The 52,384-nt window shown below is 65.9% G+C and carries 33 protein-coding genes, 1 tRNA gene and 2 pseudogenes; 13 read left to right on the top strand and 23 right to left on the bottom strand.

Annotated features, from left to right (window positions below; all coding sequences use genetic code 11):
• Nucleotides 1-602: 602 nt before the first annotated feature.
• A pseudogene (locus RKE40_RS21105) lies at nt 603-1,772 on the bottom strand (IS3 family transposase).
• Between the two features lie 87 nt (nt 1,773-1,859).
• Here RKE40_RS21105 and RKE40_RS21100 point away from each other — a divergent pair.
• Together RKE40_RS21100 and RKE40_RS21095 are read left to right on the top strand one after the other, a co-directional pair.
• Nucleotides 1,860-2,147, top strand: a complete 288-nt coding sequence (locus RKE40_RS21100) for a hypothetical protein (protein ID WP_316020182.1) — start codon at nt 1,860-1,862, stop codon at nt 2,145-2,147.
• Nucleotides 2,029-2,313 carry a hypothetical protein gene (locus RKE40_RS21095; protein WP_316020179.1) on the top strand — a complete coding sequence of 95 codons (285 nt, stop codon included), beginning with the start codon at nt 2,029-2,031 and terminating at the stop codon, nt 2,311-2,313. Before RKE40_RS21100 ends, RKE40_RS21095 begins: the two co-directional genes overlap by 119 nt.
• Here the strand turns inward: RKE40_RS21095 and RKE40_RS21090 are convergent.
• Complete coding sequence (locus tag RKE40_RS21090; RefSeq protein WP_316020178.1) at nt 2,203-8,745, bottom strand: autotransporter-associated beta strand repeat-containing protein; 6,543 nt, start codon at nt 8,743-8,745, stop codon at nt 2,203-2,205. The genes RKE40_RS21095 and RKE40_RS21090 overlap by 111 nt on opposite strands.
• 182 nt (nt 8,746-8,927) lie before the next feature.
• Between RKE40_RS21090 and RKE40_RS21085 the strand changes: the two genes are divergently transcribed.
• On the top strand, nt 8,928-9,206 hold the full coding sequence (locus tag RKE40_RS21085; RefSeq protein ID WP_316020177.1) for a hypothetical protein: 279 nt from the start codon (nt 8,928-8,930) through the stop codon (nt 9,204-9,206).
• Between the two features lie 211 nt (nt 9,207-9,417).
• On the opposite strand, the gene RKE40_RS21080 is transcribed toward RKE40_RS21085, so the two are convergent.
• From RKE40_RS21080 to RKE40_RS21065, 4 genes and pseudogenes are all read right to left on the bottom strand, one after another.
• On the bottom strand, nt 9,418-10,005 hold the full coding sequence (locus RKE40_RS21080; protein WP_316020176.1) for a hypothetical protein: 588 nt from the start codon (nt 10,003-10,005) through the stop codon (nt 9,418-9,420).
• A 605-nt stretch (nt 10,006-10,610) separates the two neighbouring features.
• Nucleotides 10,611-11,036, bottom strand: coding sequence for a hypothetical protein (locus RKE40_RS21075; protein ID WP_316020175.1), 426 nt, complete (start codon nt 11,034-11,036; stop codon nt 10,611-10,613).
• Nucleotides 11,008-11,928, bottom strand: a complete 921-nt coding sequence (locus tag RKE40_RS21070) for a PAAR domain-containing protein (RefSeq protein WP_316020181.1) — start codon at nt 11,926-11,928, stop codon at nt 11,008-11,010. Before RKE40_RS21070 ends, RKE40_RS21075 begins: the two co-directional genes overlap by 29 nt.
• A gap of 577 nt (nt 11,929-12,505) precedes the next feature.
• Nucleotides 12,506-13,175: pseudogene (locus tag RKE40_RS21065) on the bottom strand (transposase); the annotation flags it as partial.
• 311 nt (nt 13,176-13,486) lie between these two features.
• On the opposite strand from RKE40_RS21065, the gene RKE40_RS21060 reads away from it, so the two are divergent.
• A tRNA-Ser gene (locus RKE40_RS21060) sits at nt 13,487-13,626 on the top strand.
• 75 nt (nt 13,627-13,701) lie between these two features.
• Here the strand turns inward: RKE40_RS21060 and RKE40_RS21055 are convergent.
• On the bottom strand, nt 13,702-13,938 hold the full coding sequence (locus tag RKE40_RS21055) for a hypothetical protein (protein ID WP_316020174.1): 237 nt from the start codon (nt 13,936-13,938) through the stop codon (nt 13,702-13,704).
• A 619-nt stretch (nt 13,939-14,557) separates the two neighbouring features.
• Here RKE40_RS21055 and RKE40_RS21050 point away from each other — a divergent pair.
• Entirely contained in the window at nt 14,558-16,297 is a 1,740-nt protein-coding gene (locus RKE40_RS21050; RefSeq protein ID WP_316020173.1) for a type I secretion system permease/ATPase, read from the top strand.
• On the top strand, nt 16,294-17,613 hold the full coding sequence (locus tag RKE40_RS21045) for an HlyD family type I secretion periplasmic adaptor subunit (protein ID WP_316020172.1): 1,320 nt from the start codon (nt 16,294-16,296) through the stop codon (nt 17,611-17,613). Before RKE40_RS21050 ends, RKE40_RS21045 begins: the two co-directional genes overlap by 4 nt.
• 62 nt (nt 17,614-17,675) lie before the next feature.
• Here RKE40_RS21045 and RKE40_RS21040 read toward each other — a convergent pair whose 3' ends face one another.
• The 12 genes from RKE40_RS21040 to RKE40_RS20985 all read right to left on the bottom strand — a co-directional run bounded on the left by RKE40_RS21040 (nt 17,676) and on the right by RKE40_RS20985 (nt 33,701).
• Nucleotides 17,676-22,793, bottom strand: coding sequence for a cadherin-like domain-containing protein (locus RKE40_RS21040; RefSeq protein WP_316020171.1), 5,118 nt, complete (start codon nt 22,791-22,793; stop codon nt 17,676-17,678).
• Nucleotides 22,794-23,074: 281 nt separating this feature from the next.
• Nucleotides 23,075-23,716 carry an alpha/beta hydrolase family protein gene (locus RKE40_RS21035; protein WP_316020170.1) on the bottom strand — a complete coding sequence of 214 codons (642 nt, stop codon included), beginning with the start codon at nt 23,714-23,716 and terminating at the stop codon, nt 23,075-23,077.
• Nucleotides 23,717-23,807: 91 nt separating this feature from the next.
• Nucleotides 23,808-24,629 (bottom strand): aspartate dehydrogenase, encoded by an 822-nt coding sequence (locus RKE40_RS21030; protein ID WP_316020169.1) that lies wholly within the window; start codon nt 24,627-24,629, stop codon nt 23,808-23,810.
• A complete protein-coding gene (locus RKE40_RS21025) occupies nt 24,626-25,744 on the bottom strand; it encodes an alpha/beta hydrolase (RefSeq protein WP_316020168.1) in 1,119 nt (372 codons plus the stop codon). Before RKE40_RS21025 ends, RKE40_RS21030 begins: the two co-directional genes overlap by 4 nt.
• Nucleotides 25,731-26,432, bottom strand: coding sequence for an ABC transporter ATP-binding protein (locus tag RKE40_RS21020; RefSeq protein WP_316020167.1), 702 nt, complete (start codon nt 26,430-26,432; stop codon nt 25,731-25,733). The genes RKE40_RS21025 and RKE40_RS21020 overlap by 14 nt, the downstream gene beginning before the upstream one ends.
• Nucleotides 26,432-27,184: an ABC transporter ATP-binding protein gene (locus RKE40_RS21015; protein ID WP_316020166.1), complete on the bottom strand. Its 753-nt coding sequence runs from the start codon at nt 27,182-27,184 to the stop codon at nt 26,432-26,434. Before RKE40_RS21015 ends, RKE40_RS21020 begins: the two co-directional genes overlap by 1 nt.
• The gene (locus tag RKE40_RS21010) at nt 27,181-28,203 is read right to left on the bottom strand and encodes a branched-chain amino acid ABC transporter permease (RefSeq protein WP_390893473.1); all 1,023 of its coding nucleotides are present in this window, start codon (nt 28,201-28,203) and stop codon (nt 27,181-27,183) included. Before RKE40_RS21010 ends, RKE40_RS21015 begins: the two co-directional genes overlap by 4 nt.
• The gene (locus RKE40_RS21005) at nt 28,196-29,110 is read right to left on the bottom strand and encodes a branched-chain amino acid ABC transporter permease (protein ID WP_316020165.1); all 915 of its coding nucleotides are present in this window, start codon (nt 29,108-29,110) and stop codon (nt 28,196-28,198) included. Before RKE40_RS21005 ends, RKE40_RS21010 begins: the two co-directional genes overlap by 8 nt.
• 281 nt (nt 29,111-29,391) lie before the next feature.
• A complete protein-coding gene (locus RKE40_RS21000) occupies nt 29,392-30,555 on the bottom strand; it encodes an ABC transporter substrate-binding protein (protein ID WP_316020164.1) in 1,164 nt (387 codons plus the stop codon).
• A gap of 113 nt (nt 30,556-30,668) precedes the next feature.
• Nucleotides 30,669-31,220, bottom strand: a complete 552-nt coding sequence (locus RKE40_RS20995; RefSeq protein ID WP_316020163.1) for a 3-hydroxyanthranilate 3,4-dioxygenase — start codon at nt 31,218-31,220, stop codon at nt 30,669-30,671.
• A gap of 36 nt (nt 31,221-31,256) precedes the next feature.
• Nucleotides 31,257-32,240, bottom strand: coding sequence for a dihydrodipicolinate synthase family protein (locus tag RKE40_RS20990; RefSeq protein ID WP_316020162.1), 984 nt, complete (start codon nt 32,238-32,240; stop codon nt 31,257-31,259).
• Between the two features lie 27 nt (nt 32,241-32,267).
• Nucleotides 32,268-33,701: an NAD-dependent succinate-semialdehyde dehydrogenase gene (locus tag RKE40_RS20985; RefSeq protein WP_316020161.1), complete on the bottom strand. Its 1,434-nt coding sequence runs from the start codon at nt 33,699-33,701 to the stop codon at nt 32,268-32,270.
• Nucleotides 33,702-33,817: 116 nt separating this feature from the next.
• Between RKE40_RS20985 and RKE40_RS20980 the strand changes: the two genes are divergently transcribed.
• The 3 genes from RKE40_RS20980 to RKE40_RS20970 all read left to right on the top strand — a co-directional run bounded on the left by RKE40_RS20980 (nt 33,818) and on the right by RKE40_RS20970 (nt 40,915).
• Nucleotides 33,818-34,726, top strand: coding sequence for a LysR family transcriptional regulator (locus tag RKE40_RS20980; protein WP_316020160.1), 909 nt, complete (start codon nt 33,818-33,820; stop codon nt 34,724-34,726).
• Between the two features lie 754 nt (nt 34,727-35,480).
• Nucleotides 35,481-39,698 carry an amino acid adenylation domain-containing protein gene (locus tag RKE40_RS20975; protein ID WP_316020159.1) on the top strand — a complete coding sequence of 1,406 codons (4,218 nt, stop codon included), beginning with the start codon at nt 35,481-35,483 and terminating at the stop codon, nt 39,696-39,698.
• The gene (locus tag RKE40_RS20970; RefSeq protein ID WP_316020158.1) at nt 39,695-40,915 is read left to right on the top strand and encodes an MFS transporter; all 1,221 of its coding nucleotides are present in this window, start codon (nt 39,695-39,697) and stop codon (nt 40,913-40,915) included. The genes RKE40_RS20975 and RKE40_RS20970 overlap by 4 nt, the downstream gene beginning before the upstream one ends.
• Before the next feature lie 96 nt (nt 40,916-41,011).
• On the opposite strand, the gene RKE40_RS20965 is transcribed toward RKE40_RS20970, so the two are convergent.
• Nucleotides 41,012-42,259, bottom strand: coding sequence for a calcium-binding protein (locus RKE40_RS20965; protein ID WP_316020157.1), 1,248 nt, complete (start codon nt 42,257-42,259; stop codon nt 41,012-41,014).
• A 760-nt stretch (nt 42,260-43,019) separates the two neighbouring features.
• On the opposite strand from RKE40_RS20965, the gene RKE40_RS20960 reads away from it, so the two are divergent.
• Genes RKE40_RS20960 through RKE40_RS20945 form a run of 4 tightly spaced genes read left to right on the top strand, consistent with a single transcriptional unit; the run spans nt 43,020 to nt 48,406 of the window.
• Nucleotides 43,020-44,825 carry a type I secretion system permease/ATPase gene (locus RKE40_RS20960; protein WP_316020156.1) on the top strand — a complete coding sequence of 602 codons (1,806 nt, stop codon included), beginning with the start codon at nt 43,020-43,022 and terminating at the stop codon, nt 44,823-44,825.
• The gene (locus RKE40_RS20955; RefSeq protein WP_316020155.1) at nt 44,825-46,231 is read left to right on the top strand and encodes an HlyD family type I secretion periplasmic adaptor subunit; all 1,407 of its coding nucleotides are present in this window, start codon (nt 44,825-44,827) and stop codon (nt 46,229-46,231) included. Before RKE40_RS20960 ends, RKE40_RS20955 begins: the two co-directional genes overlap by 1 nt.
• A gap of 38 nt (nt 46,232-46,269) precedes the next feature.
• On the top strand, nt 46,270-47,403 hold the full coding sequence (locus tag RKE40_RS20950; protein ID WP_316020154.1) for a helix-turn-helix transcriptional regulator: 1,134 nt from the start codon (nt 46,270-46,272) through the stop codon (nt 47,401-47,403).
• A 4-nt stretch (nt 47,404-47,407) separates the two neighbouring features.
• A complete protein-coding gene (locus tag RKE40_RS20945; protein WP_316020153.1) occupies nt 47,408-48,406 on the top strand; it encodes a M23 family metallopeptidase in 999 nt (332 codons plus the stop codon).
• A gap of 71 nt (nt 48,407-48,477) precedes the next feature.
• On the opposite strand, the gene aspT is transcribed toward RKE40_RS20945, so the two are convergent.
• The 3 genes from aspT to RKE40_RS20930 form a co-directional block, all read right to left on the bottom strand.
• Nucleotides 48,478-50,163: an aspartate-alanine antiporter gene (aspT, locus tag RKE40_RS20940; protein ID WP_316020152.1), complete on the bottom strand. Its 1,686-nt coding sequence runs from the start codon at nt 50,161-50,163 to the stop codon at nt 48,478-48,480.
• A gap of 111 nt (nt 50,164-50,274) precedes the next feature.
• Entirely contained in the window at nt 50,275-51,894 is a 1,620-nt protein-coding gene (locus RKE40_RS20935; RefSeq protein WP_316020151.1) for a bifunctional aspartate transaminase/aspartate 4-decarboxylase, read from the bottom strand.
• A 50-nt stretch (nt 51,895-51,944) separates the two neighbouring features.
• Nucleotides 51,945-52,384, bottom strand: a 440-nt coding sequence (locus RKE40_RS20930) for an aspartate-alanine antiporter-like transporter (protein ID WP_449249309.1), incomplete at its 5' end; no start/stop codon positions are given.

The following is a 52,384-nucleotide window of genomic DNA, read 5'->3' as shown; positions in this document are numbered from 1 at the left end:
TCCCCATAGCGCACGGCCCTGGGCCGCGGCTTCCTCCCCTGGAGGCTTTCGAACACCGGCCCTCAGCCCGGTCCGAACCCATGCGCATGGGCCGGCATCCGAAACCCTTCACAAAAGCGGACTTTGGCATCCTGCCCAGAAGCGGACGTCCCGGGTGTGGGCTGTGGGCATCCTCTCCCAACCATCTAGGGCGTGCCGCGCGTTCGCCAAAGAGTTTAGGCACGCGGACACGGTTAGGTGACCGATCCGTCGCTTCGACAACCGAGCGGATTTACTGGCCAACCGAACCAGCAACTGCAGGCTACGGACAGATTGCGGTTCCGACCTGCCACGCTGATCCCGGCGTAAAGTTCGACGGACAATGGCGGCCATTTTCTAGATGACGTGAGCAGATCCAGGGTAGAGATCGGGATGATCGCTTGATCGTCGGTTCGCGCGTCGCCTGCAACCGCTTCGATAGCCGCAACCGTGTCCCGAGGCCGCCCTCCCAAGCATAAGTGTTTTCGCCAGCGCAGACGAAACCACCTTCAGCGCGGTCCAACGACTGTTTCAGAACGGCGCCATAGCCTGCTGCCGGTTTCGTGGACGCTCAGTTAAGCTAATCACCCCTTCTTTTCGAACTCGACGGGGCTGATGTAGCCGATGGTCGAGTGCCTGCGAACGGCATTGTAGAACCGCTCTATGTAATCGAACACGTCGGCACGAGCATCGTCGCGTGTTCGGTAGACCCAGCCTATGATTCGCTCGCTTTTCAGGGATGAGACCCGAAGGGCCGCGCGAAGCAGCGAACACGCTCGCCATAGCGGCGTTGTCCCAGACGTTGCCCGAGCGGCTCATCGAACAGGTGACGCCGTTTTCGGCGATCAACTCTTGGAAGTGCTGGCTGGTGTATTGGCTGCCCTGATCGGAGTGATGCAGCAACGCATCAGGCTTGCCGCGGCGCCAGATCGCCATGATGAGCGCGTCGGTGACGAGCCCCGCCGTCATCTCAGCCTTCATCTACCAGCCGACGACGCGGCGCGAGAACAGGCCGATCACGGCCGCCACATCGAGCCAGCCTTCCGCCGTCCAGACATTGGTGAAGTCGGCGATCCAGCGTTGGTTCGGACGCGTTGCGGTGTACTGACGGTCGAGCACATTGGGAGCGATAACCGATGCGAGGCGCGCACCCTCGTCCTTCGGCAGGCCACGCCGCCTGGGTCGGGCTCGCAGGGCCTGAGAACGCATCAGGCGCTCGATCCGGTGCAAGCCGCATGAGAAGCCCTCTGCCAAGACATCGCGCCAGACGCGGCGTGCACCATAGGCTCGGTCGCTGGCTTTGAAGCTCGCATAGACCTTGGCGCCAACCAACTCATCGTCCAGGGTGTGCTGGCTCGGCGAGTGGGTTAGCCAAGCATGGAACCCAGAGCGGGAGACATCCAGTGCGTCGCAAAGCCATGCCACCGGCCAGATTGAACGGTGCCTCGCGATGAAAGCGAACCTCATATCGCTTCCCTTGCGAAGTAGGCTTCGGCCTTCTTTAGGATGTCGCGCTCCGCCTCGAGCTTGGCCACCTCCCGTCGCAGCTTTTCGATCTCCAACTGCTCTGGCTTCATCTGGCCGTGGCCGGGAAAGGCCTGCGCAGGATCGGCCGAAAAGAGCTTCACCCATTTGCGCAGCTGGTTCTCATGGACATCCAGGTCCCGAGACGCCTGCGCCGCACTCACTCCGCGATCCTTGATCAGGCTTACCGCCTCGATCTTCAACTCACGCCCAAACTGTCTTCGCTGCATACGCAACCTCCGGCTTCATGAAACACCTAATCACGGTGTCCACGAAACCAGCAGCAGGCCAGGAGGCTACACCTGCCGGCGACCGCGATGGTGCATACGGTGCGCGGCTCGCCACTGATCGTGTTCATCTTCTGGACCTATTTCTTTTCGCCGATGGTGATTGGCCGGGCAGTCGGCGGAGTCAGGACACTGATGATCGCGCTCGTCGTCCGAGGCAGCTTATCTCTCCGAGATTATCCGCGCCGGCATCGAAAGCTTGCCCAAAGGCCAGACCGAGGCGGCGACCTCGCTCGGCCTGCGCTACTGGCCGACGACGATCAAGGTCGTGCTGCCGCAGGCGCCGCACAACATGCTGCCGAGCATGGTCAACGATAACGCCGCCCGAGGGCGGCGTCATTTGGGCATTGGGCGCGTATCGCGTCGACGGCGCTCAGAACCTCACCGCGAGGTTAGCCTTGAAGGCGTGGTCCTGCGCATCCTTGGCCAGTTGTCCGGTGTAGGAGACGCCGAGCGTCGTGCTCTTGCCGATGGCGAAGTCTAGGCCGGCTTCTACCAGCGCGGCGTTCCGCGCGATCGGCAGGCCGGATACCGCGAAGGCGTTCGAGCCCGAGAAGGCCAGCGTCGCCACCGGATTGACGTCGCCGAAGGCGTGGCGCCACGCCAATGCGCCGCGCAATGTCAGGTCCATGCCGCTCAGCATGTAACTGGTCGAGGCGCGCAGGCCGAGCGTCGAATAGCCGACGCTGGTATCATCGCCGCGGCCGGAGAGCGCCGCGACCCCGCCGATCTCGCGGACGCCGTCCGTGTGCAGGTTGACATAGGCGAGGCCGGCGAAGGGCTCGAGCGCGATCCGGGCGAGATCAAAGCGATAGCCAAGCTCGCCGAAGATTTGCGCCGTGCCGGCCTGATAGTCGCCGGTCAGCCGGTCAGCGAACCCGGCGAAGCCGACGGGGCGTCGGGTCGAGACATCGTGCCAAGTGTAGCTCGCGCCGGTGCGCAGGCCGAGCGCCCCCCATTGCCCGCCGCCATAGACGCCAAGATGGTAATTGTCGCTCTCGCCCGAGGCGAACAGGCCATTCGCCTTGAACTCGCTGCGGCTGTAGCCGGCGAGGACACCGATACGCATCATGTCGAACACGGCCATGTCGGCCCCGACCATCAGGCCGCCGGTGGAGCGCGTCAGCTTCGACGCGTTGCCGTCGCCGTCGATCCGCCCCCAGGAGCCGTAGCCCTGCCCCCAGACCGCAAAACGGTCGGTGCGCGGCAGTGGCATCGGGCCCTTAACAGCAGGCGCCAGATCGGCCGTGAAGCCATAGTTCAGCGTCGCCATCGGCGCCGCGCCGACCGTGCCGAAGGCCGAGCGCAGCCGGTCGATCGCCGTGGTGCGCAGCGCACCGCTCTCCTCGACCAGCGCGGTCTGGACCGAAGCATGGACCTCGCCCGAGAGCAGGCCGAAGGCGGTGCGCGCCGAGGCCGCATCGAGCATCAGCAGGCTGTTGTACAGCGCGAGCGTGCCGCCGACCTGCGGCAGCGTGTTCAGCGCCAGCGCCACAGCGTACTGGTTGCGCGTCTGCGCCACCGTCTGGAAGATCACGGGCGCCGTGCCGGCGGCGGGATCGGCGGCCGGATCGCTCTGCTTCACCTTGATGGTGATGCCGGCCTCGCCGGTGCGCGGATCGAGGCCGAGATCGAGGAAGGCCGATGTGCTCGTCACCGCCGCGAAGCCGCCATCGACCCCGCCGGTCGCGCTGACCAGCGCATAGCGCTGGCCCGCCTGGTAGCTGGTCTGCGCGTCGAGCGCGGAGATCGTGACGCTGCTGCCGGTCAGCGTCGCCCGGCCGGTGACGATGACGCGGTCGGAGCTGCCGTTGTCGCCGATCTCGGCAGCGAAGGTCGAGCCCGGCGCCAGCACGAGGTCGCCATTGATCGTGATCGTACCGATCGAGTTGCCGGGCGCCAGCGTGCCGCCGGACTTGACCGTGGTCGCCCCGAGCATGCCGTTGCCACCGAGCTCGGCGCCGGAGAGCACGGTGACGGCGGAGTGAGCGAGCGAGCCATTGACCGAGAGCCGACCGGCGGCGACCGTGGTGGCGCCCGTCAGCCCGCTCGTTCCGGTCAGCTTGAGGTCTCCGGCGCCGGTCTTGGTGAAGCTGCCGCTGCCTTCGATCGCATTGGCGAAGGTGGCGAGGCTTGCCTGATCAATCACCAGCGCGCCATTGTTCAGGATCGTGCCGCGGCCGAAGCTCGCCGCCGAGCCGGTAAGCGTGCCCTTGGCGATCGTGGTGCCGCCGGCATAGCTGTTACTGCCGGAGAGCGTCAGAGAGCCGGCGCCGAGATGCGCGACAGCGCCACTGCCCGAGACCGCGCCGGCGAAGCTGACGGCGCCCGAGCGATCGAAGGCGAGCGTGCCGTTATTGACGACATTGCCGGTGATCGAGCCGGTGGTGCCGCCGGTGCCGACCTTGAGCGTGCCGGAGGCGATCGTCGTTCCCCCGGTATACGTGTTGCTGCCGGACAGGGTCAGCGTGCCGCCGCCGAGATGCGCAAGCGAGCCGCCACCCGAGATCGCGCCGGCGAAGGCGACCGCGTCCGAGCGGTCGAAGGCGAGCGTGCCGTCATTGACGACGTCGCCCATGATCGAGCCCCCGGTGCCGCCGGCGCCGATCTGCAGCGTGCCGCCGGTGATCGTAGTGCCGCCGGTATAGGTGTTGGTCCCGTTCAGGATCTGCGTGCCGGCACCGGCCTTGACCAGTGCCAGCCCGCGGTCGCCGGGCTCGCCGTCGATGATCGTGCCGGCGAAGCTCGCCGTGCCGGTGGGCGGCGCGACGGTCAATTTGCCCGACGCCGTGGCGCTGCCATTGGCGACGACGCCGCTGCCCGAGAGCGAGCGCACGGTGACGGCATGGCCATCGGCCATCAGCGCCGCATTGGCGGCGGCAAGCGTCACGTCCGAGTTCGGCGAGAAAGCGCCGTTGGAGGCCGCGGTCAGGGTCACGCCGGCGCCGACCGCGGTAGGGCCCGAATAGCTGTTCGTGCCGCCGAGCACGGCCGCGCCGATATGGCTGTCGCTATTGACGAAGGCGAGTACGCCGCCGGCGCCGCTGCCGTCGGCGATGTTGCCCGAGAAGGTCGCGACATGGCCGTTGACGTCGATCGTGCCGCCGTTGGCATCGATCTTCACGACATTGGTGAAGTCGTTGATGAAGCTTGTGCCGGCCCGGAAGGTGCCACCATCGAGCGTCAGCGCGCCGGTGCCGAGCGCAGCGGCGCTACCGGCCTGCAGCACGCCGGCGGAGATGGTGGTGCCGCCGGAGTGGGTGTTGAGCCCAGACAGGACGAGCGTGCCGGTGCCAAGCTTGGTCAGGCTGCTCACGCCCACGACGGAGCCGCCGATCTCAAGCTGCGTGCTGGCCGCGACATCGACGCTGCCGCCACCGTCGAGCGTCACCGTGCGGGACATGGCGAAGCTGGCCGTCGTGGCCAATGTGCCGCCGTTGAAGGTCAGCCCGGACGCTGCGTCGCCGAGGTTCTCGTTCTGCGAGACCGAGAGCGTGCCGGCATTGATGATGGTACCGCCGCTATAGCTATTGGCCGCGCCGAGCACGATCGTGCCGCCGCCGGTCTTCATCAGACTGCCGCCGCCCTGGATCCCGGCATTGATCGTCGCCGATAGCCCGGTGTCGACGCGCAGGTCGGCGCCGGCCGCCGAGATCAGCAGCGCGCCCGGACCGTTCAGAACATAGCCGTTCGTGCCGAATTGCAGCCCGGCGATCTGCTGGTCGGTCGCGATCGTCACCGTGCCGCCGGCTGGCCCGGCGAAGACTGCCTTCAGGTCGTTCCAGGCCGTGTCGATGCTGCCGGAGGCGTTGGTCCAGTTCCTGCCGGCCGCATTCCAGATGCCACTGCCGCCATGAACGGTGCCGTTGGGAGTGGTGGTGGTGCCGTTCCAGTATTGCAGCGTCGCGGTGGTGGTGATCAGGTTGATCTGGCCCGCGGTTGCCGTATCCACGCGGAAATCATAGCCCGTCGGCACGATGCCGAAGGCGAGGCCGCTATCGGTCAGCGCCCCGCCATAATTGAACAGCCGGTAGGTGCCGTTGCCGAATCCCGATTGCGGCGCGAGGTCGAGCACGCCGTCGAGCTTGAGGTTGCCGGTGACCTCGATGAGGTCGTTGACCCCGCTGCCGACCGTGCCTGGCGTGCCGAGCTCGTAGGAGAGCCGCGACGTGTCATTGAGCACGAGCGAACCGACGGTGAGCGTGCCCGGGCTCGATCCCGTAGCCACGATGCCGCCGCCGGACACCGTCACCGCGCCCGCGATGCTGCCCGAGCCGGCCAGCGTCGCGCCCGAGGCGACGGTCACTGCCGAATTGCTCAGCGCGCTCTCGACCCGCAACGTGCCGCCTGCGACCGAGGTCGGGCCCGTGTAGCTGTAGGAGGCGCCGGCCAGCGTCTGCGTGCCCGAGCCCTGCTTGACGAGGCCGCCCGTGCCGCTGATCGAGCCGGCGAAGCTCTGGTTGCTCGCGTCGCCAAAGGTCAGCGTGTTGGCACCGAGCGCGACGGTGGTGCCGGCGACGCCGGACAGCGCGCCGATGGTCTGGCCCGCACCCGCGGCGTTGATATCGAAGCCGGCGCCCGCAGCTCCGAGGTGCACGGCCCCAGTTGCGGCGAGGCTGCCGCCGGCGCCGAGAGCCAATGTGCCGGCATTGATGGTCGTGCCGCCCGTATAGGTGCTGGCGCCGGTCAGTGTCTGTGTACCTGTTCCCTGCTTGACGAGCCCGCCCGTGCCGCCAATCGAGCCGCCGACGGTCGCGTTCGCCGCACTGCCGAGGGTCAGCGTGTTGGCGCCGAGCGCGACGGTAGTCCCGGCGACGCCGGACAGTGCGCCGATCGTCGGGTTCGCGCCTGCGGCGCTGATGTCGAAGCTCGTGCCGGCCGTGGCGAGATTGACGGCGCCGCCGCTCGCCAGGCTGCCGCCTGCACCGAGAGCCAGCGTGCCGGCATTGATGGTCGTGCCGCCGATATAGGCGTTGGCGCCGGTCAGCGTCTGCGTAGCCGCGCCCTGCTTGACGAGGCCGCCGGTGCCGGTGATCGAGCCGCCGAAGGTCGCGTCCGCGGCGCCGCCGAGGGTCAGCGTGTTCGCGCCGAGCGAGACGGTGCTGCCGATGATACCGGCCAGCGCGCCGATGGTCTGGTTCGCCGCCGCGCCGCTGATGTCGAAGCTGGCGCCCGCGGCTCCGAGTTGCACGGTCCCCGTTGCCGCGAGGCTGCCACCGGCGCCGAGGGCGAGCGTGCCGGCGTTGACCAGGGTGTCTCCGGTATAGGTGTTCGCGCTGGTCAGGGTCTGCGTGCCCGCGCCCTGCTTGGTGATGCCCCCGATGCCACCGATCGAGCCGCCGAAGGTCTGGCTGGTCGCGCCGCCGAGGGTCAGCCCGGTGGAGCCGAGCGAGATGGCGGTGCCGGCGATGCCGGACAAGGCACCGATTGTCTGGCTCATCCCCGCGCCGCTGATGTCGAAGCTCGCGCCGGCCGCGGCGAGATTGACGGCGCCGCCGCTGGCCAGGCTGCCGCCTGCACCGAGCGCCAGCGTGCCGGCATTGATGGTCGTGCCGCCGGCATAGGTGTTGGCGCCGGTCAGCACCTGGCTGCCCGAGCCCTGCTTGACGACAGCGCCCGTGCCCGTGATCACGCCGGCGAAGGTCGCGTTTGCCGCGGTGCCGAGGGTCAGCGTGTTGGCACCGAGCGCGACGGCGGTGCCGGCAACGCCGGACAGCGCGCCGATGGTCTGGGCCGCGCCCGAAGCGCTGATGTCGAACGAGGCACCCGCGCCGGCGAGATTGACGGCACCGCCGCTGGCCAGGCTTCCGCCTGCGCCCAGCGCCAGCGTGCCGGCATTGATAACCGTGTCGCCGGTATAGGTGTTCGTGGCGGTCAGGGTCAGCGTCCCGGCGCCGGTTTTCGTCAGGCCGCCCGTGCCGGAAAGCACACCCGACAGCACGTAGCTGTTTGACGTCCTACCTGTCAGGCCGCCCGAGCCGATCGCGATCGCATTGGCCAGAGTGAGGCCCGCCACGGACGAATCGATGCCACCGCCATCGGCCTGGATCGTGAGCGATCCGAAAGGCGCAGGGCCGCCGACGATCGCAGTGCCGCCCATGAGGCTGACCGAGGATGCCGTCGTCGCGCCGGTCAGCGACCAGTCGCCGTTCTGGATCTGGAGTGTGCCGAAGTTGATGTAGTTGCCGAGCGTGAGTGAGCCCGTCGCCTGGCCGGGGTCTCGACCGAGGACGAGGGTGTTGGCCCCCCCGAGCCCGCCATCGACGATGCCGGCCGCCGCGAAACCTATGCTGACGCCGGAGAGGCCGACTACGCCGAGGGCGTTGCCGTTAGAGCCGACTCCTGCAGAGACCGAGGATCCGGTGAGCGCCGTGAATGTGTTGGTGGCGCCGGCACCCAGCGACACGCCGCCCGTGATCGTACCCGCATTGGTGAAGCTGTTGCCCTGGCCGGGCGTTCCGGGGGCCTGGAAGGCGACCCGACCGTTGATCGTCGCGCCGGCGTTGTTGGTGAAGCTGACCTGCCCGCCGCCATAGGCCGCGACGACGGGCATGTCGCCGACGGCAGCCGTGATACCGAGAAGCGCGGACGAGCGGATTACACCGCTATTCGTGATGGTCGAGGTGCCGCCTGTTCCATTCTGCAGCGTGAGGGCCATGCCGGTCAGCCCGCTCAGGTTCATCCCGAGAAGGCCCGAGGTACCGGCCAGCGTACCGCCGCTGTTGTTCGTCACCGAGACGATGCTGGCGTTCGTATTGCCGACCACGAGACCGGAGGACAGGATCGAGAGCTGGCCTAGAAGCATCGGATCGACGGTGCCGCTGTTGGTCAGCGACACGTTGCTTCCGGTAAAGCTCATCGCGGTCCCGCCCACGCCAAGCAGCACGCCGATGCTTGCGCCGGGATTGATGGTCACGGTGAGGTTGTTTCCAGCGCGCGAATAGGATGGTGCCAAGGGGTTGGCGGCACCGCTGCAGGTGACGATCGCGCCCGCAAAGGTGCATGCAGCCTGCGCATCGGTCGTGCCTGCCGCCGAAAAACCGCAGAGAAGGGCTGCGACCGACACCGAATGCACGAACCGCGACTGGAGAGAAATTCGTGGGCGAACAGCTCGCTGCTCGCATTTCGCCCGCTTCAGAAGTCTTCATGTTGCAGTGCCGCATAGCCGAATCACAAGCCAGTCTCACGGCGACGCTAGAGCGGGCTGAGTCCATGACAAAAGCGCAGGCGCGAAGACTTTTCGCGACAGCGCATGCTTCTTGGGCACCAGTGTCTTCAGCGACACATCTGCGCACCCGCAGGGTCATCGCCGAAGGGTCGCCTGCGCAGATCGTCAGCGAAGATATTGTCGAACGCGACTTCGACCAGCCTTGCTAAATTGCCGCAGATCGCGCGACCGGCGCTCCGCTACCAATTCCTCGCGCCCGTTCGCCGTGCGGTGGGGGGCGCGCGCGGCAGCTTCGATCGGTTCATCGTGTCGCCCGAAACTGGACACTCCAGACGTCCGGAATGGGCCAATACTCCCCATCTCGTAGTTGGGATTTGCGGTCAGCACGGCCCACTTCGCGTGATCCCCGTCACGCGCCAGCTATCGGCGGTTCCCTTCGCATCCGCCGCCTCTGTCTCGATGAGCATCTGGCATTGGAAGCTGCGCCCCACCGTAGGCGCCCCGTAGCTGCCTGGGATCACGATCGAGGTGGTAGGGCCGTGCACGACGAAGGTGCGGCCTGAGTTCGTCGGATAGGCGCTGGACGGCGTCAGGCTGATCCTGCTGGAAGAGGTAGTCGGCACCGGCGCGATCGACACGCCGCCACCCGACACGATCTCGAACTTCCTCGTCAGGTGCCTCGTACGGGGCAAAACGGCTGCTTCCGTGCGCCATGATGTACAGGCGGATGTGATTGATTGCGGCCTCATCCTCGCCCGCTCCGGTGTGCCCCCGCGAGGAGAGCCACTGCTGGAAGCACTTCCCGCACGCGGCAACCGCCTCCCCAGAAGGCCAATTGAGGACACCGAAGAGAATGGCGAGTTCGCCTGCCGAAGCCACGAGAGCAAAACGGCCCTCAACGGATTCGATCTGGCCGTCCGCCTCCCCCTCGCCGACGTAGTACGAGCGGAACTCATGCCTCATCATCGCGATGAAGCGGGACAGCGTCTCTGGCTCCTGCGTGCGCATCTCCGTGAGCTTCTCCAGGAAAATACGGCTTGCTACGCCATAGCTTGTGTTCGCTGCCACGCGCAGATGGTCGGCGAGGTTCGCTGCCGACGTGAATTCATGCGTGGTTTCGAACGCGCCGAGACCTACGCCAGCGTCGATGTCGCGTTGTTGGAGCCTATCGAGCCTTCTGTCGATTTGTCCGCTCTGGACAGCCCAACACCATCGCACCGGCGACCCAGGGTATTGTCGAGGAGTTTGATGCCCAACCCGTCCTTTTCGTGGGTGCGGCCTCGCTCGGCTATATATCGGCGCTCCCTATTGGGAAGAAGCGCTTCGCATCGCCATGTCACGACTAGGCGAAAAAAGCGCCGCCGTATTCATACTTCGTTCAATGCCGCGCTGGCGGCTCAAGTCTCGCTCTTTCATGCTCGCTGCATCTGAGAAACAGTATGCGGTAGTTTTAAATCTCCACATCTGAATATTTGGGGGCCGGTCAGAACATCCAGCGGATCGCCGAGCTCCAAAACAAAACGGACCTATGTGCTCTCGTTCCCCACAGAAACATCGCCGCAGAGAGGCTTGCTTGCGGTGAATTTTGGCTTCTATTAATAGCGCCAGCCCAACTAATTTCGGTATTTCTTGGCAAACAAATTAAGACGTGTTTCAAGTACGCGCTCAAGTGTCGAGGCCGCTTGCCGTATATTTTTGTCTCGAAGCTGCGTTTCAGCAAGCAGATACTTGATCGGCGTATCGTCGATCACGCCAGCTCCCAAATAATCGTCTCCGAGGATCATTATTCCCTGTTGAAAATGGCGTACTGCCTCTGCTGATCGATCACTCGTTTGCATAGCCCGTCCAGAGGCTAAAAACGAACTGCTATCTTGGAAACGCTTTGTTTGATTTTTCATTGCCTCAGCCGCTTTAGCAGATGTATAAATACCAATTTGCTGATCGAAGCATCCCGTAAGTATATATTGGATTCCCGCACAAATCCCAAAATATAGAAGGCAGCATACGATACTAGGGCGTAATACGACTAAGGTTCCCATCGGACCCCTCGTAGTATGCCATTTTATATTTCTTTGCTGCCTCCGAGCTCGCGAATGAAGATGCATCTTGGAAACTACGTCCATTCTCGATAGCGACTTTGAAGCTATCGTTCCAAATCTTAGTCAAGTCGGCATTGTTGATCTGCGGCGTTTCTTTCGTCGGCAACATCATAAACTGTTTATCTCCTGCATCGACTAAGATAAGCTCATTATATGTAGCAGCATAATAGATGTCGGCGGAGCTAAAGCTAACTCCCCCGTGCCCGCCTTCGGAGCTGTCATAGGGGTGAGTGTGAAAAGTTCCGATGATCTTTTCGTGCGTTCCGACAGAGCGATTAGGTTGTATCGAGCCGGATTCTCCTTTACCCGAATTAACGACTTTTACGGTGCCAAATCCATCGCTGACGAGCGTAGCGCCGTTTTCTTGGCTTTTTCCATTTGGAAAACTATTCGCGTACGCGTCCTTCATTGCTTTATTCACATTGGGCGGCAGCGCTATTTTGTCTGGAGCATCTGAAGCCTTTGCGGGCAGGCTTTCAGGAAATGGGGCAGCCTTTGGTTTAGCACCGCTCGCCCCCCTCCCGCTCGCGGCGGCTCCAGAACCTGGACCCTGGGGCTTCGCGACGCCGCCGCCAGCACCACCTGAATCGCCGATCAGCACCGTCGGCATTCCTGTGACGATAACGCCACCATGCGCGGTCATGTCACCCATACGAGCCGCGGGCAGGCCTCCGATAAATACGGTAGCGGAGCCTTGGACAATCACGTCGGGAGGACCGACACAGGTGCAAATGTCCGTCACCCGAGCGGCAGGCAGGCCGCCGATCAAAACGGTTGGGCAACACGCCGGAATAATCGGCCCGCCGACATGGGGCACTAGCACCGTAACCATTGGGCAGGTGTGCATGTCGGTGATACGGGCTGCGGGCTTTCCCATGACCCCTCGACAAATTATTAGACTAGCTCAGATGAACAAGGCCAAGTTGTCAATTTAATTCGTCCCAACCGCGCTGAAAATCTCGTGCGTTGATGAGTCGATGCCTGCGAACCGAGTCGTAAAATTATCTTCCTTCGCCGGCTGCGAATGTGACCGATTGTTCTGTGGTGCACTGATTTCGCAGATGGGTCCATAAGAGCTTGTCCCGTGGTGGATGTGCGGCATCGATTCGCCTCGGAGTTCCTCATGAAAACCGGGACCTCGCTGCTCTACGGGCGATTCTTGGCCACAGGACTGTGACCATGACCAAGCGATACAGCCACCTAGTGACCGAACACCTGCACCGAGCAATCGCGAAATTCGACACGAAACCCGGCACAGAGAAGACGGTTCCCGCCGAGGATACTGCCATGGCTCTAGCTGCTGATGCTCTTTTGACTTTGCCCGAAATCGGAGGTCCTGTCGGCTCAGGTCCACCAAGAGCGCCGAAATGGTCGCCGTACCCGGTTCCCAAGCTCCCCGGTTCCCGGATGGTGGCGTAGGCGAAGAAGGCATGGCCCTTCGGGGCTCCGGTCCATTGCGCGGCCGGATCGGAGCGTGAGACGAACTTCGGCTTGGCCTCGCTGGCTGCGCCCCAGGCGGCTTCATCGAGCGTGTCGAGATACTTGCGCACCGAGCGCCGTGTCCGGCCGAGATCGTCCCAGTCGACAGGCTCTGAGGCCTCCGCAGAGCGCTGCTTGTTGGCATCGGCCCTGATCAGGCTGGCGTCGACGGCAAAGCCTTCGCCGCCGACAAGCCCTTCCGTGGTGCAGCACCGGACGGTCGCCTCGCACAGCTCCCTCAGAAGGTCGCTCTCACGGAAGCGACCATGCCGGTTCTTCGAGAAGGTCGAGTGATCGGGGACGTCGCCTTCGAGCCCGAGCCGGCAGAACCACCGATAGGCGAGATTCAGGTGAACCTCTTCGCACAGGCGGCGCTCGGAGCGGATGCCGAAGCAGTAGGATGAGCAGCATCCGGATCATCAGTTCCGGATCGATCGAGGGCCGTCCCGTCTCGCTGTAGAAGGGACGCAGATGCCCGCGGATCTCCGAGAGATCGACGAACCGGTCGATGGCGCGCACCCATTGGTCGGCCGGGATGTGACGCTCCAGGCTGAACTCGTAGAACAGCGCCTCCTGCGCCACCTGCCGTTCGCCCATCATCGCGCCGCCCTCCATCCAAGGGCGACTGAAACAGGACTTCATACCCGCGGCAACGACGACTTTTTCAACCTTATCGGCCAAGTTCGGTCATGCCTCGCTGTGCGTCGGGACCGGGGGCTGCTGGCGAGGAAGTGCCCTCAGGCGAAACTGCGCCGCTGGAGCATGAAATAAAAACGCGAATGCAGGCTTTACCAGCTTCAATCTCGGCAACCCGGCGGGGGCGAGTCGTCGAGTAAATTGTGGGTGGGTCAGGCCCTCGCAACCAAACTCTCGCCGGCCCACGAGCAGATTGCGGCTCGAGAATTTTCTGTGGGCCTGTAACTCGGCGCTGTCCTGCCCATATGCAGTGGTCGCATTTACAAGGTCGCCTCGGTTTGGCATTGAGTTTACTCACGATTTCACCAGACTACGAATCTGAGGGTCAGAGGTTCGAATCCTTTCGGGCGCGCCATTTCATCTAAAAATTCAACTACTTGTAGAGCTTTCAGCTGAAAGCCTTACCCAGGCATCGCGCTGGGTAACTGCGCTAGGAGATTCCTGCGGCTGCGGGTTCATCCGGCGCGACTACCGCGTCCACGCACCGCAAACGTAGCTCTGCCGTCTGCAATAGCGCGGTCATGCCTTTTATCCACGCGGTCGAGGAACAGAGGTCGGCGACCATCCGTCCGCAAAGATCCTTTCCGAGTGTCCGCATCCTGCTGACAAGCTCGGCCTTGGGCGCGTGCACGACCTGCCAGGCGATGCGTGCGGAGATGATCGACATGCGCGTGTTTCCCGCGAGCTGCTCGCTCGCGGGAAAGCCTCGCTCGCATTCGCCCCAAGGTTCGAACTCGGCCGCGGCGAACTCTCCCAGCGAGGCCGGCTGTTCCCGGATGACACCGACTGTTTCCAGGATCGCGCTTGCGCGCGCAGGTGGCTTCTCGACGTCCTCCCATGAGCGATCGAGCGGGAAGTGAAAGTGGCGCGCGAAGGTTTCCGGAATGAACCGTTCAGCGTCCTTGCCCAGTTCTGGGAACAGCTTCTTACCCAGGAGGCGGCACCACCGGTGTGAGCACCCAGGGCCCTAGTCTGGATTCGGGCGCCGATGGCGGGGCACGTAATCGGCAGCCGGGTACGGCGGGTTACTTCTTCTGCGACATTGATGGCGCCGATGCCGGGACGCTTTACTGGGCTGAGACCGCAGGCGCGGCAACAGCAGCGCGATGCATCGTCATGCCGTTGCCGACGGTCTCGGAGGGTACGCATGTCCATGAGCCGCCGGAGCGGCGGTGATGGCGCTCCGGCTGCGTCGGCGGGTATCCGCTGCGATGGCGGGAGCCAAACGAGGCACTACGGCTTCGCTGTTGTGCCTGTCTTCGTCGAGAGTGCTTGGAGTGCCCTTGATGACGCATCCAGCTTCTCCCGCGCCGGGGCTCTCGGTCGTGGCGTCTGCTCTGTCCTCCTGCCGCGGCGCGCTTGCGGCCGTCGGGGTGTTTTCCGGCTGCATCAACCTCCTGATGCTGTCGGGCTCCTTCTATATGCTCCAGCTCTATGACCGGGTCCTGACCTCGCGTAGCGTGCCGACCCTGATCGGGCTGTCGCTGCTGCTGCTTGCAGCTTATGCGCTGCAGGGCGTCCTCGATGCGGTCCGGGTCAGGATGCTCTCGCGGATCGGCGCCCGCTTCGACGAGCAGGTCTCGCCATCCGCCTTTGCGGCGGCACAGCGCATGCCCCTGCTCGGCTGCCGGCCGGAGCAGGCGCTGCAGCCGATCCGCGATCTCGATCAGGTCCGTGCTTTCCTGGCCTCGCTGGGACCGACGGCCCTGTTCGACATGCCGTGGATGCCGCTGTTCTTCGCCGGCTGCTTCCTGCTGCATCCCTGGCTCGGCTGGCTCGCCGTTGCCGGGGGCGCCGTCATCCTCGGGCTGACGGCGCTGGCGGAGCGCAGGAGCAGGCTGACCGCCGCCGCGCAGCAGGCGAGCGGCCTGGGCCGGCAGACGATCGCCGAGGCGAGCCGACGCAATGCCGAGGCCCTCGCCGCGATGGGCATGGGGGCCGCCTTCGAGCGCCGATGGCGGGAGATCAGCCGGCGCCATATCGGCGATTGGCTCGCGGGAGCGGACGCGATCGGCGGGCTCGGCGCCTTCGCGAAAATCTTCCGCATGATCCTGCAATCGGCTGTGCTCGGTCTCGGCGCCTATCTCGCGATCCATGGCGAGATCTCGGGCGGCGCAATGATCGCCGCCTCGATCCTGACCGCGCGCGCCTTGGCCCCGATCGAGATCGCGGTCGCGCATTGGAAGGGCTTCGTTGGCGCGCGCGAGGGTTTGAAGCGCCTCACGCAGGTGCTGGATGCCCCCGCTCTCGCCATGCGCGAGCGTACGGCCCTGCCGCAGCCACGGCACGAGCTCGCGGCGGAGGGCTTGCTGGTTGCGGCGCCGGGCCAGCAGGCACCGATCCTGCAAGGTGTTTCGCTGAAGCTCGAGGCCGGCCAGGGGCTCGGCATCATCGGCCCGAGTGCATCCGGGAAATCGACCCTGGTGCGCGCCCTGGTCGGGGTCTGGCGACCGCTCAAGGGCACGGTTCGGCTGGATGGGGCAGAGCTCGACCAGTGGAACCGGAGCGAGCTCGGGCAGCATATCGGCTATCTCCCGCAGGACATCGAGCTCTTCGACGGCACCGTCGCCGAGAATATCGCCCGCTTCCAGGCCGACGCCTCGGACGAGGCGATCGTCGCGGCGGCGCGCGCCGCCGGTGCGCATGAGTTGATCCTGAAGTTCGAGAATGGCTACGACACCCGCATCGGGGAGGGCGGCTCGATCCTCTCGGGCGGCCAGCGCCAGCGGATCGGCCTGGCGCGGGCGCTGTTCGGCGATCCCTTTCTCGTCGTGCTCGACGAGCCCAATTCGAACCTCGACCATGACGGCGACGATGCCTTGACGATGGCCGTGAGAGGCATTCGCGCTCGCGGCGGGATCGTGATCGTCGTGACGCATCGCCCGACCGCGATCGCAGGCGTCGACCAGATCGCGCTGATCGCGGAGGGCCGTATCCAGGCCTTCGGCCCGCGGGAGGAAATCCTCCAGCGGGTTTTGAAGCAGGGCGGTCTGGCCAGCGTGCAACGGCAGACGGTGGCGTCATGACGAACCCCACCGGACAGGACAGATCCGACTTCCGGCAGGCGCTCCGGCGTCTATCCGTGATCGGCGGCGCCAGCATCGCCCTCTTCGCCGGGACGGTCGGCGTCTGGGCCGTCGCCACCACGCTCTCCGGCGCGGTCGTCACGACCGGCCAGTTCGTGGTCGACGGCAATGTCAGGAAGGTGCAGCACCCGACCGGAGGTGTCGTCGGCGAGCTCCTGGTTCGTGAGGGTGCGCGTGTCGAGCAGGGCGCCGTCCTGATCCGGCTCGACGACACCGTCACCCGCGCCAACCTCCAGGTCATCACCAAGCAGCTCGACGAGTTCGCGGCGCGTCGTGGCCGGCTCCAGGCCGAACGTGACCGCCGCGAGGCGATCGTCGTCGCGGCGGAACTGGCCGGCCGGCTGCCTGAGCCGGAGATCGCCGAGCTCGTCGCGGCCGAGCAGGCCCTGTTCGAGGCGCGGCGCTCGTCGCGCGAAGGACAGAAGGCACAGCTCATCAAGCGCGTCAGCCAGCTCCAGGATCTGATCGCCGGTCACCGGGCCCAGCAGGAGGCGAGGGATCGCCAGGCGATCCTGATCGAGGAGGAGCTTCTCGGCGTCAGGGGGCTCTACGAGAAGAACCTCGTCTCCTTGAGCCGCAAGGCGGTGCTGGAGCGGGAGGCTGCAAACCTCGAGGGCCAGAAGGGGCAATTGCTGGCCGCGGTCGCTCAGGCCGAAAGCCGGATCGGCGAGACGCAACTCCAAATCATCCAGATCGAGGATGCGCTGCGCGAGGAGGTGATGAAGGAGTTGCGCGAGATCCAGGCGCGCAGCGCCGAGCTGGTCGAGCGCCGCGTTGCGGCCGAGGATCAGTTGAAGCGCATCGAGATCAGATCGCCGAGCGCCGGTTTCGTGCATCAGCTGGCGGTCCATACCGTGGGTGGCGTCATCACCCCGGCCGAGCCGGTGATGATGATCGTCCCCATCGAGGAGGGGCTCGAGGTCGAAGCCCGCATCCTGCCGTCGGATATCGACCAATTGGCCCTCGGGCGCGCCGCGCTGGTCAAGGTCCACGCCTTCAACCAGCGCACCACGCCGGAGCTCAGCGGGAAGGTCTCGCGCATCTCGGCCGATACCAGCCGTGACCCGCAGACCGGCGCCGCCTTCTACACGATCCGGGTCGGTGTCGCCCCGGAGGAACTCGCCCGTCTTGCGCCCCATCGTGTCGGCGCCGGCATGCAGGCCGATGTCTTCGTCAGGACCGAGGACCGCACCCCGCTCGAATACATCCTGAAGCCGCTCCGCGACCAGATCGCGAAAGCGTTCAAGGAGAGGTGAGCCCTACGCCCGGAGCGGCTAGGACAGCCGCCGACACGCGGCAGCGCTTTCTCGCGAACGCCTCACACGAACAGGAAATCGCTCGCCTGCAGTGCGGTGGCGGAGACGCCGGTGAGCGTCACGCTATGGCCGGGCTCGATGGTCACGATCGCGTCGGCGCCTGAAGCGGCGATGTGCGTCTGACGCCAGGACGCGAAGTCGCTGACGTTCAAGGCGAAGGCCTGGAAGTCGAGGATATCCTCGCCGCGGACGAAGTCCCGGATCGTGTCCTGGCCGAAGCCGGGCGCGAAGACGAAGCTGTCCCGGCCGGCGCCGCCCGTCAGGGTGTCGTTTCCGCCTTCGCCCCTGATCCAGTCCGCGCCCGCGCCACCCGAGAGCTCGTTGGCGCGGGCATCGCCGATCAGAAGATCGTTATTGGCCGATCCGACAACCGTGGTCACCGCGGCACCGATCGCCGTGCCGGCCGCGGCAGCGGGCGGGTTGGCCAGGAAAGCTGCCGTCCAGTAGTCCGCCATTTCACGATAGCCCGTGTCGGTCGGGTGGATACCGTCGAACAGGTCGGACAGGGTGACGCTCGGCATCTCGACGAGGCTGACATTCTGGCCGCGCGCGACCGCATCCGCGACGGCGCTGCGGATCGCAGCGTTCACATTGGCGACCTGCGTGTCGTAGCCCGCGAGCGGGATCAGCGTCGCGACATAGACATGGGTGGTCGGGCTCGCCTGGGCGACATGATCCAGCATCCCCACGATTTCGGCCCGGACCGGGATCTGCGGATTGCTCTTGTAGAAGATGTCGTTGGTGCCGGCCATCAGCAGGATGGCGCTCGGCGTATAGGTGGAAAGAAGGCTCGGAAGCAGGGCCTGAATGTCGTCGCCGGTTTCGCCGGGATAGCCGGCATGCTGGGGATCGGGCACCTGGCCGTTGCTGTTGGGCCCGACCATGTCGACGAGTCGGCCCGACTCGACCAGGTTCTGGTAGAAGAAGCCGCGATAGCCATGCTCGTCCTGCCCGGGAGGTGCATCGCCATTGGTGATGGAATCGCCGAGCGCCATCACCTTCGTGGCGAGCACCCATTGCCCGGCGCCGAGATCGACCCTGACGCCGCGCGCGGCACCCGAAAGATCGAGCGTGGACCCGCCACCGCTCGCGACATCGAGAACGAAGCTGCGCGCCACCGGCGTCGAGGCATCCTCGTTGCCGTCCTCCACGGAGACGGAGAAGGACGGCGCCGTCGCAGTGCCGTCGTGCCGGAAGGAGACCAGGCCGCCGGTAAGTTGCTGCGGCGTGAAGCTCGTGGCCGCAGCTCCGTTGACCAGAAGCGTGCCGCCGACGACGCCTGTGACGGTGAACGCGATGCCGGTCGCGACGTCGTCGGCATCGGAATAGTAGAGGTCCGTCTCGTTCAGCACATAGGTGCCGGCGCTGGCGACGCTCGCCCTGAGGTCGCCCGTCAGGCTCGGTGGCGCATTGACCGGCCCGGTCGTGATGTTGAAGGTGAAGGTCTGCGCGACCGGTGTCGAGCCATCCTCGTTGCCGTCCTCGACCGCGATCCTGAAGCTGCCGACGGGCTCGGTGCCGTCGTGCCAGAAGGTGATCTGGCCGGCAGCAAGCTCGGCCGCCGTGAAGCTGGACACGGCAGCGCCATTGCGACGGACATAGCCATTGTCGAGGTTGCTGACCGTGAAGGTGACGCCGGTCGGGCCGTCATCCGGATCGGTGTAGAAGAAGTCGCTGGTGGTGAACTGGTAGGTGCTGCCATTGGCGATCGTCGCCTGCAGATCGCCGGTCAGGGTTGGGGCGACATTGCCTCCACTTGCTGCGATATCGAGGACGAAACTACGCGCCACGGGCGCGGAGCCGTCCTCATTTCCATCTTCGACCGACACGGAGAAGGACGGCGTCGGCGAGGTGCCGTCATGCCGGAACGAAACCTGTCCGGCGATGAGTTGCTGCGGCGTGAAACCGGTCGCGGCCGTCCCGTTGACCAGCAGCGTGCCGCCGGTGACAGCTGAAACCGTGAAGGCGACGCCCGTCGCAGCGTCGTCCGCGTCGGAATAGTAGAGATCCGCCTGGGTCAGCACATAGGTGCCGCCGCTCGCAACCGTCGCTCGAAGGTCGCCGGTCAGACTCGGCGGCGCATTCACCTGGCCGGTCGTGATGTTGAAGGTGAAGGTCTGCGCGACGGCCGTCGAGCCATCCTCATTGCCGTCCTCGACCGCGATCCTGAAGCTGCCGACCGGTTCGGTGCCGTCATGCCAGAAGGTGATTTGGCCGGCGGCAAGCTCGGCGGCGGTGAAGCTCGACACCGCCGTGCCGTTCCGCCGGACATAGCCATTGTCGAGATTGCTGACCGTGAAGGTGATGCCGGTCGGACCGTCATCCGGGTCGGTATAGAAGAAGTCGCTGGTGGTGAACTGGTAGGTGCTGCCATTGGCGATGGTCGCCTGGAGGTCACCGGTCAGCGTCGGAGCGACATTGCCTCCGCTTGTCGTGATGTCGAGGACGAAACTGCGTGCCACCGGCGCCGAGCCGTCCTCGTTGCCATCCTCCACCGAGACCGAGAAGGACGGCGCTGTCGAGGTGCCGTCATGCCGGAAAGCGACCTGACCGGCGGTGAGCTGCTGCGGCGTAAAGCCGGTCGCTGCGCTGCCATTGACCAGGAGCGTTCCGCCCGTAACGCTCGAGACCGCGAAGGCGACGCCGGTCGCGCTGTCGTCGGTGTCGGAATAGTAGAGATCGGCCTGGGTCAGAACATAGGTGCCGCCGCTTGCGACGCTCGCGCGAAGGTCGCCGGTCAGGCTGGGCGGCGCGTTTACCGGCACCGTCGTCACGCCGAACAGGAAGGCCCGGGCCATTGGCGCCGAGCCATCCTCGTTTCCGTCTTCCACCGCGACGGAGAAGGCCGGGGCTGTCGAGGTGCCGTCATGCCGGAACGAGACCTGTCCGGCGGTGAGCTGCTGCGGCGTGAAGTCGGTCGCCGCAGCCCCGTTGACCAAAAGCGTGCCGCCCGTGACGCCTGAGACCGCAAAGGCGACGCCCGTCGCGGCGTCATCCGCGTCGGAATAGTAGAGATCGGCCTGGGTCAGCACGTAGGTGCTGCCGCTGGCGACGCTCGCGGCAAGGTCGCCCGTCAGGCTGGGCGGCGCGTTCACCGGCGCTGCCGTCACGCCGAAAAGGAAGGTCCGCGCGACCGGCGCCGAGCCGTCCTCGTTGCCATCCTCCACCGATACGGCGAAGGACGGGGATGCCGAGGTGCCGTCATGGCGGAACGAAACCTGGCCGGCGGTGAGCTGCTGCGGCGTGAAGCCGGTCGAGGCAACCCCGTTGACCAAAAGCGTTCCGCCTACGACGCCTGAAACCGCAAAGGCGACGCCCGTCGCGCTGTCATCCGCATCGGAATAGTACAGGTCGGCCTGGGTCAGAACATAGGTGCCGCCGCTGACGACGGTCGCGCCAAGATCGCCCGTCAGACTGGGTGGGGCGTTCACTTGGCCGGTCGTGATGTTGAAGGTGAAGGTCTGCGCGACCGGGGGCGATCCGTCCTCATTGCCGTCCTCGACGGCGATCCTGAAGCTGCCAACCGGCTCCGTGCCGTCATGCCAGAAGGTGATCTGGCCGGCGGCGAGTTCCTCGGCGGTGAAGCTCGACACCGCGGTGCCGTTGCGGCGGACATAGCCATTATCGAGATCGCTGACCGTGAAGGTGATCCCGGCGGCATTGTCGTCGGGGTCGGTGTAGAAGAAGTCGCTGGTGGTGAACTGGTAGGTGCTGCCATTGGCGATGGTCGCCTGCAGGTCGCCGGTCAGCGTCGGCGCGACATTGCCCTGGCCGGTCGTGAGCTCGACCGTGGCGATGGCGCTCGCCACCGCGACGCCTCCGTTCGCAGTGCCGTCCCCGTCGTTGAGCGTGAAGGTCACTTGGCGTGGCGCGGTCGGGCTGCCCGTACCCGTCGAGAAGCCGATATGCTGGACGAGTATCTGGACGGCAGCGGGCGTCGCGCCCGTGTTGAGGCTGATCACGAGATCGCTGCCGCCCGTTCCGCCGGATACCGATCCGATGCTGGTGCCGTTGACCCGCACGGTCGTACCGCTGAGCGTCACGGTCGCATCGGTGATGATCCGGAGCTGGTCGCTTGCCGAGCCGTTCGCCGTGAGCGCGACGCGCAAGGAGCCGCCGCCGAAATTCGCCGAGTCGATGTCGGCAACGCTCGCCAGAGCGGCGAACTTCGCCGGCGCGTCGCCGGTCCGATAGGCCAGCGTCGCGCCGGTTCCGGCCGTTGCACCGTTCAGGTCCAGCACCGGCGCATCGTTGACGCGCGTGATCGAGATGCTCGCATCCTGGGTGAGGCTGGTGGCACTGCCATCGCTCGCCTGGATGCGGACGGTCCTGGCGGCGGTGGCGGGCTGGTCGCTGCCGTTCTCGTAGAGGATACCGCGCAGGATGGCCTGATAGGTCGCCGCGGACGCGCTGCCATCGATGCTGAGCACGCCGGTGGAGGCGGTGTACGAGACCAGGAGCCCAGCCGCGGTCGCGGCGCTCGCGGCGGCCGCATCGAGGCTCAGCCGCTCGACCGCGTTGCCGTCCGGACGGGCGAGGAGCGTCGCCCTGAGCGAGACGAGATTGCTCGTATCGGGATCGGTCAGCGTTGCGTTCAGCGCGACGGCGACGGAGCGGTTCTCGATGAAGCTCACCGAGGCGCCGGTGCCCGAGGCGGCGCCGTTCAGGTCGAGAAGCGGCCGATCATTGACCGGAACGACGGTGATCGCATCGGTCCGGACCGTGCCGGCGAGATCGAAGCTGATCGTCTGGCTTTCGGTGGGCGTATCGCTGGTGCTGACATAGGTCAGGTTGCGCAGCACGGTCTGAACCCGGCTTGCCGTCGCATTGCTGTTGAACGCGATCACGAAATCGGTGCCGTTCGTCCCGCCACTGATGGAGCCGACGGTGACCCCGCCGACGCGCAGGCTCGTGCCCGAGAGGCTGACCCCGCTCGCAAACCCGATCTGAGACTCGGCGAGCAGGCCCGAAAGCCGCAGCGACTGCCCGTTGAAGTTGCCGGTCGCACTGAGGGTGACGCTTGGGGCGAGCAGGATGGCGGCTGCCCCCTCCTGATACGTCCTGCTCTCGTTGAGCCCGGTGCCGGCGCCGTTCAGATCGAAGCTGGTGAGAGTGGCCATGTCGCCTCCCCGAGTACGCAGGGCTAGCCCCGCCGAGCGGATCGATCTCCCTTGCTGCATGGCACGGATCGGCGGGTCGGCGGAGTGGCATTGGGGGTAGTTGCCGGCGCAGCAGAGGTAGGTCGGGCAGCGCGCCTCGGCCCTTCGCGATTTCGACGAGATGGCCGCACCCCGGCTTCAAGCGAACTGGCGGGGGAACAAGGGGCATGGATCCAAAACGGTGCGATCGGCGCGCGCCGTCAGCAACGCCGATCCGATGCCGTTGCGCCCAACAGTCGAAGTCAGTCGCCCTGCATCGTGACGCGTTCGGCCCAGGCCGAGACAGCTTCAGCCATCGCCTTGAGATGGTCGGCTGCCGAATAGCCGGATAAGCTCTTTCGCGGGATCAGGTCGTGATTGCCGTCCACGAGCCAGAGAATGTCGATCCGGGGAGAGAGCTTGTAGCCCGAAACCTCCTCCCGGCTGCCGAAATCATCCCGCGTTCCCTGAACGATCAAGGTCGGCGTTTGCAGCTCGGCGAGGTGCCCGGTTCTGGGCTGGTCCGGTTTGCCGGGCGGATGGAAGGGATAGCCAAGGCATAAAAGGCCGCTGATCCGGCGAGCAGCGAGGAGCTCGTCGGCAACCATGCTCGCGACGCGACCTCCCATCGACTTGCCGCCTATGATGAGAGGCCCCTTCGCTCCGAGAGCATCGACAGCAGCGGCGTATTGCGGGTTCAGCTTTTCGGCACGTGGCGGCGGCACGCGGCCCGTGCCCGTCCGCCTGCCCGCCATATAGTCGAACTCAAACCGCGCAACGCGAAAACCCGCACCGGCCAAAGTCCTGGCCGCTGCCGTCATGGCCGGCGAGTCCATTGGCGCCCCGGCGCCATGCGCCAACAGGATGGTGATCCTCGCCTGGGCCGGACCGTCGAAAAGGAACATCGAGCTTCCCCTGCTTTCAGCGTGGGCTATGAACATGCTGGCGCCAAGCCGGCGATCTGCATCTTCCTGTGCCCGCGCCAGATGGCATGAATCATCGAGAAAGCGGAGCGATCCTGTTCCTGATCGTTCTGACGAGGCTCAATGCCGCCATCTCCGATGATTTCGGGTTGCCGGCGAGGGGCCTGTTCTCGATCGCGATATCCAGGCGACCGAAGGCGCCGGAGACGCTCAACCGGTGGCAGTTGGCGGCAACGCCGGGGTCAGCGACGAGTTCGACCCGGGTTCGATCCAACCCGATGCCGGCGAGCGCCGAGATCACCGCGACATTGGCGTTCTGGGGAAAGCGGACCGCGGCCTCGCGGGCCGAGCCGGTGAAGAAGACGGCCGGTGCGCTCAGCCCATCGAGCGCGATCATGTCTTCCGCCAGCGTGCCGCGCCAGGCTGCGGGCGGCTTGACGATGCTGTGCACGACCTCGTCGAGCGGCAGCACCGAGGCTGCCGCGATCGCGTCGATCCCGGCGAGCGCGCCCGGCGGCAGGATGAGCTGGCTGCCACAGGCCTCGGCGGTCTGGAGGAGGCGCTCGAGCAGCGAGGCATCGGTCAGTGCACTGGCTGATGCAATTGCGAAGGCCGGCGCAGAACGCAGTGCGGCCTCACCCCAGATCGCGACCGCCTCCCGGCCGGCGGCCTCTACCACGAGATCGGGCTTCAGCCCGGCAAGCTGTGCCGGATCGGTGATGAGGACCGCGCCGGTCGGGATATCCTGGGCTCGCGCAGTCGAGCGGACTCCAATGGCGACGATCGCGATATCGCCAGCGCTCGGCGAGTTCGACAGCAGCGCGGCGACACGCCGGCTGATCGCGCCCCAGCCGATGAGCGCAACGCGAAGGGGTCTGTGCGATCGGATCGTCATCGCTGAGCTGCCGTCCGCAGGGCCAAGTCGAGTAGTGCACCGCCATTCAGCCCGTCGAGCATGCTAAAATGATGCCCCGGGCAGATCAGCGGCTCGGGCGCATTCCAGGCCGCAGCCAGCCTCGCCGATTGCCGCTTGAACGCCTCGCTTTCACCTTCGCCGACCGCAAAGGCGAGGCGGGGGCGGCTCGGGCGCGGCAGGCCGAGCGGGCTGAGCCGCGCTGCCCGCTCGGCGTCACCCAGACCGAGCAAGCGCCCGATCGGCAGGTGGCCGAGCGGCTTCAGATCATAGAGCCCGGACAACAACAGCGCCGAGGCAACCGGCGGCGCCGCAGGATCGCACAGCGCCATCGCCGCGAGGTGGCCGCCAGCGGAATGGCCGCTGACGTGCAGTTCGGCAGGATCGAGGCCGAGCGCCCCGGCCTCGCGGACGAGGAAGTTCAGCGCGGCGACGGTCTGGGCGATGCTCACTTCGAGGGGCGTATCGGGCGCCAGCCCGTAATTCGGCTGGGCGACGGCGAAACCGGCGTCGAGCAGCCCCTGCGAGAACTGCGCATGCTGGACCTTGTCGGAAGCCTGCCAGTAACCGCCATGGATGAAAACGAAGATCGGAGCGCACTGCACGCCGGCCGGGCGGTAGAGGTCGAGCGTCTCGAAACGGCCGGGGCCATAAGCGAGGTCGAGCCCGGCATGGCCGGCGCGGAAGGCGGCGCCGTCTTTGCTCCATTGCCGGAACAGCGCGGTCATGTCGGCCTGCAGACGCGGGCTGTACTGCCGGCCGAGTTCGCGCAGCGGATAGCCGTCGACCTCGATATCCGGCAGCGGCTGCGGCGGGGCATGGCGGGCGCGGATGGTCAGGCCAGGTTCCGAACCGGGCTGCAATCGGATCGGCGGGCGGAAGCCGGCGAAGACCTCGCGATAGGCCAGCTCGACCGTATGGCGCGAGAGATGGAAGGCAGCGGGATCGGCGGCCTCCCAGTCCATGCCGGTGAGGTGATGCGGGCCGCATCCGGCCGCGACCAGGCCGGCGAGGATCTCGCTCAGCGTATCGCGCAAGGCCTCGACGGGATCGGTCGCGGCACTGCGCGCGACGATCTCATTTTCAGACGCCGACATAGCGATGCACCAGTTCCGCATTGGCCGCGAGGTCGCCGCTGGAGCCCGACCAGACCGTGCGGCCCTTTTCGATGATGTAGTGCCGGTCGGCGAGACGCTTGAGCACGGCGATGTTCTTGTCGATCAGCAGGATCGACTGCCCCTGCGCCTTCAGCGCCTCGATGCAGCGCCAGATCTCGGCGCGGATCACCGGCGCCAAGCCTTCCGTCGCCTCGTCGAGGATGAGAAGCTTGGGATTGGTCATCAATGCGCGGCCGACCGCCAGCATCTGCTGCTCGCCGCCCGAGAGTGTGCGAGCCGACTGGCCGGCGCGTTCCTGAAGGCGTGGGAACAGGGCGTAGACCCGCTCCAGCGTCCAGGGCGAGGAACGCCCGAGCCGGTTGGCCGCGGTGGCGACGAGGTTCTCGCGAACGGTCAGCGTCGGGAAGACCTGCCGTCCCTCCGGCACGAGGCCGATGCCGCAGCGGGCGATCGCCTCGGGTGTGCTGCCCTTGAGCTTGCGGCCATCGAAGCTGATCTCGCCGCCTTTGGGCGCGAGCAGCCCCATCAGCGAACGCACCGTCGTGGTCTTGCCCATGCCGTTGCGGCCGAGCAGGGTCACGACCTCGCCCTCGCCGATGTCGAGACCGACATCGAACAGCACCTGGCTCGCGCCATAGGCCGATTGCAGGCTGCGCACGCTCAGCATCAGGCGTCCCCCTCGCCGAGATAGGCGGTGCGCACGTCCTCGTTGTCGCGGATTTCCTGCGCCGTTCCGGTCGCGATGATCCGGCCGTAGACCAGCACCGAAATCCGGTCTGCAAGCGCGAAGACGGCATCCATGTCGTGCTCGACCAGCAGCATGGTGACGCGGCCCTTCAGCCCGGAGAGCATCGCGACCATCTGCTCGCTCTCGGCATGGCCAAGACCCGCCATGGGTTCGTCGAGCAGCAGCAGGCGCGGCTCGCAGGCGAGCGCGATGGCAAATTCGAGCTGCTTCTGCTCGCCATGGGAGAGATCGGCGACCTTGACCTCGGCCCGGTGGGCGAGGCCGGCGGTGGTCAGGTGCTCGCGGGCGCGCTGGCGCAGGCCCTTGTCGCGGCGGGCATCGCCCAGGAAGCGGAAGCTGTGACCCTGCCGCGCCTGGACGGCGAGCGCGACATTGTCGAGCATGCTGAAATCGGGCAGCAGCTGGTTGATCTGGAATGTGCGGGCGAGGCCGCGCCGGACACGCTCCGGCGTCGCCAGCGCGTCGATCGCCTCGCCCTCCAGCCTGATCTCGCCGGCATCATGGCTGAGCTCGCCGAAGAGCTGGGTCAGCAGCGTGGTCTTGCCGGCGCCGTTGGGGCCGATCAAGGCGTGGATCTCGCCCTCGACGACATCGAGATCGACGCTGTCTGTCGCGATCAGGCCGCCGAAGCGCTTGCGCAGGCCGCGGACGGAAAGGAGCGGCTGGGTCATCGCTCGCTCCTGCCGATACCGAGGCGGCTGAACAGCCCGTTGAGCCCGCCATGGGTGAACAGGACGACGAGCAGCAGTATCGGCCCGAGGACGAGCTGCCAGTGTTCAGTCAGGGAGGTCAGCACCGTCTCGAGGATGACGAGGGCGGCGGCACCGAAGAGCGGGCCGAGCAAGGTGCCGACGCCGCCGAGGATGACCATGATCATCAGCTCGCCCGACTTGGTCCAGTGCAGCATGTCGGGGCTGACGAAGCGCAGATAGTTGGCCATCAGCGCGCCGGCGAGGCCGGTGCCCATGCCGGAGATGACGAAGGCGGCGAGCTTGTAGCGATAGGGCGCGATCCCAATCGCCGCCATGCGCCGCTCGTTCTGGCGGATGCCTGCGAGCACCATGCCGAAGCGTGAGCCGACGATGCGCCAGAGCGCCAGGAATACCAGCGCGGCGACCGCGAGGCAGATGAAATAGAAGGTGATGTCGTCGCGGGTGTTGAGGCCAAAGAACTCGTTGCGACGGCGGATCGTCATGCCGTCATCGCCGCCATAGGCTTTCAGCGAGACGACCAGGAAGAACAGCATCTGCGCGAAGGCGAGCGTGATCATGATGAACTGCACGCCGCTGGTCCGCAGGCAGAGCGCGCCGATCAGCAGAGCGAGCAGGCCGCCGACCAGGATCGCAGCCGGCAGCGTGATCAGGAGTTGGCTCGTGCCCGGGATCAGGCCGAGGAAGAGGCTGTCGTCGACGTAATTGCGGTAGAGGATGCCGACGACATAGCCGCCGACCCCGAAGAAGGCGGCGTGCCCGAAGGAAACCATCCCTCCGAAGCCTAGCGCGAGGTTCAGGCTGGCGGCGGCGATCGCATAGATCAGCACGCGGGTCGCCAAGGGCACCAAAGCCGGCTGGCCGAGCGACTGGACGATGAAGGGCAGGGCGATAAGCCCGAACGCAAGCGCCAGCAGCATGAGCGCACGGCCGGTGTTCGGCGCGGCGGGGGCGTTATGGGTGATGGCGTCCTCAGACATTGGCGGGGAAGAGTCCCTTGGGCCGCACCAGCAGCACCACGGCCATCAGCATGTAGATGCCCATCGATGCCAGGCCGGCGCCGAGCGCATCGGCCTCCGAGCCGGCCATGACCTGGCGCAGCAGGCCGGGCAGGAAGGCCCGCAGCACCGTGTCGACGAGGCCGACGAGCAGCGCGCCGAAAAAGGCGCCGCGGATCGAGCCGACGCCGCCGATCACAACCACGACGAAGGTCATGATCAGGATCTGCTCACCCATGCCGACCTGCACGGCGAGGATCGGCCCGGCCATCAGTCCGGCGAGGCCGGCGAGCAGGGCGCCGAGCCCGAAGACTGCGGTGTAGAGCAGCCGGATGTCGACGCCGAGCGCCCGGACCATCTCGCGATGGGTCGCCCCGGCCCGGACCAGCATGCCGATGCGCGTGCGATTGATCAGGAGATAGAGCCCGAGTGCGACGAGAAGGCCGACAGCGATGATGATGAGGCGGTAGATCGGATAGGTCAGCCCCGGCAGCAATTCGATCGAGCCGTTGAGCGCCGGTGGCACCGAGACGAAGAGCGGCTGGCGCCCGAACAGCAAGGTCACACTCTGGTTGAAGATCAGGATCAGCGCGAAGGTCGCCAGCACCTGGTCGAGATGGTCGCGGGCATAGAGCCGGCGCAGCACGAAGAGCTCCATCGCCATGCCGACCAGGGCAGCGGCCGCAAGGCCCGCAATGATGGCGATGATCACCGAGCCGGTCTGTGTCGCGGCGAAGGCGGCGGCATAGGCGCCGACCATGTAGAGCGAGCCATGGGCGAGATTGATCACGCCCATGATGCCGAAGATCAACGTCAGCCCGGCAGCAAGCAGGAACAGCATCACGCCGAACTGCAGGCCATTGAGCAGTTGTTCGAGAACGAGGGTCATCGTTGCGGGAACCGGGCAAGCCCGACAAGGGCGCGGGGAACCCTCTCCTGAAAGGAGAGGGCAGGGTGAGGTGTAGGCCGTCGGACCAGCGACGCGAGGGGGAGGGCTGGGTTCAGGCTCATTATGTCTCTCCCGAACACCTCACCCCTGCCCCTCTCACTGATCTCGGGCCTGCCCGAGATCAGCACTTAAGTTGTCGAAGTCGGCAACAGCCGACTTCGATGCAGGAGAGGGGTTCCCTGCGCCCTATCCGTCATGGTCGGTGCGCAAGACGCGTCGGCTCAGAGCTTGCAGTCCTTGGCGTAGGCGTCGCTGTGATTGCTCAGCACCTTGCCAGAGGTCTTCAGCACCGGTGTCCCGTCCGCGCCCTTCTCGACCTTGAGCGCATACCAGTCCTGAACCGGATGCTGGTTCGGGCCGAACTTGAAGGCGCCGCGCACCGACTGGAAATCGGCTTTGGCGAGCGCCTTGCGCAGCGCCGGCACATCGGTCTTGCCGCCGGTCGCCTTCAGTGCCGAGGCGATGGCGAGGGCGGTGTCGTAGCCCTGGCTGGCATAGTAGGTCGGCACGCGGTTATAGGCCTTGGTAAAGGCCTCGACGAAGGCCTTGTTCGAGGCGTTGTCGAAGTCGGTGTTCCAGTGCGCGGTCACGCTGAGGCCGAGCGCGGCCTCGCCTACGGCCTTGAGCGTGGTTGAATCGAGTGAAGGCTCGGCCAGCACCATCGGGGTTTTGCCGAGGAGGCCCGCCTGCTGATACTGGCGCAGGAAGGCGATGCCGAGGCCGCCGGGATGGAACTGGAAGACGACGTCGGGATTGGCCGCGCGGATTTGCGCCATCTCGGGCGCGAAATCGGTCTGATCTAGGCGGGTATAGACCTCGCCGACGACCTCGCCCTTGAACAGGCGCTTGAAGCCGGCGAGCGCATCCTTGCCGGCCTGGTAGTTCGGGGCAAGGATGAACGCCTTTTTATAGCCGAGATTGGTGGCGTGCTGGCCGGCGCTCTCATGCAGGCTGTCGTTCTGCCAGGAAACGACGAAATAGTTCTCGTTGCACTCCTTGCCGGCGAAGTTCGACGGCGCCGCATTGGGGCTGACATAGAGCGCCCCCGCATCGACGATATCGGGCACGGTCGCGCCGGCGACGTTCGAGAAGACGATGCCGGTCATGATCTTGATGCCGTCGGTCTTCAGCATCTTCTCGGCGATCTGCTTGCCCTGGCCGGGCTTCAGCGCATCGTCCTCGACCACGAGCTCGACCGGCACGCCGCCGAGCTTGCCGCCGTTCATGTCGATGGCGAGCTTGAAGGCGTCGCGAATATCCTGGCCGAGATAGCCGCCCGGTCCGGACAGCGTGGTCACCATGCCGATCTTGACCGGTTGCTGGGCGAGAGCGGTCGTGGCGGCAAGGGCAGCCGCAATGCCGAAAAGCAATCCGCGCAGTTTCATCTTGAGCTCCCGTTGTTGTCGTTTTGCCTCTGAGATCATTTTTTGCGCGGCGTTTCTGCGCCGCCGCGCTCAGGTCTTGTGGCGCCGCAGCCTGGCTGCGGCGCCGGAATTCCTCAAAGCGCGACCCAGCCGGCCGGCGGCTTCCTGCCGGGATGGAGGGCGCCGCACTGCTTGCAGGTCCGCGCCTTCTCGTCGGCGAAGAAGGCTTCGTAGAGCGGCGGCAGGTCCTTCACGAGATCCCCGACCTTCAGCTCGATGCGATGCACCAGGCCATTGCACTCGAAGCAGTACCATTCGAAGCCGTCGACCTGGTCGGGGTGGCGCGCCGGCTCGACCACGAGGCCGATCGAGCCCTCCTGCGGGCGCTGAGGCGAGTGGCGCACATGCGGCGGCAGCAGGAAGACGTCGCCCTCGCGGATCGTGACGTCGTAGTGCTTCCCGTCGTCGACCAGCTTGAGCATCATGTCGCCCTTGAGCTGGTAGAAGAACTCCTCCACCGGGTCGTCGTGGAAGTCGGCGCGCTGGTTCGGCCCGCCGACGACCATCACGGTCATTTGGCCGTCGTCGAACACCTTCTTGTTGCCGACCGGCGGCTTCAGCAGGTGCTCGTTCTCTGCGATCCATTTCTTGAAGTTGAAGGCCTTCAGCCGTCCTTCGGTCGCCATATCCGTCTCTCCCGGTTGTTCCATCCTAGCCGCGTTTCAGTCGGCCTTCGCAAGGGCGCGGCCTGCCGCGAGCTTGAGCCCGCAATTCTCGAAAGCCGCGCGCGTTGACGCCTTCTCGGCTTCGGTCAGCTCGAGCAGCGGCGCGCGCACGCGCCCGCCGACCTGGCCGAGCAGTTCCTGCCAGTATTTCTGGTGCGCATGCGGCTTCTCGGCTGGCCGGGTCGTGCGCAGTGCCTCGCGCACTGGATTGAGGCTGTCGCGGATGGCCTGCGCCTTGTCGATCTCGCCGGCGAAGGCAAGATCGGTGTAGTCGCGCATGCGCCGGTCGTTCGCCGTCTGGATCAGGTAGGGCGGCGAGGAGCAGAGATAGACCTGCCAGCCGAGCTCGACGATGTTGTCGAGCCATTCCTCCTCCGAGGCGGTGCTGACCAGGATGCGGTCGCCCGCGAGCCTCGTCAGCTCGGCGTACATGGCGCGCGGCACGCTGTATTTGATCGCGACGACGTTCTCGATGTCGGCGAGGCGGTTGCAGAGCTGCGGGCTCATCAGATAGCCGGAGTCCGGATGGCTCCAGAGCGCGATGCCGATATCGACCTGTTCGGCGATGGTCCGGTAGTACTCGTAGAGCGTCTCGTCCTGCGCCTTGAAGAAGTGCAGTAGCGGCGCATGCACGACGATGTAGTCGGCGCCGACCTGCTGGGCGTGCTTGGCGAGTTCGATGACGACGTCCATGTTCTGGTCGGAGCAGGACATGATCGTCTGCCCGCGGCCGGCGGTGGCCCCGACCGCGAGCTCGAAGCTGCGCTTGCGCTCCTCGACCGACATCGAGAAGAACTCGCCCTGCTTGCCGGCGATGAACAGGCCGTCGATCCCGAGATCCTGCGTCCAGTGCCGGATGTTCTCGCGAAAGCCGTCTTCGTCGATGGCGAGCGACGAGGTGAAGGGTGTCAACGCCGCCGCCCAGATGCCCTTCATATTGGCGCGGGTGTAAGCCTTCGCGTCCTTCCTGGCGTATTTCATCTGAGCTGTCTCCCTGTCGCCCGCCGGTCAAATCGCCATGCGGTGCGAGACGTTCTTGACGATCGTGTAGTGCGAGAGACCCTCGGCGCCGCCCTCGCGGCCGTAGCCGCTGTCCTTGACCCCGCCGAACGGCACCTCGGCGACCGAGGCTTCCAGCGTGTTGATCGAGACATTGCCGGCCTCGATCTCGTCGGCGAGCCGGTCGGCCCGGCTGGCGGAATGGGTGAAGGCATAGGCGGCGAGGCCGAAGGGCAGGCCGTTCGCCTTGGCGATCGCATCGTCCAGCGTCGACACCGGATTGATCACCGCGAGCGGCCCGAACGGCTCCTCGCGCATGACCCTGGCATCATCCGGCACGTCGGCCAGCACGGTCACCGGGAAGAAATAGCCGCGATTGCCGATGCGCTCGCCGCCGGCGAGAACGCGGGCGCCCTTGGCGCGGGCGTCCGCGACCAACGCCTCCATCGCCTCGATGCGGCGATGATTGGCGACCGGGCCCATCTGCGTTGCGGCATCGAGGCCATTGCCGATCACGACCGACCGCGCCTTCTCGGCGAAGGTCCTGGCGAAGGCCTCATAGATCGGTTCCTGCACGAAGAAGCGCGTCGGCGAGGTGCAGACCTGGCCGGCATTGCGCGACTTGCGGATTGCCGAGGCCGTCGCGGCCGCGACCGGATCGACATCGTCGCAGACGATCACCGGGGCATGGCCGCCGAGCTCCATCAGCACCGGCTTCATATGGTCGGCGGCGATGCGCGTCAGGTGCTTGCCGACCGCGGTCGAGCCGGTGAAGGCGATCAGCCGGGTCTGCTCCTGCGGGATCAGGTAGGAGGAGATCTCGGCGGGCACGCCGAAGACGAGGTTGAACACGCCGGGCGGCAGGCCGGCATCGTGCAAGGCGCGGGCGATGTGGAGCGCGCCGGCCGGCGTCTCCTCGGCGGCCTTCAGGATGATCGAGCAGCCTGCCGCGAGCGCGCCGGCGATTTTGCGCGCCGGCTGGCTCATCGGAAAGTTCCAGGGCGAGAAGGCCGCGACCATGCCGATCGGCTGGTGCATCACGACATACTTGATGCCTGGCTCGCTCGGGATCACCCTTCCATAGGTGCGCTGGCCCTCGGCTGCGTCCCATTCGAAGAACTCACAGCCCCTGATCACCTCGAGCTGCGCCTGGAGGAAGGGTTTGCCATGCTCGAGCGTGATCGCATGGGCGATCTCGTCGATACGGGCGCGCATCAGCGCCGCGGCCTTGAGCATGATTTCGCCACGGGCACGCGGCGAGGTCCGGCTCCAGACCCTGAAGCCCTCCTTGGCCGCAGCCAGCGCATCGTCGAGATCGGCACGGCCAGCGACAGGAACAGAACCGATCACGCTCTCATCGGCCGGATTGAGCACGGGCAGGCTGCTGGAGGTCTTGCGCCAGGCGCCGCCGATATAGAGCTGGAGGTCGGGATAGGCGGTCATGGAGAGCCTCGAACGGAGCGGCCAAGGGCGCGATGTCGAGGCATGATGGTTGCGGCGATCGTCATATGGAATTCAGCTTATTTGTCTGAATTCATACGACATGCTTATAAATCGGTATGGCAGTCACCTTGCGGCAGATCCAGGCCTTCCTCGCCGTCGCCGAACTCGGCACCTTCACCAAGGCGGCGGAGCGCCTGCACATGGCGCAACCGGCGCTGTCGCAACTGGTTCGCGATCTGGAGCAGGCCCTCGGCATCCGCCTGTTCGACCGCACGACACGTCGGGTCGAGCTGACGGAAGGCGGACGGGAGTTCCAGGGCGCATCGGCCAAGATCGTCCACGATCTCGACCTCGCCATCCAGAATGCCAACGATCTCGCCGAACGTCGGCGCGGCCGGATCACCGTGGCAGCCCCGCCGCTGCTGGCGGCGGCGATCCTGCCCGAGGCGATTGCGGAGATGCGCGAGCGTTTTCCCGGCGTGCAGGTCGGGGTGCTCGATGCGCGTACCGAGACGATCATCGAGGCCGTCAGGACGAGCCGCGTCGATTGCGGCCTTGGCACCTTCGCTGCGGTCGAGGACGGCATCGAGCGCATCCCGATGGCGCGCGACAATCTGATGCTGTTCTGCAGCCCCGGCAGCCGCTTCGCAGGCGCGACGGTCGATTGGCGCGAGCTGCAAGGCGAGCCGCTGATCACACTGACCCGAGACAGCGGCATCCGGCTCCTGGTCGAGGTCGCCTATGAGACGGTCGGCATTCCGCTGCTGCCGGCCTATGAGGTGTCGCAGATCACGACGGCGCTGGCGCTGGTCGAGGCCCGTCTCGGCGTCGCCGTGCTGCCGACCTATGCGCGCGCTGCCGCGCCGCATCGCAGAATCCTCGCCCGGCCGCTGTCGAATCCGGCGATCGCCCGGGATATCGTGATGATCCGGCCGAGCGGGCGTTCCGTATCGCCCGCACTGGCTGCATTCGAGGCAATTCTGCGCCGGTATGCCCGCCGGCTCGCACCGACCGATGTCGACTGAGTTCGAAGTCGTCAGGGCAGATGCAATTCACGCCGATGTGAGGCCACCGCGCGAAATATCGATCTTCTGAGGGCTTTTGCAGAACCATCGGGTTCGACAAGAGAACGCCCGATGTCTGGCGTGGCCAATTGCCGGCTCGCCCAGATGCTGGCGCCCATTTCCAGGCATTGGCCAAATTCCGACGCGGTCCGGCAAAGCTGACATCCAGGCCAGAATGACCTTGAAGCCTCCCGATAGGCCGTGCCGATGTTCAAAGCACTCATCTTAGAACGGTATGTCGATCCAACACATATTGCTCTTTCATTCTAATTTATTCCAATGATTTCCATTCATATCAAAGGTGTATCTGCGGTATTTCTGCTTATCTCACGCCGCAATTGTCTGCCTGATCATTAAAATCTTCGCCATCATTTGTTGGGCGGAGTTGCCGCGCGGGGGGAGTGCCCATGAGCGATCTCGCAGCGGCCGGGTCTCGAACTGACGAGGGGCAAGCCTATCGCATCGCGATCGACGAGAGGCAGCATCTCGCGGGCCGGATGTGGCGGAAGCAGCCTGACCTCGGTGCCCCCGAACATTGCGCCGGCGGGCTTGCGCGGGCGTGTGCCGGCTCCGAGCCTTCGATGAGGCCGCCTTTGCTTGCCTCGGGACGTGGACGCCGTGAGGTCCCCTCCTCGTCCTCCGGCCCGCCGGCCGCGCTCATCCCCTCTGCGTCTCGCTTCCCCAAGCGTCGCACACCAGCGTCGGAGCTGCCACTATGAACGCCGTTACGCCGAACGCCCCTCTCGCCATCCCTCTTGCGGTCGTGACCCAGCGGATCTGGCTGGAGTGCAAGAGGGCGCCGGACAGCTCCGCCTATTTCGTGCCGTTCGTCTACCGCCTCGCTGCGAACGTCGATCCGCAAAGGCTGGAACAGGCGCTGCGCGCGACGGTGGACGCCCATCCGGCGCTGCGCTCGGTGGTGACCGAGGTGGACGGCAAGCCGTTCCAGGTCGTCAAGGAGACGCCGGCCCAGGTGCTGGAGTACGCGGACAGCTGGGAATGGGCGATCACCAAGCCGTTCGACATGGAAAACGGCCCGCTGTTCCGCTTCGTGCTCTGCAACGACATCTTCGTCGTCAACGGCAGCCACCTCATTCTGGACGGCGGCTCCATCCTGCTGCTGCTGGAGGAGGTGAGCGCCCGCTATCACGGCCGGGCCGTGACGGAACCGGGGCCGGGTCCCGAAGCCTGGCGCGCGCATGAGACCGCCTATCTGGAGAGTCCGGAGCGCGAGGCCGACAGGGCCTATTGGGCGGGGACGCTGGCGCAGTCCGATTTCCGCGCCGGCCTGCCGACAAGGCGTGAGAGCTATGCCGGCGAGCAGGACGGCAACCTCTATTTCTCCCTGCGCCTGCCGCAGATGAATGTGAGCCCGTTCATCACCACGCTCGCCCTGATCCAGGCGCTAATCCACCGCTATACCGAGCAGGAGATGGTGGCGGTGCTCTATCCCACCGATCTGCGCGGCAAGGAGTTCGCGCGGTCCATGGGTTCGTTCGTCAACTCGCTGATCGCGACTGCGAGCTTTACGCCCGAACTTTCCTTCGCGCAGCTCGTGGCGCAGGTGCAGGAGCAGCGGCGGGCAACCCGCGCGCATGACCGTCTGTCGTTCCAGGAGGTGATCGCGGGCCTGCGCAAGGCGCGGCCCTCGGACGCGGTCCAGCTACCAAACGTTTCGGTCTCCTGGGCGAAGCCGCTCTGGCCGTTCGAACTCGGGACGCCGCTGCCGCTCGAGACCGTGGATTGCCAGAACGACCTCTTGTTCCTCGCGTTCGCCGAAGGGGACCGGCTCGATTTGCGCCTGCAATACAGCGCCCGCCAGTTCACCCGCCGCTTCGTGGAGGAGATTGCGGCGCATCTCTCGGTCCTGGCCGATCTCGTCGCCGCTGAGCCGCATGCGCCGCTCTCGAAGCTGATGCTCGCAACTCCCGCCGAAGTCGAGCGCATCGAGCGTGACTGGACACCGGCGCCCGCGCCGCGCAGCGATCTGCAATTGCTCCACGACGCCTTCTCCGACTGGGCCGAGCGGCAACCCGCGGCTCCGGCCCTGCTGACGCGCGAGCGGGTGATCAGCTATGGCGAGATGGAGCGGCTGACCAACCGCATCGCCCACGGCCTGCGCCGCCGCGGCGTCAAGCCGAACACGCTGGTCGGCGTGATGATGGAAAAGGGCTGGGAGCAGGCGGTGGCCTGCATGGCCATCCTGAAGGCGGGCGGCGGCTATCTGCCGATCAATGCCGGCTGGCCGGCCGAGCGCATGGACGCCGTGATCTCCCAGGGCGATGTCGCGGTGGTTTTGTCCCAGAAGCGGGTTGTGGAGCGCCTCGGCCGTCCCGGGCTCGCGGTCGACGACCAGGCCTTGTGGGCGGGCGAGCCGGACACGCGTCCGACCTCGGTCAACGCGCTCGGCGACATCTGCTATGTGCTGTTCACCTCGGGCTCGACCGGCAAGCCGAAGGGCGTGACGCTGACCCATTTCAGCGTGATGAACACACTGCGCAATGCCAATGAGGAACATCGCGTCGGTCCCGGCGACCGTTCTCTGCAGCTCTCCGATTTCGCCTTCGACCTCTCGGTCTACGACATCTTCGGCATGCTCTCGGCCGGCGCCGGGGTGGTGATCCCCGACGAGAACCGTCATCTCGAGCCGCTCCACTGGGTCGAGATCGCCCGCCAGCATCAGGCCAGCATCTGGACCAGCGTTCCCATGTATGTGGACATGTGGGCGCAGTCGGGCGAGCCGATGCCGAGCATGCGCGTGTTCATGATGGGCGGCGACAAGATTCCCGTCGACCTGCCGGAGCGCATTCGCCAGCTCGCCCCTGATGCGGTGCTCTGGAGCGTCGGCGGACCGACCGAGACCTCGATCATCTCCAACTGGTACCGAATCGGAGAGGTCGATCCGATCTGGACCACCATCCCCTATGGCCGGGCCATGCTGAACCAGAAGATGCTGGTGCTCGATTCCGGCCTGAACCAGTGCCCGCCCTTCATGCCGGGCCGGATCTTCATGGGCGGGGTCTGTCTGGCGCGCGGTTATTGGAAGGATCAGGAAAAAACCGACGCCGCCTTCGTCACCTACCCGGCCACCGGGGAGCGCATCTACTACACCGGCGATCTCGGCCGCTGGTTGCCGGACGGCCAAGTCGAGTTCCTCGGCCGCGCCGACTTCCAGGTCAAGATCAACGGTTTCCGCATCGAGCTCGGCGAGATCGAGGGGGCGATCCAGTCGCTGCCCGGTGTGAAGGCCGCGATCGTGGACGGCCAGGAGCAGCCGGATCGGAAGGGCAAGTTCCTGGTGGCCTATGTGGTCTCCAGCACGCCGCTCGACGCCGCCGAGATGCGCGCAGCGCTGCAGGACCGGTTGCCCTACTACATGATCCCGCGCGTGTTCGCGCAGCTCGACCGGATTCCGCTTTCGGCGAATGGCAAGGTCGACCGCAAGTCGCTGCCACGAGTCGAAGTGGCCCGCACGGCCGATGATCTGCCCTATGTGGCGCCGCGGACGCCGATCGAGGCTGCGCTGGTCGACGTCTGGCAGTTCGTGCTGGAGCACGAGCCTATCGGCATTCACGACAATTTCTATGCGCTTGGCGGGGATTCCCTGCTCGCCGTCCTGCTGGGCATCAGGGCGCGGGAGGCGGGCGTGCCGTTCGACCCCGCCACGCTGCAGCGCACGCCCACCATCGCCGAGCTGGCACAGAGCCTGACGCCCGCCCGCAAGGTGGAGACGGGCATGGCGACCGGCGAGGTGCCGCTCTCTCCCATGCAGCGCTACTACTTCTCCTGGGCGACGGAACGGCCGGAGCAGTTCAACGTCTCGGCCGTCTTCCGCTGCGCGGTCGAGGCGGATCGCCTGAGGACGGCGCTCGCGAAGCTGGTCGCCCATCACGACGCGCTGCGCCTGAGATACGACGGCGCGCGCCAGTTCTACGCCGAGGACGAGGTCGAGGTGCCGCTCGAATGCGCCGACATCCCGCTGGCCGAAGTCGGCGCGCGGGCGGCGCGGATGCAGGAGACCCTCGACATTGCGCGGGGACCGATCATGCGCGCGGGACTGTTCAACACCGAGGACGGACAGCGCCTCGTGCTGATCTGCCATCACCTGGTGACCGACGGCCTGTCCTGGGGCGCGCTGGTTTCGGATCTCCAGCGCGCCTATCTCGGCGAGGCGCTGCCACCCTCGGGCGGATCCTACAAGGGCTGGGTGGAGGAGCTGATCGCCTTCGCCAGCAGCCCGGAAGCCGAAGCGCAGCTGCCTTTCTGGCTCGGCCAGCAGGGGCCGACTTTCGGCGCCGACAATGAGCGGCCGGGCGCGCGCCAGAGGGACATCGTCACCTATGAGAGCGATATGTTGGACGCCGTGCCGCCCAACGCCTACGAGCGTGTCGCCGCGGCGCTCCTGGAGGCGACCGGTCAGGACCGCCTGATGCTGCATGTGGTGGGCCATGGGCGCGAATCGGTGGTGGGGGAGAGCGATCCCACCCGGATCTGCGGCTGGTTCACCAGCCATACGCCGATTGTGCTCTCGGGCGGGCTGAAGGATGTGGCCGGGCAATTGCGGGCCATGCCGGATCACGGCATCGCCCATGGCGCGCTCAGGGCCTATCACCCGCGCGGAGCGGAGCTGGCCGGGCAGGACCAGGTCAAGATCCTCTACAACTTCTTCGGCGAGACCTGGGACAGCAGCTTCCGGGGCGCGGTCTTCGAGAAGCCGGAAGACGAGCTGCTTTATCTGAAGAACCACGCCCATGCGGATAACCCGGCGGATTTCCGGCTTTATCTGATGGCTATCATCACCGAGGGCCGGCTCAAGGTCCGCTTCCAGTATTCCGCCATCAACTACGATGCGGAGGCGATCCGGGACCTCGCCGACCGGATGCGGACCAGCCTGCTGGCGCATGCTAGCGAGCCTGTCGGCGCGTCGGCATGATCGCGCTCTATCTGTTGATCCTGGTCGACTCGATCAGCGCGACGATCATCATCCCGCTGCTCGGCCCGCTCTTGATCGACCAGGCGACGCTGGTGTTCCTGCCGGAGGCCTCGCTGCCGCTGCGCAATTTCGTCAGCGGCCTTCTGGTGGCGACCTATGTCCTCCTGATGCTCTACATGGCCCCGGTGCTCGGCCGGCTGTCGGACCAATGGGGGCGCCGGCCCGTACTGCTGCTCTGCGCGGCCGGGCTGCTGCTGGGCAACATCCTCGCCGGGCTGGCGATCGAGTTCGGCAGCCTGGCCTTGCTGTTCCTGGGGCGAATGATCGGCGGGGCGACGGCTGCGGCGCAATCGACCGCCCAGGCGGCGCTGGTCGACCTCGGCGGCAACAAGGCCCGGCTGCTGAGCTACAGCATGCTGTTCTCCTCGCTCGGCTTCGTGCTCGGACCGGTGCTGGCGACGGGCCTCTCCCAGGTCTCCTTCGCGGCGCCGCTGCATTTCTGCACCATTCTGACCGTGATCGCGCTCCTGCTCCTCGCCCGCTACCGCGAGGAGCCTGCCGCCGAGCGGCGGATCGACTGGTCCAGCATCTCGCTATGGGAAGGGGTGCGCTGCTTCCGGGACGCGGCGGGAGACGGGCTCGTGCGCGGCATCCTCGGCTGCTTCATCCTGATGCAGGTCGCCTGGGGCGGCTTCTTCGTCTTCGTCTCGGTCTATCTCATGGAAGCCCCGAGCCTCGATCTGACCCTGTCCGAGGTCGGCGTGTTCATGGCGATCATCGGCATCGGCTTCTGCGTTTCCAACGGGCTCGTCCAGCCGATCCTGGCCGAGCGTTTCGAGATGCGAACACTGGCGGTGGCGGGGCTCGGGCTGAATGCGGCGACCATGGTGCTGTGCCTGATGGCGACCTCGGCCTATCAGGTCTATGCCGCCGGGCTGATGGCGGGCATCACCATCAACATCGCCTATCCCTCGATCGTCACCATGCTGTCGGACCGGGTGACGCCCGAGCGGCAGGGCTGGATCCTCGGCATGGTAGGGTCGGCGGCAGCGATGGGCTGGACCATCTCCTCCGTCGTATCCGGCGGGCTGGGCGGGCTGGGGCATGCGCTGCCCATCGTTCTAGCCGCGGCCCTGATGGCCTGTGCCGCGCTGGCGATGACGATGGCCGGAGCCGGCTGGCGCAATCTTTCGGAGGCGCAGGGAGAGCTCGATTGATGGAGCGGTCCGCTGTTTCGAAACGGCCGTGTCCAGGAAGGCTGCGGTTTCCCGGGTGGCGGCGGGAGAGCGCCGCCACCCTCGAGCGCCGCGCCGTTACACGAGCGTGATCGCGTCGTAGCCGAGCGCGTCGTTGATGTCCTCGATCGACGTGAAGGTGCCACCGCCGCTGACGCCGTCGATCTGGATCGTGCCGAAGCCGAAATCCAGAACCACGCTCGCGCCGGAATCGTCGACCGTCACCACGGTTGTCTCCGGATCGAGAACATCGACCTGGATCACATCCTCGTCCTCGACGTCGAGATCGGTGACCTCGTCATCGCCGAACGGATTGTCGGCCCCGTCACCGAAATAGAAGGTGTCGGTGCCCTGGCCACCCGTCAGCAGGTCGTCGCCCTCCTCGCCATAGAGGTCGTCGGCCCCGTTGCCGCCATCGATCTCGTCATCGCCTTCGCCGCCATGCAGTTCGTCGCTGCCGGCATCGCCGCTGATCGTATCGTCATCGGCATCGCCCCACAGGGTGTCGTTGCCGCCGCCGCCGGTCATCTCGTCGTCGCCGTCCCCGCCATAGCCGGTGTCGCCACCGGCGGCGCCGCTGATCGTATCGTCACCGTCGTCGCCGTTCAGCGTATCGGCGCCCGAGCCGCCGTCCAGCGTGTCATTGCCGTTGCCGCCACTGATGTCGTCGACGCCGGCCCCACCATTTAGGGTGTCGCCGCCGCCGCTGCCACTCAGGGTGTCGTCTCCGTCGCCGCCGTCCAGGGTATCGGCCCCGGCGCCGCCTTCCATCGTGTCGTCACCGTCGTCGCCATTCATGGTGTCGCTGCCGGTGCCGCCATTCATGGTGTCATCGCCGTCGCCGCCGCTCATCGTGTCGTTTCCGCCGGCGCCGTTCATCACGTCGTTGCCGGCATCGCCATTCACCGTGTCGTTGCCGGCGCCGCCATCCATCGTGTCGACGCCGTCGCCGCCATTCAGTGTGTCGACGCCTGCGCCGCCATTCACGACGTCGTCGCCGTCGCCCCCGTCAGCGGTGTCGTCGCCGGTGCCCCCGTCGATGACATCGTTGCCGGCATCGCCGTAGAGAGTGTCGTCGCCGGCGTTGCCGTTGACGACGTCGTTGTCGTCGCCGCCGCTGATCGTGTCGTCACCGGCATTGCCGTTCAACGTGTCGATGCCGACGCCGCCCTGAATATCGTCGTCACCGGCTCCGCCATTGACGAGATCGTTGCCGCCATCGGCATCGATCGTGTCATTGCCGGCGAACCCGTTGATGACGTCGTCGCCCGCGGTGGAAGGAGGAGGGATGATATCGTCGCCGGGCGTACCATTGATGACTGCCATAACAGTTCTCCCTGTTGCGAAATCAGCCCTCGTTTGGGCGCAGGACTGCGACTGCGCGTAGTCTTGCGCATCAAGATCGATCGTCGGGGATCGAGCATGTCTACGAGGGCACGGGACGCTACGGAGAGGCAGAGTGTGCCGCAATCCCCATTTGGAGACAAAACGCCGCGCAAGCCGGCTCTATTCTGACTGCGTGCCTCGAAGTCTTTTGGTTCAACTTCGAACCCGCAAGCATTACACGCGCGCCGCCTGCGTGCGCGTGGCTCATCGTGCTGGACGCGACCAGCCTCGCCAAGCTGCCCAGCCGGGAGCCGTCGGAATGGCGAACCCCTGGTCGCGTCCCATCCAGAGGCGATTTCTGTCACCAAATGGGGATTATGCTCGCGGACGGCCTTCCCTAGCCTCGCCTGACGGCGTCAAGGCCGTCTCCGGCCGGCAGCGAAGCGGGCCAATCGGCACGCTCGATGTTCGCGGCAATCCACAGTGGCGTGGGCTGGAAATCTGGGGAGGCGAAGTCATGGCGATGGCGTTGCTGACGGCGATACGGTCGCCGGGATCGGCCTTCTTGCAAAGCCAGGGCTCGTCGCCCGGCCTCCGAGGCGGATGGCTCTGGTCGAAATCGCGATGCGGGATCTCCTGAAGGCCAAATGGCGCCTTGCTCTCTGCCACCGGAGCGAGATCCAGGCCGAATGTCGGCCGCTCCCAGGCGGCATCAAGCTCCGGTACTGCTCCATCAACGCTTCTTCCCATCCGAGGACACATGTCCGACGTGTCTGCGAGCCGCACCGCTTCCGCGTTTCGCGCCAGAAGCACCGCCGAGACCGCCGTATTGAGAGGTCGCGCTCTGATCCTGGCGATACCGGGACGGCAGGCCCTGCTATGGGTCGTCGTCTTCAGCATCGCGATCAATGTGCTCCTGCTCATCCTGCCGTTCTATTCGATCCAGGTCTTCGACCGGGTGATCACGAGCGGCAGCGTGGAGACTCTGATCGGACTGACGGTCCTCGCCGTCGTGACTCTCGGCTTCAGCGCCTGCTTCGACGTTCTGCGAAGCCGCCTGCTCGGCCGTTTCGCCGTGCGCTTCGAGCAATTGCTCGCGCCCCTCGTGCTCAAGGCCTCGATCATCGATCCGGCGAGGCGGAGCGAGGCGGGAAGCCATGACATGGTCCGGGTGCGCGAGCTCAGGAACATGCTGTCGAGCGGGACCGCCACCACCCTGATCGACGCGCCGTTCCTGCCGGCCTTCGTCGTCGTGCTCTACCTCATTCATCCCTGGTATGGGACGATTGCGCTGGTCGGCTCCCTGCTGCTGCTGCTGCTGGCGCTGGCGAGCGGCCACGTTGCACGCGCCGAGCTGGCGCAGGCGTCCGGGACTGCTCAGCGCACCCAGCGCACCCTCGACGGCATCGTTCGACATGCCAATCTCGTGCGCGCAATGGGCTGGACGCAAGGCGCGATCCGAGAGTTCTTCCGGCTCAACGACGAGGCGCTGGTGCCGGTGGTCAAGGCGAACGAGCGGGTCGCTCTGATCGCGGCGGTCGCGCGCACGGTCAGGATCGTTCTCCAGGTCGCGGCGATCGGGGCCGGAGCCTGGCTCGTGCTGCAGAACGAGGTGCTGAGCGGCAGCCTGATGGCCAGCTCCATCCTTACCGCCCGCACGCTGGCGCCGATGGAGCATCTCGTCGCCGGCCTCCGCACGCTGACCTCGGCGCGCGATTCCTGGGGTCACATCCGCGCCGCCGCCGCCGCGGCCTTGATGAGCCAGCGACGAACGCTCCTGCCCCCGCCGCAAGGCGCGCTCGATGTCAGCGCCGTCACCTTTCGCATCCCGAATGCGCGACGTGCGGCCCTCGCAGGCATCAGCTTCCGCTGCGTTCCCGCGAGCGTCGTGGTCGTCATCGGCCCGACGGGTGCCGGCAAGTCGACGCTCCTGCGCATGATCGCAGCTCTCGAAAAGCCGACCTCGGGCACGATCCGGCTGGACGGGGCCTCGCTCGACCATTGGGATGCCGATCAGCTCGGCCGCTATGTCGGCTACCTGCCACAGGACGTCGAGCTGATCGGCGGCACCGTCGCCGAAGCGATCGCCGGCTTCGATGAAACCGCGACGGACGAGGATATCGTCGCTGCCGCCAGGCAGGCGAACGCTCACCAGATGATCCTGGCGCTGCCGAACGGCTATGAGACCGAGATCGGCCGGGACGGCAACAAGCTCTCCGGCGGGCAGCGCCAGCGCATCGGATTGGCTCGCTCCTTGTTTGGCAGGCGCAAGCTGATCCTGCTCGACGAGCCCAACTCCAATCTCGACCCGGATGGCGAGGAGGCCCTGTGCCGGGCGATTAGGGAGGCGAAGGCGCGCGGCATGACCCTTGTCATCGTCACGCATCGCCCGAGACTGTTCACGGTTGCCGACCAGATCCTGTTCCTGCGCGACGGCGTCCAGGTGGCCTTCGGCCCGCCCGACGAAGTCCTCCCGCAGGCGATGGCCGGGGCCACGCCAATGCGACCTTCACGTCCTGTCGCCACGGAGAAAGCCAGGCCCGACATCATCGAGGGGAGGGGCTGATGGCGTCCGGCGTCGATCTCGGGCCTCGGGCGCGATGGCTGCCGAGCGTCGTGCAGGACGACCTACCCGTCATGGTGCCGCGAACCGTGAAGGGGCAGGTGGAGGCAGTGCCGGAGCGTCCTCGGACCGAGACCGGGCCACTCGTCCTGTGGGGCGCCGCGCTGATTGTCCTGCTCTTCGGCATCTTCGGCATCTGGGCCGGCACGGTGCCACTCGCCAGCGCGGTGATCGCGCCCGGCGTGGTGAAGGTGCTGTCCCAGCGGCGTTCCGTGCAGCATCTCGAGGGCGGAATCGTCAAAGCGCTCTTCGTTCGGGAAGGCGAGCAGGTCGAGCGCGACCAGCTCCTTGCCCGGCTGGACACGACCCAGATCGAAGCCAATCTCGGCGTGCTCGAAACCAAGCTCTTTGCCGATCTCGCCATGGAGGCCCGGCTGGAAGCAGAGCAGGCCGGAGCTGCAGCGGTTTCGTTTCCCGATGAGCTGAAAGCGGACCCGATCCCTCCCGATGCGCAGGCCTCGGTGGCAACTCAGCTGGCAGAGTTCGCGGCGAGGCGGGACTCGCTGCAAGGCGAGCGTCACCTCATCGACCAGCAGATCCTGCAGCTGGAGGATGGTATCCGCGGACTCCAGAGCAGCTCTAGCGGGCTTGAACGCCAGCTCGCCTTCCTCCGCGAGGAGATCAAGGATTCGGACTTCCTCCTCGCCAAGGGGCTGGCCCGAAAACCCAAGGTTCTGGCGCTCAAGCGAGCCGAGGCCGACGCTGAAGCCCAGATTACGACGAATGCTTCCTCGGTGGCCCAGTCTCGGGGCAAGATCGCCGAACTGGAGAACAAGCGCCGGCAACTCGTCCTGACCTGGATCGAAGACATCGCAAAGCAGCGTCACGCGGCCCGCGAGCGGATCGCCGACACGAGGCATCGCATCACGGCGGCTCGCGATATACTCCATCGGAGTGAGGTCCGGGCCCCCGAAAGAGGTATTGTGGTCGGCCTCAACATGCGGAGCTTGAACGCTATACTCCCGCCGCGCGAAACGCTGCTCGACATCGTTCCGACGCAAGATCGCCTGATCGTAGAGGGTGAGGTCAAGCCCACCGACCGCAACGAGGTGCGCGTCGGGCAGCCGGCTCGCGTGCAGATTCTTGCCTTCAGCACCAGGCGCTCTCCGATGTTCAGCGGTGCCGTCACCATGGTCACAGCCGATGCGCTCATCGAACCGAGGTCAGGAAAGGCGCTGTACAAGGCCGAGGTCGATCTTCAGCAAACGCCGGAACTCTCCGCCTATGTCTCTGCTCTTCAACCGGGAATGCCGGTCGAGATCTTCATCCAGACCGGTCAGCGAACTTTCGCGGACTATCTGCTGCAGCCGTTGATGCTCCGTGTCCGGCGCGCATTCAAGGAGAACTAAACGTCACGGCCGGGGGTAAACGAGCGAGGGAGGGCCCGATGCTGCGGGACGATTCCAGCACGCCGGCACGACCAGGCAGAACTGCAATGCTTCTGGCTCTCGATGCCTTCGGGCGAGCCATGCTCGGTCTGCTCGAATGCAAGCGATGTTTCGCGCTGTCGCTCGCCCGATCGAGCGGATTCGCCGGACAGGCCGTCCGTGTCGGGTTCGACAGCAAGGTTCAACCATCTGCAGACGTCATCACGCGCCTGACGCAGCGGCCGGATTGGCATGGCCAGAGTCTCTTTGCGGTCGATCCCGCCGACAGGCTCGTCAGGGAACTGCTCGGCAGGGAGCAGGACGAGCCCGTGCATGCCCTGGCGGGTCGCCTGCCGGGCGGCGATGGCAGCGATCTGATCTTCCTGGCAGGCTGGCGATCGCGTCCTCTGTCAGCCGACGAGATCGTCTGCGTTTCGCGGGCCGCCAGCGTCATATGGGCGACGACGCTCGGCTTCACACTGCATCGCTCAGACGATCTGAGCCTCGATGCACTGCTCGAGGAACTGGCCTTTCCAGCCTTTACGGTCGACCACCGATTGAGGGTTCTGGAAACGAACGATGCGGGCCGGCAACTGCTTCTGGCGCAGGCTCCGGTTCGCCTCGATCATGGGGCCCTCGTCGGCCCGAACGCGCTCGTCAACACACTGCTGCATCAGGCTCCGCGCGATGCGGCTCCCCTTCGCTGCGGGCGCGTCTGGACGAACACGATCATTCCCCTGTCCACGGACCATCGCGCCTTCGCGTTCGCCTGGATCGGCGCTGCGCCGACCAGGCAGCATCTGGATCGCCTGCTCGTCATCATCCCCCAGATCGACCCGGCTGCGGGGGCCAAGCGGATCGCGACCGCCTTCGGCTTGCCCTGGGCCGAGGAAAGGATCGTCCAGCGCATCCTGCGGGGGGAGCCGCCATGGAGAATCGGCCAGGCCCTGGAACTGACGGAAGCCACGGTCAGGACCTATATCAAGCGGATCATGCTGAAGCTCGGTATCAATCGCCAGATCGAGTTCTTTCTGCTCTATATTCTGACATCGTCGCCTTTCGTCGATGGCTATCGCGACCAGATCGTCCCGGGCGAAATCGGCGCCGGTCGATTACCGGCAAAGCTGGATCGCTTCCGGCACGAAGGAGCCTGAAGGCATGTTCTGGACGCGCCGCCTTCCTGCCGCCGGGCTCGTCCTTTTCGTCTGCACGGCAGGAGCTGGAGCCGAAGAACCTCCGCTCTTCGGCATGCCGGTCGCATGCGAGCTCGGGCGCAACTGCTTCATCCAGAACTATGTCGACGCCGACCCGTCCGGTTCGGCCAGGGACTACAGCTGCGGCACACTCTCCTATGACGGCCATAACGGGACGGATATCCGCCTGCCGACGATGGAGACACAGCGGGCCGGCGTCGACGTGCTGGCGGCGGCTCCCGGCCGCGTTCTGCGGCGGCGGGACGGCGTGGCCGATGTATCCGTCCGCGAAGCCGGTCGGGACGCGGTCAAGGGTTCGGAATGCGGCAATGCCCTGGTGATCGGGCATGCCGATGGCTGGGAAACGCAATACTGCCACATGGCCCGGGGCAGCCTGCGCGTCGCCGTCGGTGATCGGGTCGAGTCCGGTCAGCCGATCGGGCGGATCGGGCTGTCGGGCCTGACCGAGTATCCGCATCTGCATTTCATCGTCCGCCACCGCGGCGAGATCGTCGATCCCTTCGCGTATGGGGCGTCGCCGGACTCGTGCGGGGCGGGGCGGATGCTCTGGCAGCCTGCTCTGCGATCTTCGCTCGCCTACGAGCCGCGACGGGTCCTGAACGCCGGCTTTGCCACCGCTCCCCTGACGATGACGGCGGTGGAGGCCGCAGATGGCCGGGGGAAGCAGCCGGATGCCGATGCGCCCGCGCTCGTCGCCTATGTCCGTGGGATCGGACTCAAGAAGGGCGACGTCCAATCGCTGGTCCTGCAGGGCCCGGCGGCCGGGCGTGTCGCCCGGAACGATGCCCGGCCGCTTGAGCGAAACCAGGCGCAGACCCTGATCTTCTCAGGCCTGAAGAAGCCGGAGGCCGGCTGGGAACGAGGTCTTTATCGCGCCAATTATACGGTGCTGCACGAGGGGAAGGTGGTCCTGAAGCAGGATTTCGATATCCAGCTCCAATAGGGCGGTTCCTGGCCACGGCCGGTTTGATCTGTGATGGTCTTTGGCTTGTTCTAACGACGAGACCGTCGCAATCACAGTGACATCAGGGCGACCAGGACCGGGCCCCAGGCCGTCAGCAGAATGTTCCCGATCGCGTAGGGCACGGTGTAGCCGAGTGCCGGGATGCTGCTTTGAGCCTCGTCCTGGACCGCGCGCAAGGCCGCAGTGATGGTGCCGGCGCCTGCGCAGGCGCCGAGCACGATCAACGGGTCCATCCTCAGGACATAGCGTCCGAACAGGATGCCAACCACGTGCGGCAGCAGGGCCGAGACCAGGCCGACGGCCGCGAGGCTGATGCCCGTCGCCTTCAGGCCGGCGACGAAGCTCGGGCCGGCTCCGAGGCCGACGACACCGATGAACACGCAGAGCCCGACGGTATCGAAGATCCAGATCGCCGGTTCGGGAATGCGGCCGAAGAAGGGATAGGCCGAGCGCAGCCAGCCGAAGACCAGCCCCATGAACAGGGCGCCGCCGCTGGCGGTCAGCGTCAGTGGGATGCCCAGCACAACGACCGAGAGCAGGCCGAAAAGGCCGCCCAGGAAGATGCCCAGTCCGACGAAGACCATGTCGGTCGCCGCCGTGCGCCTGTCGGGATAGCCGATCACAGCGGCGGCGCGTTCGACCTCCGCCATCGGCCCCATCAGGGACAGGACGTCGCCGCGATTGAGGCGTGTGCTCGGGATCACCGGCATCGCGATGCCCGAGCGCGTCAGCTTGGCGAGGAAGACGCCGCGCGCGAGCTGGTCCTCCGCCAACTCCGCCAGCGACCTGCCGTCGAGCTGACGACTCGTCACGATCACGTCCAGCGCTTCGAGCGGAATGTCCAGCAGCTCCGGATCGGAGACTTCAGGCCCAATCACATCGCCGCGGGCGGCGTGCACTTCGAAGCGCGCCATCACGGCGATGATGTCCCCGGCCCGGATCCGGTGCGGCGAGGCAAGGTCGAAAAGCGTGTCGCCGCTGCGGCCCCGCAAGACGAAGACGCGGGATTGCTTCGGCATCGCCTCCAGCTCGGCGATGGTCTTGTCCAGGAGCGCCGGATTCTCGACGCGATAGGCCCGGACATCGAACAGGCGTGCGGCGGAGACGATGCCCTCGGATTCAGTGGAGGTCGCGGCCTTTTCGGAGCGTGTCGCCATGGCCGCTTCGCGCAGGTCGATCCCCATCAGCTTCGGGCCGACCTTAGGCAGGAACCAGACGAGGGCGGCGGTGCCGATCAGATAGGTCACGGCATAGGCGACGGGGATGTTGTTGACGAGCGCCGTGCGTTCCGCCTGCGGAAGATCGAGCCGCTGGATCGCCTCGCCGGCGGTGCCGATCACGGTGGATTCCGAGAAGGCCCCGGCCAATAGCCCAGCGGCGGTGCCGATGTCGTAGTTCAGCAGTTTTGCGAAGGTCAGCGCCGTGAGCAGGCAGGTGACGCATAGCACCACGGTCAAGGCCACCTGCGGCAAGGCATCCTTCTTCAAGGCGCGGAAGAATTGCGGCCCGACCTTGTAGCCGGTGGTGAACAGGAAGAGGTCGAAGAAGACCGCCTTCACCACCGTCGGCACCTTGATGTCGAGCTGGCCGACCAGGACCCCGGCCAGAAGGCAGCCGACGACGACGCCGAGGCTGAAGCTGCCGAACTTCAGCTTCCCGATCAGGAAGCCGAGCGCGACCGTCAGGAAGACGGCGAGCTCGGGATTGTTGCGCAGTGCTGCGACGACGAAATCCATGGCCGAACTCGCTGTTGGTCAGCCAAATCCGCTCGGGTCTCCCGCTCGCCGAAAGGCGCGCGGGAGGGGGTGATCTGCCGTCACGCCTTTGCAGTGGCGCTGCTGGCGCCTTCAGGTCTTCTGCTTGAGCGCAAGGTTGTAGGCGTCGAAGGCCTGCCGGTAGCCGCGTGCCACGGCGCGCGTCGCTCGGCCGATCTGCCCGTAGACCTCGTCGTCGAGATTGGCGAAGGAGACGCGGACCGACCAGTCCGGAGCGTGGAAGCCGCCGCCATTGAGCAGCACGATGCCGTGGTCCTCGGCGAGCCGGAACACGATGTCGAGCGGGTGGATGTTCTTCTTCATGTAGGCCACCACCTCGGGCCCGACATATTTGTTGGCCCAGAACTCGAAGTCGACCAAGCCGTAATAGCGGTCATGGAGTGGGTTGTCGGGCACCTCGATGCCGAGGCCTTCGATCATCCTTTGGACGCGCGAGTTGACGATCTCCATGCAGGTCTTCTGGTAGAGCTTGGCATCGTCCATCATCTCCGACAGCGAGAACAGCGTCATCATCACCTGCTGCGGCAGCGACAGGCCGGCGGTGTGGTTGAGCGCGATGTCGCGACTATCGGCGACGATGCGGTCGATCAGCCTCATCTCGCGCGGCTTCAGGGTCAGCGGACCATAGCGCTTGTCGAGCGCCGCCAGCGTGTTCGCGGGATGCTTCGCGATCGCCTTGTCCAAGATGTTGTCGCGGTGGATCGCGATCACGCCGAGCCGCCAGCCGGTGCAGCCGAAATACTTGGAGTAGGAATAGACGCCGATCGTGTTGTGCGGCAGGGCGCCGAGCAGGCCGCGGAAGCCCTTGACGAAAGTGCCGTAGACGTCGTCGGTCAGCAGCATCAGGTCGGGACGCTTGGTCTGAACCAGCTTGACGATCTTGGCGATCGTCTCCTCGCTGAGCGCGACCGCATAGGGATTGCCAGGATTGACCACGAAGAAGGCCTTGACCTTCGGGTCCTCGAGCTTCTTCAGTTCTTCGTCGGTGAACTGGAAGCGGTTCTCCTGCGGCGCCGCGACCGTGACGACATTGAGCCCGTAATCCTCGAGATGCGGCATTTCGAGATAGGGCGTGAAGATCGGCGTCGCCAGCGCGATGGTGTCTCCGGGGTTCAGGAGACGGTTGGCCTTCAGCGACTTGAAGATGTAGCACATCGCCGCCGTACCGCCCTCGACGGCATAGAGGTCGAACTGGCCGGCGGGACGCGGTTCGCCGCACATCGCCCACATCAGGTATTCGTGCACGATGCGCTCGTTATGGACGAGCATACGGTCCGGTACCGGGTAGTTGTCGCCGATGATCGAGTCGACGAGTTCGTGCACGAAGGCGTCTGGCTTGAAGTCGAACTTCTTGACGGCGAAGGCGACCATGTCCTTCAGGAACTCGGCGCCGGGCGAATCCTTGTGAGACGCCAGCCAGTCGTCGAGCCGTGCGGCGATGCCGTCCGCCTTGGGCATGCCGCCGATCCCGGCCGGCTTGCTCATCACCCGGCGGCTTTCGGTGATCGCGAACTGGCCGAGCAGGAAGAAGCCTTCGCGTGGCGTGGTCGAAACCCAGTTCGGGTTGCCGCGCCCGGCATTGAGCATCGCGATCGAGGAATTCTGCGCGGTCAGCTTGGCGAGGCGGATCAGCTCGTCCTTGATCTCGAAGGGGCTGAGTGTCTCGAAGGTCCGCAGCGTGACAGGATCCATGACATGCTCCCGGTAAGAGGCTGAGATCGAAAGTCTTTCCTTGGCCTGCGCTAGGTCAGCAGCATGATGATCACCATGCCCCAAATGGTGAGGAGCGTGTTCCCGACCGCATAGGTCACGGTGTAGCCGAGGGCGGGAACCTGGCTCTTGGCGGTCTCGCAGATCATGCCGAGCGCGGCGGTCGTGGTGCGTGCCCCGGCGCAGGCGCCGAGCAGGATCGCCGGGTCGAAGCGGAAGATGAATTTGCCGGCGAACATGGCGAGGATCAGCGGGATCGTCGTTGCGAGCGCGCCCCAGAGGAAGAGGCCGACGCCTTGCGTCTGCAGGCCCTTGACGAAGCCGGGACCGGCCGAGATGCCGACGACCGCGATGAACATGTTCAGGCCGACCGAATTCATGAACCAGACGGTCGAGCTTGGGATGCGGCCGAAGGTCGGATGAACCGAGCGCAGCCAGCCGAAGACCAGGCCGGAGATCAATGCGCCGCCAG

Origin of the sequence: Allobosea rubneri (assembly GCF_032464875.1) — a bacterium.
GTDB lineage: Bacteria > Pseudomonadota > Alphaproteobacteria > Rhizobiales > Beijerinckiaceae > Allobosea > Allobosea rubneri.
This window is presented reverse-complemented; position numbering and strand designations above follow the sequence as displayed.

Coding starts and splice junctions, on each gene's coding strand:
- RKE40_RS21020 (WP_316020167.1), bottom strand. CDS start 26,432: ATGCTGAGCGTGCGCAGCCTGCAATCGGCCTATGGCGCGAGCCAGGTG.
- aspT (WP_316020152.1), bottom strand. CDS start 50,163: ATGGATTTCGTCGTCGCAGCACTGCGCAACAATCCCGAGCTCGCCGTC.
- RKE40_RS20985 (WP_316020161.1), bottom strand. CDS start 33,701: ATGACCGCCTATCCCGACCTCCAGCTCTATATCGGCGGCGCCTGGCGC.
- RKE40_RS21010 (WP_390893473.1), bottom strand. CDS start 28,203: ATGTCTGAGGACGCCATCACCCATAACGCCCCCGCCGCGCCGAACACC.
- RKE40_RS20990 (WP_316020162.1), bottom strand. CDS start 32,240: ATGAAATACGCCAGGAAGGACGCGAAGGCTTACACCCGCGCCAATATG.
- RKE40_RS20995 (WP_316020163.1), bottom strand. CDS start 31,220: ATGGCGACCGAAGGACGGCTGAAGGCCTTCAACTTCAAGAAATGGATC.
- RKE40_RS21075 (WP_316020175.1), bottom strand. CDS start 11,036: ATGGGAACCTTAGTCGTATTACGCCCTAGTATCGTATGCTGCCTTCTA.
- RKE40_RS21050 (WP_316020173.1), top strand. CDS start 14,558: ATGACGCATCCAGCTTCTCCCGCGCCGGGGCTCTCGGTCGTGGCGTCT.
- RKE40_RS21000 (WP_316020164.1), bottom strand. CDS start 30,555: ATGAAACTGCGCGGATTGCTTTTCGGCATTGCGGCTGCCCTTGCCGCC.
- RKE40_RS21005 (WP_316020165.1), bottom strand. CDS start 29,110: ATGACCCTCGTTCTCGAACAACTGCTCAATGGCCTGCAGTTCGGCGTG.
- RKE40_RS21100 (WP_316020182.1), top strand. CDS start 1,860: ATGGTGCATACGGTGCGCGGCTCGCCACTGATCGTGTTCATCTTCTGG.
- RKE40_RS21015 (WP_316020166.1), bottom strand. CDS start 27,184: ATGACCCAGCCGCTCCTTTCCGTCCGCGGCCTGCGCAAGCGCTTCGGC.
- RKE40_RS21070 (WP_316020181.1), bottom strand. CDS start 11,928: ATGGTTACGGTGCTAGTGCCCCATGTCGGCGGGCCGATTATTCCGGCG.
- RKE40_RS20960 (WP_316020156.1), top strand. CDS start 43,020: ATGTCCGACGTGTCTGCGAGCCGCACCGCTTCCGCGTTTCGCGCCAGA.
- RKE40_RS21030 (WP_316020169.1), bottom strand. CDS start 24,629: ATGACGATCCGATCGCACAGACCCCTTCGCGTTGCGCTCATCGGCTGG.
- RKE40_RS20935 (WP_316020151.1), bottom strand. CDS start 51,894: ATGGATCCTGTCACGCTGCGGACCTTCGAGACACTCAGCCCCTTCGAG.
- RKE40_RS21040 (WP_316020171.1), bottom strand. CDS start 22,793: ATGGCCACTCTCACCAGCTTCGATCTGAACGGCGCCGGCACCGGGCTC.
- RKE40_RS20970 (WP_316020158.1), top strand. CDS start 39,695: ATGATCGCGCTCTATCTGTTGATCCTGGTCGACTCGATCAGCGCGACG.
- RKE40_RS20965 (WP_316020157.1), bottom strand. CDS start 42,259: ATGGCAGTCATCAATGGTACGCCCGGCGACGATATCATCCCTCCTCCT.
- RKE40_RS21035 (WP_316020170.1), bottom strand. CDS start 23,716: ATGTTCCTTTTCGACGGTCCGGCCCAGGCGAGGATCACCATCCTGTTG.
- RKE40_RS21080 (WP_316020176.1), bottom strand. CDS start 10,005: ATGCGCACGCAGGAGCCAGAGACGCTGTCCCGCTTCATCGCGATGATG.
- RKE40_RS20980 (WP_316020160.1), top strand. CDS start 33,818: ATGGCAGTCACCTTGCGGCAGATCCAGGCCTTCCTCGCCGTCGCCGAA.
- RKE40_RS21045 (WP_316020172.1), top strand. CDS start 16,294: ATGACGAACCCCACCGGACAGGACAGATCCGACTTCCGGCAGGCGCTC.
- RKE40_RS21025 (WP_316020168.1), bottom strand. CDS start 25,744: ATGTCGGCGTCTGAAAATGAGATCGTCGCGCGCAGTGCCGCGACCGAT.
- RKE40_RS20950 (WP_316020154.1), top strand. CDS start 46,270: ATGCTGCGGGACGATTCCAGCACGCCGGCACGACCAGGCAGAACTGCA.
- RKE40_RS20955 (WP_316020155.1), top strand. CDS start 44,825: ATGGCGTCCGGCGTCGATCTCGGGCCTCGGGCGCGATGGCTGCCGAGC.
- RKE40_RS20975 (WP_316020159.1), top strand. CDS start 35,481: ATGAACGCCGTTACGCCGAACGCCCCTCTCGCCATCCCTCTTGCGGTC.
- RKE40_RS20945 (WP_316020153.1), top strand. CDS start 47,408: ATGTTCTGGACGCGCCGCCTTCCTGCCGCCGGGCTCGTCCTTTTCGTC.
- RKE40_RS21055 (WP_316020174.1), bottom strand. CDS start 13,938: ATGTCGATCATCTCCGCACGCATCGCCTGGCAGGTCGTGCACGCGCCC.